General features: G+C 72.1%; 53 protein-coding genes and 1 tRNA gene (2 of these 54 only partly in view). 27 read left to right on the forward strand and 27 right to left on the reverse strand.

The genetic code is table 11. The annotated features are described in order from the left end of the window. On the forward strand, positions 1 to 84 hold the 3' end of the coding sequence (locus AC27IY_RS22295; protein ID WP_364455040.1) for a WecB/TagA/CpsF family glycosyltransferase. Its footprint begins 696 nt before the window's first position; only the last 84 of its 780 coding nucleotides appear in the window; the start codon falls outside the window, past its left edge; the stop codon is at positions 82 to 84. On the opposite strand, the gene AC27IY_RS22300 is transcribed toward AC27IY_RS22295, so the two are convergent. Genes AC27IY_RS22300 through AC27IY_RS22325 form a run of 6 tightly spaced genes read right to left on the reverse strand, consistent with a single transcriptional unit; the run spans position 74 to position 6,782 of the window. Further along, positions 74 to 958 (reverse strand): sulfotransferase, encoded by an 885-nt coding sequence (locus AC27IY_RS22300; RefSeq protein WP_487179066.1) that lies wholly within the window; start codon positions 956 to 958, stop codon positions 74 to 76. The two genes, AC27IY_RS22295 and AC27IY_RS22300, sit on opposite strands and share 11 nt — an antisense overlap. Continuing rightward, entirely contained in the window at positions 955 to 2,247 is a 1,293-nt protein-coding gene (locus AC27IY_RS22305) for a lipopolysaccharide biosynthesis protein (RefSeq protein WP_487179067.1), read from the reverse strand. Before AC27IY_RS22305 ends, AC27IY_RS22300 begins: the two co-directional genes overlap by 4 nt. After that, positions 2,235 to 3,089: a sulfotransferase domain-containing protein gene (locus AC27IY_RS22310; RefSeq protein ID WP_344210944.1), complete on the reverse strand. Its 855-nt coding sequence runs from the start codon at positions 3,087 to 3,089 to the stop codon at positions 2,235 to 2,237. The genes AC27IY_RS22305 and AC27IY_RS22310 overlap by 13 nt, the downstream gene beginning before the upstream one ends. Then, the gene (locus AC27IY_RS22315) at positions 3,086 to 4,024 is read right to left on the reverse strand and encodes a hypothetical protein (protein WP_487179068.1); all 939 of its coding nucleotides are present in this window, start codon (positions 4,022 to 4,024) and stop codon (positions 3,086 to 3,088) included. The genes AC27IY_RS22310 and AC27IY_RS22315 overlap by 4 nt, the downstream gene beginning before the upstream one ends. Continuing rightward, a complete protein-coding gene (locus tag AC27IY_RS22320) occupies positions 4,021 to 5,301 on the reverse strand; it encodes a hypothetical protein (RefSeq protein WP_487179069.1) in 1,281 nt (426 codons plus the stop codon). Before AC27IY_RS22320 ends, AC27IY_RS22315 begins: the two co-directional genes overlap by 4 nt. Continuing rightward, a complete protein-coding gene (locus AC27IY_RS22325) occupies positions 5,298 to 6,782 on the reverse strand; it encodes a hypothetical protein (RefSeq protein WP_487179070.1) in 1,485 nt (494 codons plus the stop codon). The genes AC27IY_RS22320 and AC27IY_RS22325 overlap by 4 nt, the downstream gene beginning before the upstream one ends. Before the next feature lie 297 nt (positions 6,783 to 7,079). Between AC27IY_RS22325 and AC27IY_RS22330 the strand changes: the two genes are divergently transcribed. After that, entirely contained in the window at positions 7,080 to 8,213 is a 1,134-nt protein-coding gene (locus tag AC27IY_RS22330; protein ID WP_487179071.1) for a glycoside hydrolase family 26 protein, read from the forward strand. Here AC27IY_RS22330 and AC27IY_RS22335 read toward each other — a convergent pair. From AC27IY_RS22335 to AC27IY_RS22345, 3 genes are all read right to left on the reverse strand, one after another. After that, positions 8,210 to 9,094 (reverse strand): sulfite exporter TauE/SafE family protein, encoded by an 885-nt coding sequence (locus AC27IY_RS22335; RefSeq protein WP_487179072.1) that lies wholly within the window; start codon positions 9,092 to 9,094, stop codon positions 8,210 to 8,212. The two genes, AC27IY_RS22330 and AC27IY_RS22335, sit on opposite strands and share 4 nt — an antisense overlap. Further along, the gene (gene cysC / locus AC27IY_RS22340; RefSeq protein WP_487179073.1) at positions 9,091 to 10,305 is read right to left on the reverse strand and encodes an adenylyl-sulfate kinase; all 1,215 of its coding nucleotides are present in this window, start codon (positions 10,303 to 10,305) and stop codon (positions 9,091 to 9,093) included. Before cysC ends, AC27IY_RS22335 begins: the two co-directional genes overlap by 4 nt. Positions 10,306 to 10,375: 70 nt before the next feature. Then, positions 10,376 to 11,095, reverse strand: a complete 720-nt coding sequence (locus AC27IY_RS22345; RefSeq protein WP_487179074.1) for a class I SAM-dependent methyltransferase — start codon at positions 11,093 to 11,095, stop codon at positions 10,376 to 10,378. Between the two features lie 62 nt (positions 11,096 to 11,157). On the opposite strand from AC27IY_RS22345, the gene AC27IY_RS22350 reads away from it, so the two are divergent. The 18 genes from AC27IY_RS22350 to AC27IY_RS22435 all read left to right on the forward strand — a co-directional run bounded on the left by AC27IY_RS22350 (position 11,158) and on the right by AC27IY_RS22435 (position 27,928). Next, positions 11,158 to 11,520, forward strand: coding sequence for a cupin domain-containing protein (locus tag AC27IY_RS22350; RefSeq protein ID WP_487179075.1), 363 nt, complete (start codon positions 11,158 to 11,160; stop codon positions 11,518 to 11,520). Positions 11,521 to 11,671: 151 nt separating this feature from the next. Continuing rightward, entirely contained in the window at positions 11,672 to 15,160 is a 3,489-nt protein-coding gene (gene mfd, locus AC27IY_RS22355) for a transcription-repair coupling factor (protein ID WP_344210926.1), read from the forward strand. Positions 15,161 to 15,190: 30 nt separating this feature from the next. Continuing rightward, positions 15,191 to 15,793, forward strand: a complete 603-nt coding sequence (locus AC27IY_RS22360) for a SurA N-terminal domain-containing protein (protein WP_364455003.1) — start codon at positions 15,191 to 15,193, stop codon at positions 15,791 to 15,793. A 3-nt stretch (positions 15,794 to 15,796) separates the two neighbouring features. Then, positions 15,797 to 16,738, forward strand: coding sequence for a nucleoside triphosphate pyrophosphohydrolase (locus AC27IY_RS22365; protein WP_487179076.1), 942 nt, complete (start codon positions 15,797 to 15,799; stop codon positions 16,736 to 16,738). A gap of 137 nt (positions 16,739 to 16,875) precedes the next feature. After that, positions 16,876 to 18,153 carry a phosphopyruvate hydratase gene (gene eno, locus AC27IY_RS22370; protein ID WP_344210920.1) on the forward strand — a complete coding sequence of 426 codons (1,278 nt, stop codon included), beginning with the start codon at positions 16,876 to 16,878 and terminating at the stop codon, positions 18,151 to 18,153. A 60-nt stretch (positions 18,154 to 18,213) separates the two neighbouring features. Then, positions 18,214 to 18,702, forward strand: a complete 489-nt coding sequence (locus AC27IY_RS22375) for an FtsB family cell division protein (protein ID WP_423452445.1) — start codon at positions 18,214 to 18,216, stop codon at positions 18,700 to 18,702. Continuing rightward, positions 18,692 to 19,180 carry a DUF501 domain-containing protein gene (locus AC27IY_RS22380; protein ID WP_344210916.1) on the forward strand — a complete coding sequence of 163 codons (489 nt, stop codon included), beginning with the start codon at positions 18,692 to 18,694 and terminating at the stop codon, positions 19,178 to 19,180. The genes AC27IY_RS22375 and AC27IY_RS22380 overlap by 11 nt, the downstream gene beginning before the upstream one ends. Then, a complete protein-coding gene (locus AC27IY_RS22385; protein WP_344210914.1) occupies positions 19,171 to 20,118 on the forward strand; it encodes a Ppx/GppA phosphatase family protein in 948 nt (315 codons plus the stop codon). Before AC27IY_RS22380 ends, AC27IY_RS22385 begins: the two co-directional genes overlap by 10 nt. A 178-nt stretch (positions 20,119 to 20,296) precedes the next feature. Then, a complete protein-coding gene (locus AC27IY_RS22390) occupies positions 20,297 to 21,463 on the forward strand; it encodes a hypothetical protein (RefSeq protein WP_423477049.1) in 1,167 nt (388 codons plus the stop codon). 100 nt (positions 21,464 to 21,563) lie between these two features. Continuing rightward, positions 21,564 to 21,890, forward strand: coding sequence for a PadR family transcriptional regulator (locus tag AC27IY_RS22395; RefSeq protein WP_344210910.1), 327 nt, complete (start codon positions 21,564 to 21,566; stop codon positions 21,888 to 21,890). Continuing rightward, positions 21,887 to 22,768, forward strand: coding sequence for a hypothetical protein (locus AC27IY_RS22400; protein WP_449951054.1), 882 nt, complete (start codon positions 21,887 to 21,889; stop codon positions 22,766 to 22,768). The genes AC27IY_RS22395 and AC27IY_RS22400 overlap by 4 nt, the downstream gene beginning before the upstream one ends. Before the next feature lie 18 nt (positions 22,769 to 22,786). Next, positions 22,787 to 23,581, forward strand: coding sequence for a uracil-DNA glycosylase (locus AC27IY_RS22405; RefSeq protein ID WP_364454983.1), 795 nt, complete (start codon positions 22,787 to 22,789; stop codon positions 23,579 to 23,581). Between the two features lie 93 nt (positions 23,582 to 23,674). Next, complete coding sequence (locus AC27IY_RS22410; RefSeq protein WP_344210905.1) at positions 23,675 to 24,991, forward strand: NAD(P)/FAD-dependent oxidoreductase; 1,317 nt, start codon at positions 23,675 to 23,677, stop codon at positions 24,989 to 24,991. 79 nt (positions 24,992 to 25,070) lie between these two features. Continuing rightward, entirely contained in the window at positions 25,071 to 25,583 is a 513-nt protein-coding gene (locus AC27IY_RS22415; protein ID WP_344210903.1) for a glycine cleavage system transcriptional repressor, read from the forward strand. A gap of 435 nt (positions 25,584 to 26,018) precedes the next feature. Beyond that, positions 26,019 to 26,091 (forward strand) — tRNA-Leu (locus AC27IY_RS22420). Between the two features lie 170 nt (positions 26,092 to 26,261). Beyond that, positions 26,262 to 27,056: a Bax inhibitor-1/YccA family protein gene (locus tag AC27IY_RS22425; RefSeq protein ID WP_487179077.1), complete on the forward strand. Its 795-nt coding sequence runs from the start codon at positions 26,262 to 26,264 to the stop codon at positions 27,054 to 27,056. Between the two features lie 166 nt (positions 27,057 to 27,222). Continuing rightward, positions 27,223 to 27,456 (forward strand): DUF4287 domain-containing protein, encoded by a 234-nt coding sequence (locus AC27IY_RS22430; RefSeq protein ID WP_487179078.1) that lies wholly within the window; start codon positions 27,223 to 27,225, stop codon positions 27,454 to 27,456. A gap of 64 nt (positions 27,457 to 27,520) precedes the next feature. Then, a complete protein-coding gene (locus AC27IY_RS22435) occupies positions 27,521 to 27,928 on the forward strand; it encodes a PPOX class F420-dependent oxidoreductase (RefSeq protein WP_364454973.1) in 408 nt (135 codons plus the stop codon). A gap of 59 nt (positions 27,929 to 27,987) precedes the next feature. On the opposite strand, the gene AC27IY_RS22440 is transcribed toward AC27IY_RS22435, so the two are convergent. The 3 genes from AC27IY_RS22440 to AC27IY_RS22450 all read right to left on the reverse strand — a co-directional run bounded on the left by AC27IY_RS22440 (position 27,988) and on the right by AC27IY_RS22450 (position 31,757). After that, positions 27,988 to 29,205: an acetyl-CoA C-acetyltransferase gene (locus tag AC27IY_RS22440; protein WP_344210896.1), complete on the reverse strand. Its 1,218-nt coding sequence runs from the start codon at positions 29,203 to 29,205 to the stop codon at positions 27,988 to 27,990. A 78-nt stretch (positions 29,206 to 29,283) separates the two neighbouring features. Continuing rightward, positions 29,284 to 30,630, reverse strand: a complete 1,347-nt coding sequence (locus tag AC27IY_RS22445; RefSeq protein ID WP_487179079.1) for an outer membrane protein assembly factor BamB family protein — start codon at positions 30,628 to 30,630, stop codon at positions 29,284 to 29,286. A gap of 143 nt (positions 30,631 to 30,773) precedes the next feature. Next, entirely contained in the window at positions 30,774 to 31,757 is a 984-nt protein-coding gene (locus AC27IY_RS22450) for an SGNH/GDSL hydrolase family protein (protein WP_344210892.1), read from the reverse strand. 127 nt (positions 31,758 to 31,884) lie between these two features. Between AC27IY_RS22450 and AC27IY_RS22455 the strand changes: the two genes are divergently transcribed. Continuing rightward, positions 31,885 to 33,255 carry a cystathionine beta-synthase gene (locus AC27IY_RS22455; protein WP_344210890.1) on the forward strand — a complete coding sequence of 457 codons (1,371 nt, stop codon included), beginning with the start codon at positions 31,885 to 31,887 and terminating at the stop codon, positions 33,253 to 33,255. Positions 33,256 to 33,306: 51 nt separating this feature from the next. On the opposite strand, the gene AC27IY_RS22460 is transcribed toward AC27IY_RS22455, so the two are convergent. Then, positions 33,307 to 34,449 carry a sensor histidine kinase gene (locus tag AC27IY_RS22460; RefSeq protein WP_487179080.1) on the reverse strand — a complete coding sequence of 381 codons (1,143 nt, stop codon included), beginning with the start codon at positions 34,447 to 34,449 and terminating at the stop codon, positions 33,307 to 33,309. 315 nt (positions 34,450 to 34,764) lie between these two features. Here AC27IY_RS22460 and AC27IY_RS22465 point away from each other — a divergent pair, with 315 nt between their 5' ends. Then, the gene (locus tag AC27IY_RS22465; protein WP_487179081.1) at positions 34,765 to 35,907 is read left to right on the forward strand and encodes a cystathionine gamma-synthase; all 1,143 of its coding nucleotides are present in this window, start codon (positions 34,765 to 34,767) and stop codon (positions 35,905 to 35,907) included. Between the two features lie 13 nt (positions 35,908 to 35,920). Here AC27IY_RS22465 and AC27IY_RS22470 read toward each other — a convergent pair whose 3' ends face one another. Both AC27IY_RS22470 and AC27IY_RS22475 read right to left on the reverse strand, forming a co-directional pair. Then, the gene (locus tag AC27IY_RS22470) at positions 35,921 to 36,352 is read right to left on the reverse strand and encodes a hypothetical protein (RefSeq protein WP_364454958.1); all 432 of its coding nucleotides are present in this window, start codon (positions 36,350 to 36,352) and stop codon (positions 35,921 to 35,923) included. Between the two features lie 10 nt (positions 36,353 to 36,362). After that, on the reverse strand, positions 36,363 to 36,488 hold the full coding sequence (locus AC27IY_RS22475; RefSeq protein ID WP_344210882.1) for a hypothetical protein: 126 nt from the start codon (positions 36,486 to 36,488) through the stop codon (positions 36,363 to 36,365). A gap of 139 nt (positions 36,489 to 36,627) precedes the next feature. Between AC27IY_RS22475 and AC27IY_RS22480 the strand changes: the two genes are divergently transcribed. After that, positions 36,628 to 37,050: a DUF6292 family protein gene (locus AC27IY_RS22480; RefSeq protein WP_344210880.1), complete on the forward strand. Its 423-nt coding sequence runs from the start codon at positions 36,628 to 36,630 to the stop codon at positions 37,048 to 37,050. Between the two features lies 1 nt (position 37,051). Here the strand turns inward: AC27IY_RS22480 and AC27IY_RS22485 are convergent, their stop codons facing one another. Genes AC27IY_RS22485 through AC27IY_RS22495 form a run of 3 tightly spaced genes read right to left on the reverse strand, consistent with a single transcriptional unit; the run spans position 37,052 to position 40,220 of the window. Continuing rightward, positions 37,052 to 38,206 (reverse strand): epoxide hydrolase family protein, encoded by a 1,155-nt coding sequence (locus AC27IY_RS22485; RefSeq protein ID WP_371249874.1) that lies wholly within the window; start codon positions 38,204 to 38,206, stop codon positions 37,052 to 37,054. Between the two features lie 44 nt (positions 38,207 to 38,250). Next, complete coding sequence (locus AC27IY_RS22490) at positions 38,251 to 38,934, reverse strand: response regulator (RefSeq protein WP_487179082.1); 684 nt, start codon at positions 38,932 to 38,934, stop codon at positions 38,251 to 38,253. Next, a complete protein-coding gene (locus AC27IY_RS22495; RefSeq protein WP_487179083.1) occupies positions 38,931 to 40,220 on the reverse strand; it encodes a sensor histidine kinase in 1,290 nt (429 codons plus the stop codon). The genes AC27IY_RS22490 and AC27IY_RS22495 overlap by 4 nt, the downstream gene beginning before the upstream one ends. Before the next feature lie 225 nt (positions 40,221 to 40,445). Between AC27IY_RS22495 and AC27IY_RS22500 the strand changes: the two genes are divergently transcribed. Next, positions 40,446 to 41,132 carry a hypothetical protein gene (locus AC27IY_RS22500; RefSeq protein WP_487179084.1) on the forward strand — a complete coding sequence of 229 codons (687 nt, stop codon included), beginning with the start codon at positions 40,446 to 40,448 and terminating at the stop codon, positions 41,130 to 41,132. Here AC27IY_RS22500 and AC27IY_RS22505 read toward each other — a convergent pair. From AC27IY_RS22505 to AC27IY_RS22520, 4 genes are all read right to left on the reverse strand, one after another. Beyond that, a complete protein-coding gene (locus AC27IY_RS22505; RefSeq protein ID WP_371249878.1) occupies positions 41,107 to 41,562 on the reverse strand; it encodes a GNAT family N-acetyltransferase in 456 nt (151 codons plus the stop codon). The two genes, AC27IY_RS22500 and AC27IY_RS22505, sit on opposite strands and share 26 nt — an antisense overlap. A gap of 34 nt (positions 41,563 to 41,596) precedes the next feature. Next, positions 41,597 to 43,555 (reverse strand): vWA domain-containing protein, encoded by a 1,959-nt coding sequence (locus AC27IY_RS22510; RefSeq protein WP_487179085.1) that lies wholly within the window; start codon positions 43,553 to 43,555, stop codon positions 41,597 to 41,599. A gap of 49 nt (positions 43,556 to 43,604) precedes the next feature. Continuing rightward, positions 43,605 to 44,366 (reverse strand): hypothetical protein, encoded by a 762-nt coding sequence (locus AC27IY_RS22515; protein ID WP_487179086.1) that lies wholly within the window; start codon positions 44,364 to 44,366, stop codon positions 43,605 to 43,607. A gap of 62 nt (positions 44,367 to 44,428) precedes the next feature. Next, positions 44,429 to 45,826 (reverse strand): sigma 54-interacting transcriptional regulator, encoded by a 1,398-nt coding sequence (locus tag AC27IY_RS22520; RefSeq protein WP_344210864.1) that lies wholly within the window; start codon positions 45,824 to 45,826, stop codon positions 44,429 to 44,431. A gap of 172 nt (positions 45,827 to 45,998) precedes the next feature. Between AC27IY_RS22520 and AC27IY_RS22525 the strand changes: the two genes are divergently transcribed. Then, entirely contained in the window at positions 45,999 to 47,171 is a 1,173-nt protein-coding gene (locus AC27IY_RS22525; protein ID WP_344210862.1) for an FIST signal transduction protein, read from the forward strand. 57 nt (positions 47,172 to 47,228) lie between these two features. Here AC27IY_RS22525 and AC27IY_RS22530 read toward each other — a convergent pair whose 3' ends face one another. The 4 genes from AC27IY_RS22530 to hppD all read right to left on the reverse strand — a co-directional run bounded on the left by AC27IY_RS22530 (position 47,229) and on the right by hppD (position 51,365). Then, positions 47,229 to 48,005 carry a hypothetical protein gene (locus AC27IY_RS22530; protein WP_487179087.1) on the reverse strand — a complete coding sequence of 259 codons (777 nt, stop codon included), beginning with the start codon at positions 48,003 to 48,005 and terminating at the stop codon, positions 47,229 to 47,231. Further along, the gene (locus AC27IY_RS22535) at positions 48,002 to 48,547 is read right to left on the reverse strand and encodes an RNA polymerase sigma factor (protein WP_329589850.1); all 546 of its coding nucleotides are present in this window, start codon (positions 48,545 to 48,547) and stop codon (positions 48,002 to 48,004) included. Before AC27IY_RS22535 ends, AC27IY_RS22530 begins: the two co-directional genes overlap by 4 nt. Before the next feature lie 76 nt (positions 48,548 to 48,623). Beyond that, complete coding sequence (locus AC27IY_RS22540) at positions 48,624 to 50,042, reverse strand: M1 family metallopeptidase (protein WP_487179088.1); 1,419 nt, start codon at positions 50,040 to 50,042, stop codon at positions 48,624 to 48,626. Positions 50,043 to 50,255: 213 nt separating this feature from the next. Then, positions 50,256 to 51,365, reverse strand: a complete 1,110-nt coding sequence (hppD, locus tag AC27IY_RS22545) for a 4-hydroxyphenylpyruvate dioxygenase (RefSeq protein WP_364454921.1) — start codon at positions 51,363 to 51,365, stop codon at positions 50,256 to 50,258. Between the two features lie 103 nt (positions 51,366 to 51,468). Here hppD and AC27IY_RS22550 point away from each other — a divergent pair, with 103 nt between their 5' ends. Beyond that, entirely contained in the window at positions 51,469 to 51,957 is a 489-nt protein-coding gene (locus AC27IY_RS22550; RefSeq protein WP_091087113.1) for an Lrp/AsnC family transcriptional regulator, read from the forward strand. 198 nt (positions 51,958 to 52,155) lie between these two features. Then, entirely contained in the window at positions 52,156 to 54,225 is a 2,070-nt protein-coding gene (locus AC27IY_RS22555) for a transglycosylase domain-containing protein (RefSeq protein ID WP_423477062.1), read from the forward strand. Positions 54,226 to 54,332: 107 nt separating this feature from the next. Here AC27IY_RS22555 and AC27IY_RS22560 read toward each other — a convergent pair whose 3' ends face one another. Continuing rightward, positions 54,333 to 56,140 carry the 3' portion of a thioredoxin domain-containing protein gene (locus AC27IY_RS22560; RefSeq protein ID WP_423477063.1) on the reverse strand. 193 nt of this gene lie beyond the right edge of the window, so only the last 1,808 of its 2,001 coding nucleotides appear in the window; its start codon lies off the right edge, out of view; it ends in the stop codon at positions 54,333 to 54,335.

The following is a 56,140-nucleotide window of genomic DNA, read 5'->3' on the forward strand; positions in this document are numbered from 1 at the left end:
GCCCGCCGTTATCTCATCGACGACCTGCCGTTCGCGGTCCGGCTGCTCGGCCGCAGTCTGGCCGCACGCCTGATCAGGCGGTGAGTGCGCGGACTCGGGCGGCGTCCTCCTGGCTGAGGCCACGGGTGGCGGTGGCGAGCGCCTGGCGGGAGTCCATGCGGCGGTAGGCCGTACGCGACAGGCCGGACCAGCGGAACGCGCCGCCCGCCGACGACGGGCCGGTGCAGGCGCGGTGGATGCGGCGGGCGGCGGCCGGTGTCCAGGGCAGGTCGGCGTGGTCGTACAGCTCGCGGAAGCCCGTGAGGGGGTCGGCGGCCAGGGACTCGTAGGGGACGACGAGGATGCCGGGCGTGCCGGCCAGGATTGTCCGGGTGACCCGCCAGAGGGCGGCGATCGCGGCGAGGCGGTCGGTCGCGGGGTCGAGGGCGGCGAGCTCGGGGTGGTCGCGGACGAGCAGCGGCTGGTCCAGCAGGTCGCGGAGGTCGGCGCGCCAGCCGAGCCGCTGCCAGCTCGCCACGAACGACACCGGCTCGCGCACCAGCGCGATCACCCGGCAGCCCAGCCGCCGGGCGAACCAGCCCGCGCTCAGCACCGCGAACGGGTCGTCGAGCAGCGCGCGGCGTCCGGTCAGCCGGCCGCGGGCGAAGGCGGTGCCGTAGCGGAGCAGGCGGGCCAGGTCGTACGGGCGGTGGTTCGCGCGCAGCTCGGCCCCCCAGCGGTAGCGCAGCGCGACCGTGTCGCGGAAGGCGGGCAGCCACACCTGGTCGTTGTCGTCGCAGATGTACTGGAACCGGTGGGTGACCTCGGCGGCCAGCACGCCGGGGCAGCGGCCGGGCGGGTGCTGGGGGTTGAGCGGCTCGTTGACGTAGACCAGCCCGCCGCCGGCCGCCAGCATCTTGCCCGCCCAGCTCGTGCCGCTCCTGGGCAGCCCGGTGACCAGCACGGGCGCGGCGCTCATGCGGCGGCCCAGGTGCGCAGGCGCAGCGCCGCCGGCGTGTGCCGGCCGAACGGGCGCAGCCCGTAACGCCGGTGGAGCTGCCACAGCGGCAGCAGGTTCTTCACCAGCACCCCGCCCGACCATCCGGCCACCGCGCCGAGCGCCCCGTGCGCGGGCACCAGCGCCAGGTCCAGGACCAGCGTGCAGGCGACGGCCGCCAGCAGGTTGAGCAGGCTCATGCCGGTATGCCCGGCGGCGGTGAGCACGACGTCCACCATCCCGCAGGCCGTGGCCACCATCATGGTGCCCGCGAGCACCAGCGCGACCGGCGCAGCCGTGCCGTACGCGGGCCCGAACACCGAGAGCAGCCACGGGGCCAGCGCCGCGTACGCCAGCCACACCGGCCAGGTCAGCAGCACCAGCCAGACGGTCGCCGTCTGGTAGAGCTCCCTGGCCCGTGCCAGCTCGCCCCGCGCCAGCGCGCTCACCAGCCGGGCCTGCACGGCCTGGGTCAGCCCCTGGTTCGCGAGCTGGCCCACGACCTTGAACCGGGTGGCGGCGGTGTAGACGGCGGCCTGCGCGGGCCCGGCGAGCAGCGCGACGACCACGACGTCCAGCCGCTGGAAGACGGCCTGGATCGCGCCCGCGAAGGACCGGGGAGCGGTGTAGCGCCACAGCTCACGCCCGGCCCCGGGCAGGCCGGGGCCGCGCGGCGTCCGCCTCCGCACCGCGAGGGCGGCGAGGACCAGCACCGGCACGTACGGGAGCGCCCACGCGAGCGGCAGCCACTCCGGCCGCCCGGCGAGGGCCACGGCGGCGACCAGCGTGAGCTGCGCGGCGGGCAGCGCCATGCCGTCCAGGAGCACGGTGGGCCGCAGCGAGCCGGAGCCGCGGGTGGCGGCCAGGAGCACGTCGCCGAGCACGACGACCGGCACGATCGCCGCCACCGGCCCCACGCGCGGCCACAGCAGCGCGGCGGCCACGGCGGCCGCCACCGCGCACGGAACGATCGCCGCCCGGATAAATCCGGAAATGTCGTGATGTCCGGCCGCCTTCGCGCGGGCGATGAAGAACACCAGCCCGTTCCCCGCGTCCAGCTTCGCGACGCCGGCCGCCATGAGCACCACGGCGGTGGCCGCGAAGAACGCCCCGGCCTCGGCCGCGCTCACCGCCCGCGTCACCACCACGACCAGCGCGAACTGCGCCGCCGCCGACACCCCGGCCGCCGCCAGCCCCGCCGCCCCTCCGCGCGCCACGCCGCCGCGCCGCCGCAGCCCCGCGACCAGGCGGGCCGGGGTCACCGCCGCCACGACGGCTCCGCGCCCAGCCAGCGCGTCAGCCGGGCGTCGTACGGCTCGAAGTGGTCGCGCAGCGCCCGCCCCAGCCCGCCGGGCAGCGGGTGCGGCCGGGGGCGCCCGTTGTGGCGCTCGAACTCCGGATAACCCAGGTGCGGCGCCCCCAGGAACTCCAGCACCCGGTCGTAGACGTGCTCGGGCTGCTCGAAGAACAGGTGGCTGTCCAGCACGAGGATGCGGTCCTGGCCGAACAGCGGCTCGAGCCGGTCGAGCTGGTCGGCGTACCGGCCGCGGGCGAGGTAGGCGTGGTGGCGGTGGGAGTGGTGCCGGGCGTGCGGCGAGGCGCGCAGCAGCTCCTCGGCCCCGTCGAGCCGGGTCGTCTCCAGCTCGACGGCGCGCTCGAACCGCGGCTCCGTCTCGTACCCCCTGGCCAGCTCGTGCGCGTGGGCCGAGCAGGCGCGCTCGACCGGGTCGCGGACGAGCACGACGAGCTTGACCCCGGGCAGGTCGGCGGCGATCCGCTCCCCGGCCAGCGGGTGGAACAGGTAGTAGGGGGACGACTCGAAGGCCAGCGCCCGGCCGCCGTAGCGGTGGGTGAGCAGCGCCGCCCCCGCCCGCAGCGGGAAGTGCGCCTGGTACCAGGCGGGCCCGCGCCAGTAGGCCACGTCGAAGTAGTGCACGCCCTTGTGCAGCACCGGCTTGAGCAGCAGCGGGTGCTGTGCCAGCGCCCGGTAGAGCGACGTCGTGCCGCACCGCTGGCCGCCCGTGATCATGAACGCGGGCAGCAGCCGCGCCCCGGCGGTCAACCGGCCCGCCGCCCGCGACAACGACAGGACCGACCGCTTCACGGTCCTCATAGGAACGACTCCTCGTGGTCGACGGCCGGGTTGAGCCAGGCGTGCGGCGGGCCGAGCGGTTCGTGGCCGTCGGCGGCGTGCCGGTCGGCCAGGGCGATGAGGTAACGCAGGGCGCTCTGCCGGGCCGTGGCCGCCGGCACGCCGAGCGGGGCGAGCTCGCGCGCCGCCCGCGTCACGCAGGCGCGGGCGGCGTCGGCGGGCGGCAGCCGGCGCAGGGCGCGGTGGAAGAAGTGGTGGAGGGCGTCGAAGCCGTAGGGGACGCCGGTCGCGTAGCGCTCCCAGTCCCAGACGAGCAGCCGGCCGCCGGGGGCGGGGCAGACGTTCCAGGGCACGAAGTCCCCGTGCCAGGCGGCCCCGGTGGCATGACCGGCGTCGTGGCGGGCGTCATGACCGGCGTCGTGTCCGGTGGCGGCGATCTCCGCGATCGCGGCCAGCAGCAGCGGGCGGGGCGCGCGGCGACGGCGGCGTACGGGCAGCGGCGACACCGCCAGCACCGTGAGGCCGCGCCAGTCGCCGAGGTGCAGCACCTCGGGCGCGACGACCGTGCGCAGGCCGAGCCCGGCGACCCGGCGCAGGGCCGCCGCCTCGGCGGCGACCAGCGCCCGGGTGCGCGCGGTGTCGCCCACCTTCACGTACGCCAGCAGCCGCCCGCCCGAACGGACCTCCAGCACCGGCTTGCGGTTGGCCCGCCGGGCCGGCCGGACGTGCAGGACGGTCTCGACCGGCCGCCCGAAGACCTCGCCCAGATGGGCCGCGATCGACCCCTCGCCGGGCACCATGACCGGCGACCCGACGTGCCACCAGCGCCGCGGCGCCAGCCGGCGGGGCACGGCGGCGTGCGGCAGCAGGGTGTAGGCCCGCGGCGACCCCGGCCCTGGATAGAGCAGCCGGACGGTGTCGGCCAGGTAGCCGAGACGGACGGCGGCGTCGTTCATGCGGGACCTCGGCGGGTGTTGCGCCACAGGAGGGCGAAGGAGATGAGGTAGAGGATGAGCGGGGTGACCAGGCCGTCGTAGACGAACATGTAGAGCAGCACGAGGCCCATCACCAGCACCCCGCCCAGCCCGACGGGGCTGCGGTCGGCCCAGTAGTGGCGGATCGCGCCCACGAAGAAGGCCACGTAGAGCACGGCGCCGGTGAGCCCCTGCGTCATCAGCAGCAGCCAGAGCTGGCCGTCGCTGCCGAGCGGCGGATGCCCGCAGCCCGGGCACCACCCGGTGCGGCCGGTGGTGACGGTGCGGCCGTTGCCGGTGGCGTTGCGGGTGTTGCCGTAGCCGATCACCGGCGAGTGGGCGGCGGCGGCGAGCGTGGCGGTGACGGTGAAGGCCCTGATGTCGTTGGAGTGCGGCCGGTCGAGCCGCTGCGCGACGAGCGGGGCCAGCGGGCTGAGCGCGAACGCCAGCGCCGCCGCGGCCACCGCCCCGCACAGCGCGAGCCTGGTGCGCCCGCCGACCCGGACGATCAGGTAGACGACGGCCAGACCGAGCCCGATCCACAGGCCCCGGTTGAGCGAGTAGACGACGGGGACCGCGGCCAAGGCGGCCAGTACGGCGAGCAGGACGCGCTGCCGCCGGCTCCCGTGCGCCCACCAGCCGACCACCGCCCAGACCAGCAGCACCGACACGTTGCTGCCCCAGGCATTGGCCCACTCGAAGGGCGCCTCGGGGCGCGGCATGGCGTAGCCGAGCACCTTCTGGGTCTGCGCGGCGGTCGGGTGGATGAGGTTCTGGACGAAGGCGTTGCCGCTCAGCCAGTCGGGCAGCAGCAGCTCCACGGGCGAGGTGAACGCGAAGCCCGGCACGAGCACGCCGAGCAGCCCGCCGGCCACCGTCGTGGCGAACAGCACCCCCAGCATGCGTACGAGCCGGAGCTGCGGCAGCTCCCGCTCGGTCAGGTTGCCCAGGTAGAGCACCATGATCAGGACGCTGACGTAGAGCGCGAGCCGCATCGTCCAGCCGATGAGGCGGCCGGGGCCGAGCTCGCCGTAGGTGCCGGGAGGCGACTCGGCCAGCATCAGCGCGCTCACGAGGTAGCCGGCCAGCAGCAGCATCCACAGCCAGAACCCGGGCGGCACCTGGATCGGCCTGCGCCGCCAGAGCAGCACCGCCATGGGCCAGGCCAGGACGATCACCGACAGGCCGCCGAACCCGAGCGCCCACCAGAGCGGGTAGCCGACCAGCAGCGCCGCGATCGGCCAGGCGGCGCGGCTCACGGCGGTCCCGGCCTGGACCTGCGCAGCGGCGGCATGTGCGGCAGGGGGGTCGTCTCGGCGGACGTGCTGATGCCCAGCTCGGCGGAGGTCGCCGTGGGGAACTCGCCGGTGGCCACCAGCTTGCCGAGCGGCGTGTGCGGGCGCGGCTCCAGCAGCGGCACGAACGTGGGCACCACGTCGGTGACGGCGACCACGCCGATGATCGGGACGTCGTGCCGGCCGAGCCGGCGGGCGGCGGCGGTGACCTCGGGGGCGGTGACGCGGCCGAGGCCGACGAGCAGCAGGGCGGCGTCGGCCCGGGCCAGGTCGCGTACGTCGGTGCCGTCGAGCACGGTGAGCGGGGCGCTGACGGCGAGCGGTTCGACGGGCGAGGAGGAGCGGAGGTCGGCGGGCAGGGCGCAGACCAGCAGCCGCTTGCCCGGGCAGGCGGCGACGACGGCGCAGGCCAGCTCGTGCAGCACGCCCGGCTCGACGGCGTAGGACCGCTCGTGCAGGAGGCCGGGCTCGGCGGCGTAGGACCGCTCGTGCAGGAGGCCGGGCTCGGCGGCGTAGGACCGCTCGTGCAGGAGGCCGGGCTCGGCGGCGTAGGACCGCTCGTGCAGGAGGCCGGGCTCGGTGACGCAGGACAGGTCGGCCAGCACCGGCAGGCCGGTCAGCCGCTCGATGTCGGCGGCCTGGCGCAGCCGGATGTCGAGCCGGTCGCGGATCAGGGCGGCGGCGGCGCCGGTCAGCAGCCCCGCCATCAGGCCGGTGCCGAGGTAGAGCGGCAGGCTGGGCGAGCTGGGCTCGGACGGCGGCACGGCGGGACTGATGACCGCGCCGGGGGTGACCGCGACCGTGCGGAGAGCGTCGTACTTGAGCGCGAGGCTCGCGGCCTGCCTGTTGAGCACGCTCTGCCGCTGGAGCGCGATGGTGTGGTCGGGCGTGCCTCTGACGAGCAGGGCGAGCCGGCGGATGGTCGCGTCGAGCCCGGCGTTGACCTGCCTGAGCTTGCCCAGCACGGCCTGCTGCTGCTCGGCCAGCGCGGTGAGCGCGCTGTCGCGGCGGTGGGCGAGGTAGGCGTCGGCGTACGCGGTGGACCGGACGGCGGCGGTCTGCGGGTCGGCGGCGGTGACCGCGATGGCGAGGACCGAGGAGTTGGGCGGCACGGTGACCTCCGCGGGCTCCGCCGTGGTGAGGCCGAGCGCCTTGGCGGCCCGACCGGTGACCACGGCCGACGCGGCGACCTGGGCCTCAGTGTCGAGGTTGAGCGACTCGCGCTGGCGGGCGGTGACCTGGTTGCCTGGCTCCTGGGCGCCGATGGGCATGACCTGCACCTGGGTGACGGCGGTGTAGGCGGACGGCGTGAGCCGCATGAGCCCGAGCCCGGCGGTGCCGCCGACCACGACGCAGCCCACGAGGACCAGCCACTGCCGGCGCAGCAGCGCGAGGTGGTCCGCCAACTCGCCGCGGCGGGCATGGACGTCCGGCGGCTGGGTCATGGGAGCGGCCTCCTGGAGGGGTGTGCGCGTCGTCGCCGCCCGGCGACGCAGCGTCACGGGCCGAGGCGTGCGCCCACTATAGGGCGGACGATCAGCACCGGACCTGAATCCGCAGAGATTTTTCCGTTACGGCGGCAAAGAAGGGCCTCCATAAAGCGATATTCCCGGAAAATTCGGGCGGCGCTTTACCCGGGACGACCAGCGGATACTCGCCACTCCGGCTGAAGTTCGTGGAATGACATGGCAAGGTTCAGGTGTGACAGGACGGGGGTCCTTCGACCAGGAGGGTGGACAATTTTGCAACTACGGGGAATTACCTCCAGAACGGTCACGGCGTTCGCCGCGATCGTGACGCTCAGCTCCTGCTCCGGCGCGACCGGCACGGCGGGCGCCGCCGGGTCGGCCGCCGGTTCCACAGCCGGTTCCACGGCGGCCCCGGCGGCGGAGTCCGGCGACGCGGCCGGCCCCGCCAGACAGGTGACCGGAGCGCCGGCCTGTACGGCCACCGCCCGGCTCATCCCGTCCTGCGGCGCCTGGTGGGGGCTGGCGCCGGAGATCTTCACCGGCGCGCCGGTCGAGCAGGCACTGCGCGGGGCCGAGACCCGCATGGGGGCGGCCGCCGACGTGGTGCACGTCTACCACCGGGGCGGCGAGCTGTTCCCGACCCGGGCCGAGATCGGGCTGGCCCGCGACCCGGCCAGGCCGCGGCTGCTCATGGTCAACTGGAAGCCCGCGCTCGACCACACCTGGGCCGAGGTCGCCCGCGGCGAGATAGACCGCCGCATCGACCGGCTGGCCGCCCACCTGCGCAGCGCCTTCCCCGAGCGGTTCTTCCTCACGCTGCACCACGAGCCGGAGAACGACGTGGACGAGTCGCCGGGCTCGGGGATGCGGGCCGCCGACTACGCGGCGATGTACCGGCACGTCGTGCTGCGGCTGCGCGAGAGGGGCGTCAGGAACGCGGTCTTCGTGATGACGTACATGGGGGCGCCCAACTGGGCGGCCCAGCCGTGGTTCGAGCAGCTCTACCCCGGTGACGACGTGGTCGACTGGGTCGCCATGGACCCCTACGCCGACGACCGGGTGAAGGACTTCGACAGGCTGGTCAACAAGACCCGCGAGGAGGAGGAGTTCGCGCAGTGGCCGGGCTTCTACCGGTGGATGCAGCTCCGCTTCCCTGGCAAGCCGGTGATGGTGGCCGAGTGGGGGGTGTTCGGACGGCCGCGCGACCCCTCGTTCAAGCGCCGGTTCTTCGAGTCGGTGGGGCGGGAGATCAAGCGTTATCCGCAGATCAAGGCGCTGCTGTACTTCGACTCGCCGCAGGCGCCGCGCGGTGACACGACCTTCGACTCCGACCCGGCGGCCGGGCGGGCCTTCGCCCGGCTCGCGCGCGACCCCTACTTCCGCTCGACGCCGGTGCCGCGTCCCTAGCGGGCGGCCGGGCTCATGGCCGCGTCCGGCTCGGCCGGTACGGCCGCCCTGCGCCGCCGCAGCCGCCACCCGACGACGGTGACCGCGGTGGCGGCGGCCAGGGCCGCGACGGTGACGACGTTGCTCGCGTCCAGCAGCTTGAGCGCCGAGGCCAGCAGCACGATGGCCAGCAGGGCGCGGATCAGGCCGCCCGGGGCGCGCGAGGAGATCCTGGCGCCGAGGTAGACGCCGGGGAGCGAGCCGATGAGCAGCGAGAGCGTGAGGTGCAGCTGGAAGTCGCCGAACAGCAGGTGGCCGAGCGCGGCGGCGGCGACCAGCGGCACGGCCTGCACCAGGTCGGTGCCGACGAGCTGGTTGGCCTTGAGCGCCGGATAGAGCGCGAGCAGCGCCACGATGATCAGCGATCCCGAGCCGACGGAGGAGATCCCGACGACCAGACCGCCTACCATACCGACCAGTAGGGTAGGGATCGGGCGCACGACGATGTCGTGGGCGCTCGCCGTGCCGCCCCGCCCGCCGAGCAGGGTCTTGACCGCCATGCCCGCCACGGCCAGCAGCAGCGCGACGCCCAGTGCGTACGTCACCGCGTCGCTGACGGCGAACGCGCGGGCCAGGAACACCCCGCAGAACGCCGCCGGCACCGACCCCGCGCACAGCCAGCCCACCAGACGCAGGTTGACCGTGCCCCGGCGCAGGTGCACGAAGCCGCCGACCGGCTTCATCACGGCCGAGGCCACGAGGTCGCTGGAGACCGCGGCGAGCGGCGGCACGTTGAAGAACAACATCATCATCGGCGTCATGAGGGCCCCGCCGCCCATGCCGGTCAGCCCGACCACGATGGCGACGAGAAAGGAACCGCCGACGAGGGCGAGATCGATCAACGTACCCAGCCTCCGGACCGCAGCGTCTCCAGCACACGGGAGACCGCCGCCTCGATCGACAGATGTGTGGTGTCGATGACCAGCTCGGCGTCGTCCGGCTCCTCATAGGGATCGGAGATGCCGGTGAACTCGGGGATGAGCCCGGCGCGGGCCTTGGCGTACAGGCCCTTGCGGTCGCGCCGCTCGCACTCCTCCAGCGGCGTGGCCACGTGCACCAGCAGGAAGTCCGCGCCGACCGCCTCGACCATGGCCCGCACCTCGGCGCGCGTGGCGGCGTAGGGGGCGATGGGCGCGCAGATGGCCAGGCCGCCGTGCCTGGCGACCTCGGCGGCCACGAAGCCGATGCGGCGGATGTTGAGGTCGCGGTCGGCCTTGGAGAAGGTCAGGCCCTTCGACAGCAGGTGGCGCACCACGTCGCCGTCGAGATAGGTGAGCGCGCGGCCGCCCAGCTCCAGCAGCTCGTCGCGGAGGCCGCGGGCGATGGTCGACTTGCCCGAGCCCGACAGGCCGGTGAAGAAGACGACGAGGCCGCGCCGGTGCGGCGGGCCCGGAATGGTGACCGGGTCGGGGCCGGGGAAGTGCTCGACGGCGCCGTACGCCGCCGCGACGCGCTCGCGCAGCTCCAGGTCGATCTCCGGCTCGGCGCGCGGGGCCAGCGGCACGGAGACCACGAGCGTGCCGGGGGGAAGCTGCTCCTTGGCGCGCAGCGCGGCGCGGACGACGGCCGGGCTGCCCTCGCCGTACGCGAGGGGGAGCAGCATGATCAGCGCGTCCAGCTCCTTGGCGGTGGCGACGATCTCGGAGAGGTCGTCGAGCGGCCCGCGCATGGTGACGGCGAGCGCCGGGCGCCCGCCGAGCTCCTCCCTGACCTGGGCAGGGGTGCGGCGCAGGCGGGCGAAGGGGCCGTGCTCCGGCGCCCCGAGGCCCTTGACCGGGCCCGCGACCAGGCCGTCGGCCTCCCGCTCCGTCACGGTCAGGGTCGCGAGCGGCAGGCCCTCGGGGTCCAGCAGGGTCACCTCGTCGCCGGGGGAGACCTCGGCGGGCAGGTGGAGGGTGACCGGCGCGGGCCACGGGGTGCCGTCGGCGAGCGTGCCGCGCTCGTGGACCGCGTGCAGGTCGTCGTGGCCCAGGAACCCCGTCAGCGGCGCGAACGCGCCGGAGAGCAGCAGCTCGAGGTCGGCCAGCTCGTGCGGCTCGGGGGTCCACTCCACGGTTCCTACATCCCAACTAATCCGACTGACTTGGTAGGAAAGGAGTGTACCGACTCATTCAAGCAGGCCGCTAGAGCACCCTGGCGAAGTGATGCTGAGGCTTCCTGATGACCATGGTGATCTCGTCGTGCCCGGCGGGGTAGCGGCCGCTGGTCAGCCGGGAGACCGTGGCGATCGCGGCCCGGCCCAGCCGGCCCGACCTGGCGGGGCCGCTCGTCCGCCGCTCCTCGTCGATGATCATGAGCCCGCGGCTGAGGCAGAACGTGTGCATGCCGTCGGCGGAGGTGAGCGGTTCGTACACGGCGGGCAGCGGCCCCGGCGTGCCCGGCCGCGTCACCGCCCGCCACAGCGCCCGGCGCAGCCACCCCGGCGTGAGGCGGTCCAGCAGCCCGTACGCCGACCCGCGGTCACGCATGCGCAGCAGCACCAGCCCGCCCGGCCGCAGCGCCTGCAGCAGCCGGTCGAGCACCAGCTCGGCGTGCCTGACCCGCTCCAGCAGGAACGAGAGCTGGATCAGGTCGTAGGACCTGGGCGGCAGCGGCACGCCGCGCAGGTCGCCGAGCGACCAGGCCACCAGGTCGGCCCGCTCGTCCAGCACCCTGCGGATCGCCGGATGGTCCTCGTCGACCCCCGTGCACCTGGTCTCGACCCGCTCGGGCGCCAGCGGCTCGTCGTGGACGCACCCTGCGACCAGCACGTCGAGCCGTCTGCCGAGCTGGCCGGTCCAGTGCTCGCGGACCCGCTGATCGAAGAGATCGCCCCGCGGGACGACCGATCGCACCTCAGACATGTGACCTACAGTAGTCATCCGGTCGGTATTGGTAACGCATATCGCTGCTAGCGTCCTGGCCCATGAGCGACCAAATCTACGTCGGCAACGCGGTCGCGGACGGCGCGGCCGACGACGGCTGGCTGCTCGGCCACTTCAGGCCGCCCGGCGACCCGCGGCACAGCGACGAGGTCGAGATCAAGTGGGGCGTTCACCGGCCGGGCGAGGTCCGGGCGCGGTGGGTGCGCGGCGAGACGCGCACCGCGCTGCTCGTGCTCGTCAGCGGGCGCTTCCGGGTGGAGCTGCCCGGCCGCAGCGTGCTGCTGGCCGAGCCGGGCGACTACGTGGTGTGGGGGAGGGGCGTCGACCACTCCTGGCGGGCCGAGGAGCTGTCCACCGTGCTCACCGTGCGCTGGCCCTCGGTGGCCGGTTACCGCGTCAGCTGAGGTCTGGCGGGAGCGGGGAGGTCCGGCGGGAGCGGGGAGGTCCGGCGGCGAGTGGGGAGGTCTGGCGGCGAGTAGTCTGGGAAGCACACCCCCGGGACCTGGCATGGCCGGGGGTGATCGTGATGCCGTCGTGGGGCTGTGGGCGTATCTGATGAGTCTTTCCGGACTGCTTGACCTTGTTCGCGCCGACCCGAGGCTGACCGCCGCCCTTGAGGAGGGCGGCGACGTCGCGCTGATCGCGCCGTCCGCGCTCAGGCCGTTCGGGGTGGCCGCGCTGGCCGCGCACGACCAGCGCACCGTGCTCGCGGTCACGGCGACCGGCCGCGAGGCCGAGGATCTCGCCGCGGCGCTGACCAGCCTCGTCGAGCCCGCCTCCGTGGCGGTCTTCCCCGCCTGGGAGACCCTGCCGCACGAGCGCCTGTCGCCGCGCAGCGACACCGTGGGGCAGCGGCTGGCCGTGCTGCGCAGGCTCGCCCACCCGGTCAAGGGCGACACCGCCGCCGGGCCGCTCAGCGTGATCGTCACCCCGGTCCGCGCGCTGCTGCAGCCCATCGTCAAGGGCCTCGGCGACCTGGAGCCGATCCGGCTGCGCGCCGGCGACGACGCCGACCTCGACGAGGTCGTGGCCCAGCTCGTCGGCAACGGCTACCACCGGGTCGACATGGTGGAGCGGCGCGGCGAGGTGGCCGTGCGCGGCGGCCTGCTCGACGTCTTCCCGCCCACCGAGGAGCACCCGCTGCGGCTGGAGTTCTGGGGCGACACCGTCGAGGAGATCCGCTGGTTCAAGGTGGCCGACCAGCGCTCGCTGGAGGCGGCCGAGGACGGCCTGTTCGCGCCGCCCTGCCGCGAGCTGCTGCTGACCGACGACGTACGCCGCCGCGCCCGCGAGCTGGCCGAGGAGCACCCCGCGCTGGCCGAGGTGCTCGACCAGCTCGCCGAGGGCACCCCGGTGGAGGGCATGGAGGCGTTCGCGCCGGCCCTGGCGGGGGAGATGGACCTGCTGCTCGACCACCTGCCGGTGCGTTCCGCGGTGTTCGTCTGCGACCCCGAGCGGATCAGGGGGCGGGCCGAGGAGCTCGTACGCACCTCGCAGGAGTTCCTGGAGGCGTCCTGGATCAACGCCGCGGCCGGCGGCGAGGCGCCCATCGACCTCGACGCGGCCGCGTTCCGCACGCTGGAGGAGATCCGTCAGCACGCCGACGTGCTCGGGCAGCCGTGGTGGACGATGGCGCCGTTCGGCAACGGCGTCGAGCTCGACGCCCACGACAGCGAGGCCTACCGCGGCGACACCGCCAAGGCGCTGGCCGACATCAAGGGCTGGCTGGCGGAGGAGAAGGCGGTCGTGCTGCTCAGCGAGGGCCACGGCCCGGCCGAGCGCATGGTCGAGCTGCTCAAGGGCGTGGACGTGCCCGCCCGGCTGCGCCCCTACCTCGACAAGGCGCCCGAGCCCAAGGTCGTGCACGTCAGCACCGGCCTGATCGAGCACGGCTTCGTCACGCCGTCGCTGGCCGTGCTCACCCACCTCGACCTGGTGGGCCAGAAGGCGTCCACCAAGGACATGCGCAGGCTGCCCTCGCGCCGCCGCAACATGGTCGACCCGCTGCAGCTCAAGCTGGGCGACCACGTCGTGCACGAGCAGCACGGCGTCGGCCGCTACGTCGAGATGGTGCAGCGCACGGTGCAGGGCGCGACCCGCGAATACCTCGTCATCGAGTACGCCAAGGGCGACCGCCTCTACGTCCCCACCGACCAGCTCGACGAGGTCACCCGCTACGTCGGCGGCGAGGCGCCCACGCTCAACCGCATGGGCGGCGCCGACTGGGCCAAGGCCAAGTCGCGGGCGAAGAAGGCGGTCAAGGAGATCGCCGGCGAGCTGATCAGGCTCTACTCCGCCCGCATGGCCTCGCCCGGCCACGCCTTCGGCACCGACACGCCCTGGCAGCGCGAGATGGAGGACGCCTTCCCCTACGCCGAGACCGGCGACCAGCTCGCCGCCATCGACGAGGTCAAGCGCGACATGGAGCGCGGCGTCCCGATGGACCGGCTGATCTGCGGCGACGTCGGCTACGGCAAGACCGAGATCGCGGTGCGGGCGGCGTTCAAGGCGGTCCAGGACGGCAAGCAGGTCGCGGTGCTGGTGCCGACCACGCTGCTGGTGCAGCAGCACATGTCCACCTTCGCCGAGCGGTTCTCCAGCTTCCCCGTCACGGTCAAGCCGATCTCCCGCTTCCAGACCGACGGCGAGGTCAAGGCCACCCTCGACGGCCTGCGCACGGGCGCGGTCGACGTCGTGATCGGCACCCACCGGCTGCTCAGCCCCGAGGTGCGCTTCAAGGACCTGGGCCTGATCATCATCGACGAGGAGCAGCGCTTCGGCGTCGAGCACAAGGAGGCCATGAAGCACCTGCGCACGCAGGTGGACGTGCTCGCCATGTCGGCTACGCCGATCCCGCGCACGCTGGAGATGGGCCTCACCGGCATCCGCGAGATGTCGACCATCCTCACGCCGCCGGAGGAGCGGCACCCGATCCTCACGTTCGTGGGGCCGTACGAGGAGAAGCAGATCGCCGCGGCCGTGCGGCGCGAGCTGATGCGCGACGGCCAGGTGTTCTTCGTCCACAACCGGGTCGCCTCGATCAACCGGGTCGCGACGCGGCTGCGCGAGCTGGTGCCCGAGGCGCGCATCGCGGTCGCCCACGGCCAGATGAACGAGAACCAGCTCGAAAAGATCATGGTCGGCTTCTGGGAACGCGAGTACGACGTGCTCGTCTCCACCACGATCGTCGAGTCAGGGCTCGACGTGCCCAACGCCAACACCCTCATCGTCGACCGGGCGGACAACTACGGCCTGTCCCAGCTCCACCAGCTCCGCGGCCGGGTCGGGCGGGGCCGCGAGCGCGGCTACGCCTACTTCCTCTATCCGCCGGAGAAGCCGCTCACCGAGACCGCGCACGAGCGCCTGGCCACCATCTCGCAGCACACGGAGATGGGCGCCGGCATGTACGTCGCGATGAAGGACCTGGAGATCCGCGGCGCGGGCAACGTGCTCGGCGCCGAGCAGTCCGGCTTCATCGCCGGCGTCGGCTTCGACCTCTACGTCCGCCTGATGGCCGAGGCCGTGCAGGAGCAGAAGGCCAAGCTCGACGGCGGCGAGGCGCGCGAGGAGACACCGGACGTCAAGGTCGAGCTGCCGATCAACGCCCACATCCCGCACGACTACGTCACCTCGGAGCGGCTGCGGCTGGAGGCGTACAAACGGATCGCCGGCATCGCCGAGGAGAGCCACATCGCCGAGGTGCGCGAGGAGCTGACCGACCGCTACGGCAAGCCGCCGGTGGAGGTCGACAACCTCCTGGAGGTGGCCGCGTTCCGGATCAAGGCGCGCAGGGCGGGGCTCACCGACGTCACGCTCCAGGGCCAGAACATCAAGTTCGGCCCGGCGCGGCTGCGCGAGTCGCAGCAGGTCCGGCTCGACCGGCTCTACAAGAAGGCGGTCTACAAGCAGGCCGCGGAGACGCTGCTGGTGCCGATCCCCAAGACCAAGCCGCTCGGCGGGCAGCCTCTGCGCGACCTCGACCTGCTCAAATGGTGCGGGGACCTGGTCGAGGCGCTGTTCCTCGAGCCCGCACGGGTAAGCTAGCGGCGGTTTTTCGGTCGGAAAGGGACGCATGTGAAGTCGATACGAGTGGCGGTCGCCGCCGCCGCGGCGGGCCTGGCCCTGACCGCCTGCTCTTCCCCCTCCCCTGTCGGGGCCGCGGCCGTGGTCGGCGACGACCGCATCACGGTGAGCGAGGTCAACGAGGACGCGCAGGCGTACAAGGCGGCGCTCCAGCGCAACAACCTCAGCGAGGCGGACCTCGGCGGGGTCCCGGTCAGCCACGTCGTGCTCCAGCGCCTGGTCAACGTGGCCGTCACCGAGCAGCTGCTGACCCGCTACAACGTGCAGGTCAGCGAGACCGAGGTCGACTCGGCGATCAAGGATCCCGGTCAGTTCCAGTCGGCCGAGATCAACCTGCTGTCGCAGGGCGTGGTCCCGTCCGACGCGCGCGACTACGGGCGGGCCATGGTCGGGCTGGCCAAGCTGCAGCAGCAGTTCGGCGGCGAGAGCGGGCAGCAGCGGCTGGCCCAGGAGTTCAACGCGGTCAAGACGGTGGTCAACCCGCGCTACGGCACGCTCAACCCGCAGCGCTCGCAGGCCAACCCCGGGCCGTTCGTGGACGCGGGCCGCTTCGGCAAGCAGGCGGACACCGCCGCGCAGACCCCGCAGGGTTAGCCCGTGCCGCTCGTCGTCGTCACCACCTCGCCCAGGGTCGCCCCCGGGCTGCTGAGCCACCAGGCGTGGGAGGCGCTGCGTTCCGGTCCCGTGCTGACGGGGAACGCGGCGCACCCGCAGCTCCCCTACCTCGCCGAGGCCGGCGTCGAGGTCGAGGTCGTCGAGCCCGACCCGCGGGCGCTGGCCGCACGGGCGGTCGCCGAGACCGTGGTGTGGCTGGCCGGGTCGGGCTCGGAGAGCGGCGACGAGGAGTTCATGCGGGCGGTCGGGCACGCCGCCGTGGCGATGGCCGACCCGCCGCTCATCGAGGTCGTGCCCGGCTCGTACGACCTGCCGGGCGCGCGGGTGCTCGACCTCGTCGCGGTGATGGACCGGCTGCGCACCGAGTGCCCGTGGGACCGCGGGCAGACGCACGAGTCGCTGGTGCCCTACCTGCTCGAAGAGGCGTACGAAGTCCTGGAGACCATCGAGCAGGGCGACCACCGGGCGCTCCGCGAGGAGCTGGGCGACCTGCTGCTGCAGGTCGTCTTCCACGCCAGGGTCGCCGAGGACTTCGACATCGACGACGTGGCGGCCGGCATCGTCGACAAGCTCGTACGCCGCCACCCGCACGTCTTCGGCTCGGTACGGGCCGAGAGCGCCGACCAGGTCAACGACAACTGGGAGGCCATCAAGGCGGCCGAGCGGGCGGAGAAGGGACGCGAGTCTGCGCTCGACGGCGTCCCGATGGGCCAGCCCGCGCTGTCGCTGGCCGCCCAGCTCATCCGCAGGGCCGAGCGGTCCGGCGCGCCCGAGTCGCTGGCGGCGGGGATCGGCCAGGGCGTGGCGCGCGAGCTGTTCGACCTGGTCCGCCGCGCCGAGGAGGCCGGCATCGACGCCGAGGCGGAGCTGCGCGCCGCGGCCCGCGCCTACCGCGACCGCGTCCACGCGTGGGAGCGCCGCTGACCGCCGCGCGCCTGACCGGCTGATCCGCCGCGCGCCTGACCGGCTGACCCGCCGCGCGCCTGACCGGCGACCTGTCTCGGCGGGCCGGACCGATAGGCTCTGAAGGCATATCGTCTTCCGATTTAGGAGCGCATCCCGTGGCTACCATCGAGGTCGTATACGCTCGCGAGATCCTCGACTCCCGGGGCAACCCCACGGTCGAGGTCGAGGTGGTGCTCGACGACGGCAGCACCGGCCGCGCGGCCGTGCCGAGCGGGGCGTCCACCGGCCAGTTCGAGGCGGTCGAGCTGCGTGACGGCGGCAAGCGTTACGGCGGCAAGGGCGTGGAGAAGGCCGTTCTCGCCGTCACCGACGAGATCTTCGAGGAGATCGGCGGCATCGAGGCCGAGGACCAGCGCATCATCGACCAGATCATGATCGACCTGGACGGCACGCCCAACAAGTCCAAGCTTGGCGCCAACGCCATCCTCGGCGTGTCGCTGGCCGTGGCCAAGGCCGCCGCCGACAGCGCCGAGCTGCCGCTCTTCCGCTACCTGGGCGGCCCCAACGCGCACGTGCTGCCGGTGCCGATGATGAACATCCTCAACGGCGGCGCGCACGCCGACACCAACGTGGACATCCAGGAGTTCATGATCGCGCCGATCGGCGCGGAGACCTTCCGCGAGGCCGTGCGGATGGGCACCGAGGTCTACCAGGCGCTCAAGAGCGTGCTCAAGGAGAAGGGCTACGCCACCGGCCTGGGCGACGAGGGCGGCTTCGCCCCCAACCTGCCCTCCAACCGCGACGCGCTCGACCTGATCCTCGTCGCCATCGAGCGGGCCGGCTACACGCCGGGCGAGGACGTCGCGCTCGCCCTCGACGTGGCCGCCACCGAGTTCCACAAGGACGGCGTCTACACGATCGACGGCAAGGGTCTGTCGGCGCAGGAGCTCATCGCCTTCTACGAGGACCTGGTCGCCAACTACCCGCTGGTGTCCATCGAGGACCCGCTCGACGAGGAGGACTGGGAGGGCTGGAAGGCCATCACCGCCTCGCTCGGCGACAAGGTGCAGCTCGTCGGCGACGACCTGTTCGTCACCAACCCCGAGCGGCTGGAGCGCGGCATCGTCGCGGGCGCGGCCAACGCCCTGCTGGTCAAGGTCAACCAGATCGGCACGCTGTCGGAGACGCTCGACGCCGTGGACCTCGCCCACCGCAGCGGCTACCGGTGCATGATGAGCCACCGCTCCGGCGAGACCGAGGACACGACGATCGCCGACCTCGCGGTGGCGGTCAACTGCGGTCAGATCAAGACCGGCGCGCCCGCCCGTTCCGACCGGGTCGCCAAGTACAACCAGCTGCTGCGCATCGAGGAGCTCCTCGACGACGCCGCCCGCTACGCGGGTCGTTCGGCGTTCCCGCGTTTCCGGCGCTAGTTTCGAGTGACGACTCGCGGGTACTCCCGCGAGTCGTTCCGAAAGGGGGGTGTGGCAGCAGTGGCGAAGAGGCCGCAGCTCACCGGGCGGGCCGCCATCCTGGCCGTCGTGGTGTGCGCGATCGCGATGAGCCTCGCCTACCCTGTGCGCGAGTACATCAGCCTGCGCCGCAGCATCTCGGAGCTGCGCGCGGAGAAGGCCAGGGTCGAGGCGGAGAAGCAGGCGCTGCTGGCCAGGGACCAGCAGGCCAACGACCCCAACTGGATCAAGAAGACGGCCAAGGAGCGGCTGCACTACTGCGGGCCAGGCGAGAAGTGCTTCGTCGTGATGGAGCCCGGCGAGGACGAGCGGCGGACGACGGTCAAGCAGCCGGCGACGGCGCCGCCTTGGTACCAGACGCTGTGGGAGTCCGTGGAGGCCGCCGACGCGGGCACCGGCCGCCGGGCCGTCACGGACAGCCGGGCTCCGCAGCCGAGCACCAAGCCCAGCACGAAGGTGACCGCTGAGCCCACTCCTGGGCCGACGAAGAAGGAAAGCGTTGGACAGTAAAGACGTCGAGGTCGTCAGGCAGCAGCTCGGCCGGCCGCCCCGAGGGCTGCGCGGGGTGGCGCACCGCTGCCCGTGCGGCAATCCCGACGTGGTGGAGACCGCGCCGCGGCTGCCCGACGGCTCGCCGTTCCCGACCCTCTACTACCTGACCTGCCCGAAGGCGGCTTCGGCCATCGGCACGCTGGAGGGCTCCGGCCTGATGCGCGAGATGCAGGCGCGGCTCGCCACGGACCCGGAGCTGGCCGCCGCCTACCAGGCCGCGCACGACGCGTACGTGGCCAGGCGGGACGCGGCGGCCGAGGAGGAGGGCCTGGAGCCGCTCCCGCGCGACATGCAGAGCACCGGAGGCATGCCGAAGCGGGTCAAGTGCCTGCACGCGCTCGTCGCGCACGAGCTGGCGGCGCCCGGTGTCAACCCGATCGGCAGGGAGGCGCTGGACGCACTCCCCGAGTGGTGGAGTGACGGACCATGCGTGTAGCCGCCGTCGACTGCGGCACCAACTCCGTACGTCTGCTCATCGCGGACGTCGGCGACGACCAGATCGACGACGTCGAGCGGCGGATGGAGATCGTCCGCCTCGGGCAGGGCGTCGACCGGACCGGCCGGCTGGCGCCCGACGCCCTGGAGCGCACGTTCAAGGCCATGCGCGGCTACCAGGAGCTGATCGAGCGGCACGACGCGGGCGCGACCCGCGTCGTGGCGACCAGCGCGACCAGGGACGCCGGCAACCGCGAGGACTTCGTGGCCGGGGTGCGCGAGATCTTCGGCGTCGAGCCCGAGGTCGTGTCGGGGGCCGAGGAGGCCGAGCTGTCGTTCACCGGGGCGACGAGGGGCCTGGTGCGGCTGTCGCCCGAGACCGAGGTGCCCGAGGGCCCGCTGCCCCCTTACCTGGTGGTGGACATCGGCGGCGGGTCCACCGAGTTCGTGGTGGGCGAGCAGCACGCCGAGGCGGCGCTGTCGGTGGACATCGGCTGCGTGCGGCTGACCGAGCGGCACCTGAAGGACGCCGGCGACCCGCCGTCCGCGCGGGCGCTGGAGGCCGTGGTGGCCGACATCGAGGCGGCGCTGGACCGGGTGGAGGCGGAGGTGCCGGTACGCCGTGCCCACACGCTCGTGGGCCTGGCCGGCTCCGTGACGACGGTCGCGGGCATCGCGCTCGCCCTGCCCGCGTACGAGCCGGAGCGGATTCATCACGCGCGTCTGTCGGCCGAGCAGGTTCACGAGGTGACGCGGCGGCTGCTGGAGATGACGCATGGTGAGCGGGCCGCGCTTCCGGTGATGCATCCGGGCCGGGTCGACGTCATCGGGGCGGGCGCGCTCATTTTGGACCGGATCGTCCGCCGTTTTGCGTTTTCGCAGGTCATTGTCAGTGAACACGACATCCTGGACGGTATTGCCTGGTCGCTCGCCCGATAAATGTCGCCAAATACGGACATTACGGATCTTCATCCGTGTTGAGTGTGCCATCATATTCGTGCTTAGGTGAAGGAGCATTACGGGGGCTTTGCCATATTGCCGTGCACGGAAAGTGTCGGCGTGGCGACCGTTCCCGAGCTGCGTCCTTTTCCCTCATACGGAATGGAGCACTCTCACCATGAAGTTCTCTGGGTTAACCGCTCGCAGGGCGGCTGCGTTCGGCGCCTCGGCCGCGGTGCTCGCCACCCTGACCGCCGGGCTCGTCGCCGGGCCCGCGCAGGCGGCCACGGCCGGCAAGACCGGTGTCAAGGTCTCGGTGACCACGCCCAAGGCCAAGCCGGGCAAGTTCGAGGGCGACTGTCCCGTCAAGGTCAACTTCTCGGCGAAGATCAAGGTTTCGCTCAAGGGCAAGACCGAGCTGGCCTACCGCTGGCTGCACGGTGACGGGTCCAAGGGCAAGGTCAATGTGATCAAGCTCAAGGGCAAGGGCACCAAGTCGGTGACCGTCCGGCAGTCGATCACCTTCAAGGAGGACGTGAAGGGCTGGGAGGCCGTCCAGGTCCTCTCCCCGAAGAAGTTCGTCACCAAGAAGGGCTACTTCTCCGTATCCTGCGCCGAGGCGGAGCAGGAGAGGGAGCCGAAGGTCGACATCCACCTCCCCGGCCACGCTTCGGTGTCGGCGAGCGCCTGGGCGAACCCCGACTCCTACGTCGGCGTCTGCAGCCCCGGCAACAAGATCGGCTTCACCGGCCTGATCAAGGCCGACCGGCCGACCTGGGTCAAGTACCGCTGGGTGCTCAACGGTGACGCCGTCGACTACGGCAAGGTGAAGGTCCGCCACGCCACCAAGGTCGGCTTCGGCTTCTCGCCGCGCGAGAGCCACCGTGGCTGGGCTCAGCTGCAGATCCTCGGCCCGGACCGCGCCTACTCCAACCGGGCCTCGTACTCGGTGTGGTGCAAGGACCCGGCCCCCGCTCCCGTGACCAAGGTCGCGGTGTCCGGTCTGGTGACCGCCACCAACCACGACGGTTGCAAGGTGGGCGCGCACGCCACCGTGAGCACCACCGGCTCGGCCAAGGTCTCCTGGACCTGGCGGGTGAACGGTGTCTCCGTGTCCTCGGGCGAGTCGTTCTTCCGCGGCTCCGACTCGAAGACCGTGACGCTGCCCGAGAGCGCGCTGGTCGGTGAGGCCACCAAGGGCGGCAGGGTCAGCCTGACGGTGAGCGGCCCGAACAACACCGAGTCGAGCTTCCAGTCGTACGCGGCCTGCAAGGTCGTGACGACGCAGGCGCCCGCCACGCAGGCGCCCGCGACGGACGCTCCGGCTCCGTCCCCCGCCGCCTGAGCGACGGGTTCGATCTAGTTCGAAGAACCGGGTGGCCGCCTTGTGCGCCACCCGGTTTCTCGTTTGCCACTACCGCGCATTGCACAGTAGTGTGCATGGCGTGGACAGCAGCCAGCTCCTCAAGGGCGTGCTCGACCTGGCCGTCCTGGCGGTGCTCGCCGAGCGCGACGGCTACGGCTACGACGTCGTGCGCAGGCTCAGGGAGGCGGGCCTCGTGGAGGTCGGCGACGCCTCCGTGTACGGCACCCTGCGCCGCCTGTTCAAGGCGGGCGCCCTGACCTCCTACGTGATGGCCTCCGACGAGGGGCCGCACCGCAAGTACTACGGGCTCAACGAGACCGGCAGAAGCATGTACGCCGCCCAGGCCAGGACCTGGGACTCGTTCGTGGCCACCATGGCATCCCTGCTGAAGGAGGGACGAGGATGACCCCCGCCCAGTACGCCCGGGCCGTACGCGAGGTCGTGGGCGACCACCCCGACCGCGAGGAACTGCTGGAGGACCTGGACGACCATCTGGCCGAGATCGCGGCCGAGTCGCCCGGCCTGCCGCTGGAGGACCGGCTGGGCCCGCCGGCCGTCTATGCCGAGGAGCTCATGGCCGCCTACGGTGGCCGCGCGCAGGGCCGCCGCGCCCGCGGGTTCCGCCCGCGCGCCTGGGCGACCCGGGCGCACGCGGCCCTGCTGCGCCACGGGCCCTACCGGGGTTTCGCGGCCTTCCTGCCCGAGCTGCGGCCCGGCTGGTGGGTGCTGCGCGGCTACCTGCTGGCCATGCTGCTGGTCTCGCTCTACGGCCACGGCCGCGCCGTCCCCGAGAACCCGGCCGACTGGGCCGTGGTGGCGGCCCTGGTGGTGGCGTCGGTGTGGTTCGGCCGGCGGCGCGGTGGCCGCCCGGCCGCCCTGTTCGCCGTGGGGCTCAACGCGCTCGCCGCGCTCGCCCTGCTCGCCGGCCTGACCGCGGTCAAGCCGCTCGGCGCCGATCCCGCGCCCGTCGCCCACGCCGCCGCGCGCGTCAACATGCTCATGGTGGGTGGCTCGTCGGGCTCCATCGGCGTGGCGAACATCCGGCCGTACGCCAAGGACGGAACTCCGCTCACCGACGTCTACCTCTACGACCAGGACGGCAAACCCGTCATCACCGACCCGGAGAGCCGGGGCTACACCGTCGACCGCTCGTGCGGCGAGCCGGTGCTCAACCGCTACCCGCTGCCGCTCAAGAAGCAGAGCTTCGACCCGGAGCCCTCGCCCACGCCGACCGCCTGCCTCACACCAAGTCCGGCCACCACGAGTCCGGACCGCACGAAATGATCGGGCACCATCGGTGTCATGAGCTTCGTACCGCCGGGCACCGGCTGGCCGGGCGATCCCGCCACCGCTGACACCCCCGTCGCCCACGACCCCGCCGACGTGCGCCGCCTCGCCGCGGGCAGCGACGACCTCGCGGAGCTCACCGCGAGGCAGTCGGTCTGCCGGGCCTGCCCGCGCCTCGTGGAGTGGCGGGAGGAGGTGGCCACGGTGAAGCGGCGCGCGTTCGCGGACGAGACGTACTGGGGCCGTCCCGTCCCCGGCTGGGGCGCCGAGCGGCCGCGCATCCTGCTGGTCGGGCTGGCCCCGGCCGCGCACGGCGGCAACCGCACCGGCCGGATCTTCACCGGCGACCGCAGCGGCGACTGGCTGTTCGCCTCGCTGTACCGCGCGGGGCTGGCGGAGCGGGAGACCAGCACGTACGCGGGCGACGGCCAGCGGCTCATCGGCACGCGGGTGGTGGCCCCCGTCCGCTGCGCGCCTCCCGCGAACAAGCCCACGGTCGAGGAGAAGGCCGCCTGCTACCCGTGGATGGCGCGGGAGCTGGAGCTGGTCGCGCCGTACGTGCGGGTGGTGGTGGCGCTCGGCGGCTACGCCTGGCAGGCCATGTGGCCGGCGCTCAAGGAGGCGGGCTACGAGCTGCCGCGCAGCCGCCCGCCGTTCGGGCACGGGGCCGAGGTGGAGGTCCGGCACGGCGACGCGCCGGTCACCCTGCTCGGCTGCTACCACCCGAGCCAGCAGAACACCTTCACGGGCCGCGTCACCGCCCAGATGCTGGACTCGATCTTCGAAAGGGCCAGGTCAATGGCACTGTGACGCATCCCATCATGCCGGGATTGGCTTCTGCTGCTCCTCCTGACATAGCCTTGTGAATGCTTTCACAAGCATGACGAGGGATGGGGCCTCAGGATGAACAAGCACATTCTCATCGTCGGCGGTGGATACGTCGGCCTCTACACGGCGCTCCGGCTGCAGCGCAAGCTCTCTCGCGAGCTGCGCGGCGGCGAGGCGCGCATCACGATCATCGATCCCCAGTCCTACATGACGTACCAGCCGTTCCTCCCGGAGGCGGCGGCCGGCAACCTCTCCCCCCGGCACCTGGTGGCGCCGCTGCGGCGGGTCCTGCCGAAGGTGCGCATCCTGAACGGCACCGTCACCACCGTCAAGCACGGCGACCGCGTGGTGACCTTCCAGCCGGCCGAGGGCGAGCCGCGCCAGATCGCCTACGACGTGCTCGTCATGGCGGCCGGGTCCATCTCCCGCACGCTGCCCATCCCCGGCCTGACCGACATCGGCATCGGCTTCAAGACCGTCGGCGAGGCCATCGCGCTGCGCAACCGCGTGCTGCACCTGCTGGACGTGGCCGAGTCGACCGAGGACCCCGAGGTGCGGCGCAGGGCGCTGACGTTCGTGGTGGTCGGCGCGGGCTTCGCGGGCGTGGAGGCGCTGGCCGAGCTGGAGGACATGGCCAAGGACTCCGTGCGCTACTACCGCAACATCAAGCCCTCGGACATCCGCTGGGTGCTCGTCGAGGCGACCAGCAGGGTGCTGCCCGAGGTGGGCCCCGAGATGGGCAAGTGGACGCTGGAGCAGCTCCGCGAGCGCGGCATCGACGTCAGGCTGGAGACCCGGCTGGAGTCCTGCGAGGGCGGGCACGTGGTGCTCTCCGACGGCGAGGAGTTCGACGCCGAGACCCTGGTGTGGACGGCGGGCGTCAAGCCCAGCCCGGTCGTCAACGACAGCGACCTGCCGCTCGACGAGCGCGGCCGGATCAAGACCACGGCGCTGCTGACCGTGCACGCGAGCCCGGGCGCCTTCGCGGCCGGCGACGCGGCGGGCGTGCCCGACGTCACCAACCCCGGGCAGTACTGCGCGCCCAACGCCCAGCACGCGGTGCGCCAGGCCAAGGTGCTGGCCGACAACATCGTCCGTCACCTGCGCGGCCAGGAATTGCAGGAATACCGCCACAAGTATGTCGGATCGGTCGCCGGTCTCGGCCTGCACCAGGGTGTCGCCAATGTCTATGGCGTCAAGCTTCGCGGATTCCCTGCATGGTTCATGCACCGCACCTACCATCTGTCGCGGGTGCCTACGCTGAACCGCAAGGTCCGCGTCGTCGTCGACTGGACCCTGGCCCTGTTCTTCAAGCGCGAGACGATCTCCCTCGGTGAGATGGAGCACCCGCGCGAGGGCTTCAGGGCGGCCGTCGCGACGATGCGCCGCTAGCCCGGGTACGGCAAGCGCCCCGGCCGTCGCGGCCGGGGCGTTTTCGGCACCCCTGGCGCAAGCGGAAGGGGTGGCACCGGTGGGGCTTTCAGCGGTGACCGTGCTCGGCGTGGACAGGCCCGGCGTGATCGCCGCCGTCACCGGTTCGCTCGCCGACTGCGGGGCGAACATCCAGGACTCGACCATGACGCTGCTCGGCGGGCACGTGGCCATGATGCTCCTGGTCTCCGGCGACCTCGACTGCGACGAGGTGCTCAAGCGGCTGCGGACCTCCGACCTCGTGGTGACCGCCTCCGCCATCGAGGCCCGCAGGCACTTCTGCGAGGAGGGCGACGGCCTCGGCTACGTCCTCACCGTCCACGGCCCCGACCGGACCGGGATCGTCTCGGCCGTCAGCGCCGTGCTCGCCGCCGACGGCGGCAACATCACCGGCATGAGCACGCGGCTCACCGGGCGGCTCTACGTGCTCATCGCCGACGTCGAGCTGCCGAAGGAGGTGGACGTGGCGGCCCTCATGCGCAGGCTCGCGGCCGTCGGGGCCGGCCTCGACGCCGAGATAACCTTCCGCCCCGTGGAACCGGACCTGCCGTGACGGGCCCGGCCCCCGACCGCGACCCCGCCCCCGGCCCCGATCCCGGCTCCCGTGCAACGGCCTGCCTGCCGGCCACGACGGGGCTCGCGGCCCCTCAGATCGGCCTCAGCGGCCGTTCGATCGCCTTAGGCACCGGACGCCACCCCCGGAGCCGTTCGTACGCCGGAGAGTGCGTTCTGGCCGATCCGCGCCTCGGCGGGGGCCTCCCCTTGGGATCATGGGGGCGTACATGCGCAATTGCCAAGCACCGGGAGGCCGTCACCATCGAAGCCGATGCCGCCCGCTGCATTCACCACCAACGGGACCATGTGGACGGTCTACTCTTCTTGGACAGAGTGCCAGGAGCCCTATCACTTCACATCGAACTTCACAGTTGTGACTCTTGATGCGAAGTTGTGCTCCTCGGAAGCATGGTCCGTTTCGTATGATTGCGGCGCCCCCGTAGCCCAATGGCAGAGGCAAACCCCTTAAAAGGGTTGACGTGCGGGTTCGAATCCCGCCGGGGGCACCTGCTTCTACCATTGGAAATACGTTTTTCGACACGGTGGATGACCTTGGGAACTCCGCGACGGCCACGTTCGTTGTCCTCGCTGCCGAAGTCCCCCACGAACCCGATCTGAGCGCGAGTTGACCAAGGTGCCGCCAGGCCCCGTAGGCTCGGCGACACAGGAGGCAGCGATGGAGAGCAAGAACCCCGTTTTCAGCAAGACCCGCCGTCAGGCGGGAGCATGGTCAGGCCCGGCCCCGTCTCCTGACATGCTGCAGAACATGTACGACTCCCCGTCGTACGCACCCCCGAGCCGGCCCGCGTTCCGCACCATGACCCTCGACGACGTGGTGGTGCGCGGCTTCCTGACCCTCGGCACGCTGGTCCTCGCCGCCGCGGCGGCCTGGGTGCTCGACGTGCCGCCCATGTTCGCGATCGTCGGCGCGGTCGTGGCGCTGGTCCTGGGCCTGATCGCCTCGTTCACCCAGAGCACCAACCCGGCGCTCATCCTGGGTTACGCCTTCTTCGAGGGCATCTTCCTGGGCAAGATCAGCCAGCTCTTCGAGGGCGCCATCAGCGGCATCGTGCTGCAGGCGGTGCTCGGCACGGCCTTCGCCTTCGGCGCCGTGCTGGCCGTCTACGCGCTGCGGATCGTGCGGGTGACGCCCAAGCTGGTGAAGTTCACGATCGCGGCGGCCATGGCGGCCCTGGGCCTCGTGCTGGTCAACCTGCTGGTCGGCATCTTCAACGACGGCGTCGGCCTCGGGCTGCGCACCGACAGCCCCATCGGCTGGGTGTTCAGCATCGTCATGATCCTGATCGGCTGCTTCTTCCTGCTGCTCGACTTCGACTCGGTCGAGCAGGGCGTCCGCCAGGGCGCGCCGGAGAAGTTCGCCTGGCAGTGCGCGTTCGGCCTGACGCTGAGCCTCGTCTGGATCTACCTGGAGGTTCTGCGCTTCGTCAGCTATTTCAGCGACGGTGACTGAGCGTAGACATCGTCGTCACCTCCGAGGGCTCCGCGTTCACGCGGGGCCCTCTCTTTGTGCGACCGAAAATCTACGTGCCGTCACGGATTCCAGGCAGCCAGGGGCTTGCCTTTCGGTGGATGGTGTTGCAGTGTCAAGCAAAGGACCTTAATCCGCGGAGGTGCCCATGTCGTTGAACCACTCACCGGAGACGCAGACGAAGCTGATCGCAAGGGTCCCCACTATAACGGGACGCGAACTCCCCGAGTGGTTCCAAGCCATCGACAACGGCCCGTCATTCCTCAGGTGCGCCGAGCGGGCCAACTGGCTCGCCGACGAGCACGGGCTGACCCACGGCTACGCCGCCGCCATCGTTCACGAGCACGAGCGGCACCGCCGTAACCGGATGGGCTTCATCTAAGCCCGTCACCGACCCGCGCCCGTGCCGTAAGCGCGGGCGCGTCGTCATGCGTCACCATGAGGTCATGGACCTCGACAAGGCAGTGGCCTTCCTCCGCGACAACCACAACGCCGTCCTGCTCACCCGACATCGCGACGGGCGCCCGCAGATGTCCCCGGTGACGGTCGGCGTGCAGGGGCCGCACATCGTCGTCAGCACGCGCGAGACGGCGTTCAAGACCCGCAACGTGCGGCGCGACCCCCACGTGTCGCTGTGCGTCTTCACCAGCGCCTTCTACGGCCAATGGATCCAGGTCGACGGCACCGCCGAGGTCCTCTCGCTGCCCGAGGCCATGGAGCCGCTGATCACGTACTACCGCGACATCTCGGGCGAGCACCCCGACTGGGAGGACTACCGCGCCGCGATGGTCCGCGAGCGGCGCGTCCTGCTGCGCATCACGCCGGTCTCCGCGGGCCCCGACCGGTCCGGCTGAAGCGGTCCGGCTGAAGCGGTCCGGCGCCCGGCCGCGGGCCGGGCGCCGGAGCGCGCGGGTCAGCTCAGGCGCTCCAGGAGCATGGCCATGCCCTGGCCGCCGCCCACGCACATCGTCTCCAGGCCGATGGTCTTGTCGTGGTGCTGGAGGCCGTTGATGAGCGTGGAGGTGATCCGGGCGCCGGTCATGCCGAACGGGTGGCCCACCGCGATGGCCCCGCCGTTGACGTTGAGCCGGTCGAGCTCGATGCCCAGCTCCTGGTAGGACGGGATGACCTGGGCCGCGAACGCCTCGTTGATCTCGACCAGGTCGACGTCCTCGATGGCCATCCCGGCGCGCGCCAGCGCCTGCCGCGAAGCGTCCACCGGGCCGAGGCCCATGATCTCCGGCGACAGGCCGGAGACGCCGGTGGAGATGATCCGGGCCAGCGGCGTGATGCCCAGCTCGGCCGCCTTGACGTCACTCATGATCACCACGGCGGCGGCGCCGTCGTTGAGCGGGCAGCAGTTGCCGGCCGTGACCGTGCCGTCCGGGCGGAAGACCGGCTGGAGGCCGGCGACCTTCTCGTACGTGGTGCCGGGCCGCGGCCCGTCGTCGGCGCTCACCACGGTGCCGTCGGGCAGCGTGACGGGCGTGATGTCCTTGGCCCAGAAGCCGTCGGCCAGCGCCTTCTCGGCGAGGTTCTGGGAGCGCACGCCGAACTCGTCCTGCTCCTGGCGGCTGACGCCGCGCAGTTGGGCGACGTTCTCGGCGGTCTGGCCCATCGCGATGTAGACGTCGGGGACGTCGCCGTCCTCGCGCGGGTCGTGCCAGGTCTTGCCGCCCTCGGTGTACGACTTGGTGCGCGCGAGGGCGTCCAGGAAGAGCGGGTTGTGCGTGTCGGGCAGCGAGTCGGAGTTGCCCTTGGTGAAGCGTGAGACGGTCTCCACGCCCGCGGAGACGAACACGTCGCCCTCGCCCGCCTTGATGGCGTGGAAGGCCATCCGGGTGGTCTGGAGCGAGGAGGAGCAGTAGCGGGTCACGGTGGTGCCGGGCACGTCGTCGAGCCCGAGCAGCACCGCCACCACCCGGGCCATGTTGAAGCCCTGCTCGCCGCCGGGCAGGCCGCACCCCAGCATGATGTCGTCGATCGTGTGCGGATCGAGCTGGGGCACCTTGGCCAGGGCCGCCTGGATCATCTGCACGGTCAGGTCGTCGGGCCTGATGTCCTTGAGCGACCCCTTGAAGGCTCGTCCGATGGGCGAACGCGCGGTTGCGACGATGACTGCCTCGGGCATGGCCCCTCCTCTGTCGGCGGCTAATAGTAGAACTATATTCCAGTTCTTCCCGCGTGCCTCGCCGCCCCCCGGAAGGAATTACCCGTACATGCCCGGCGCGCTCTCGGTGTGGTCGTTGACCGCGTGCAGGGCACCCTTCTCGTCGCGCCACAGCCGCCAGCCCGCCATGCTGCCGGTGAACCACGCCGGGGGCGGGCCCGCCGTGGTGGCCCGCTCGCCGGTGGCGAGGTCGTACTCGCAGAGGGCCGCCGTCGAGTAGAAGCCGGGCGGCTGGTCCTTCAGCGGCAGCGGCTTGGGGTCGGTGACGCAGAAGGACCAGCTCCGCTCCTCCTCCACCGGCGCCGGCCGGCCCGAGGCCAGGTCGTAGACCGAGCCCTTGGCGCCATGAGACAGGAAGCCCAGTTTGTCCATGCGCTCGGGGAAGGCCAGCCACCAGCCGGAGCCGGGCACGTCGGCCGCGCCGACCTGCCCCATCACCCGCCCCGACAGCGAGTCGAGCCGGGCGAATCCGCCGTAGGCGCCCTGACGGTCCACCGGCCGCACCACGGGGGCGTAGCCGGGGTTTCCGCTGGGGTAGACGCGTACGACCGACGGCCGGATCCAGTTGATCGTGCCGTCGGCCCTGCGCAGCGAGAACAGGCCGAACGTGGACAGCCGCCTCGTGGTCGGGTCGGTGTAGGGGGCGACGTAGCCGACCAGGTCGTCGCCCGCCGCGCCGAACGCCCATCCGCCCGACAGGTCGACGCCCGGCCCGAGCGCCTGCTCGATCGGCTGCTGCCACTGCAGCTTGCCGGTCTTGAGCTCGTACGACTCCACCATCGGATCGTCCGACAGCCGCAGCAGCAGCACCCGCGCCTGGTCGGACCACTCGACCTCGGAGATGCCCGGCAGCTTCCACACCGGCTTGCCGCTGGCCGGGTCGAGCACCACCGTGCGGGCCTTGGCCAGCGCGGTGTGCTCCGAAAGGCAGACGTAGGGCCCGCAGCGCTGCGGACCGAACGTGGAGTGGACCGGCCGGGTCCACTTCTGCACGCCGGAGTGCGCGTCGCGGGCCACCAGCGTGGCCTTCCACCGGCCCTTGCGCGCCGGGTCGAGCGCCACGACCACGCCCTCGCCGCCGCCGGTCTCGACGATCGCGGGAGCGGAGACGCCCATGCCGGGCAGCCGGCCGGCCATCGTGGCCGGATAGGCCCACAGCCGCCGGCCGTCGCGCAGCCGGACGGCCACCGTCTCCAGTGAGCCGTCGGGCTTCATCGAGGTCGTGGTCACCACCCCGGCCGCCTCGGCCAGCCGGCTGACGACGTTGACCTGCGTGTTGTGCCAGGTGGGGAAGGCGGGGGTGGTGGCCGCGTCGCTGCCGGCGCACCCGGCGACGGCGAGGGTTGCGGCTAGGGCGACGGACGGCTTCCAGAGGGGCCGGAGCACGGGCGATACCTTCCAAGGGGACGACGAGTGACGGCTCGGGCGCGGAAGGTGACCGGTGCGGGGCGCGGTCGAGGGCCCGCCACGCCGGGACGGGGGCGGGCCCCGGCCGCGCCGAGCCGCTCGCCGGGCCTGAACCGGGGACGTCAGGCGTCGTTGAGCTGCTCGCCGAGCCTCCGGCGGAACAACGCGGCCCACTTGCCGTGCAGCCCCGTCGCCCGCCCGTCGACCCGGGTCGCGGTGACCTCGGTGCCGGGCTCCTCCGCGGCCGTGGCCGCCGCGAGGTAGATCGGTTGCAGTTCTTCGCCGCGTTCGGGGCGCGGCTCAGGCCACAACCCCAACGCAGCGCACACTGACGGTAGCACCGCGTAAGCGGCCTGCGCGTAACCTCGGGCAGATGGATGGAAACGATCGGGTCCGAACATCTCTGACGGATTTGTCGCGAACTCCGGGCCGAGCGTGTCGGCGAAGGCCACCGTACGGCCGCCCGCGTCCACCACCGCCACCGTCTGGGCCGCGGCGAGCTGCCGGCTCCACCGCCGGGTCACCCACCGCAGCGGCTGCGCGATGGGACGTACCGTGCCGAGGTCGGGACAGGTGCCGACGATCACCTCGACGCCCGCGTCCCGCAGTCTGCGCACCGACTTGGTCAGGTGGCGCACGGCGATCGCGGGCGGCGTCTGGGTGATGATGTCGTTGGCGCCCACGAAGATCACCGCCACGTCCGGCTCCATGGCCAGCGCCCGGTCCACCTGCTCGCCCAGCTCCGCCGACGACGCGCCCGACCGGCCGGCCACGAGCAGCCGCACCGGGCGCTCGGACACCGCGGCCAGGCCGTTGGCCAGCAGCACGCCGGGCGTCTCGGCCGGGTCGGTCATGCCGAGGCCCACCGACGTGGAGTCGCCCAGCATCGCCAGCTTGATCGCCCTGCCGGGGAACATGCCGTACGTGCCGTCGGAAGGGGGTCCGTCCATGCCGTGCGGGCGGCCGATGGCCTTGCGCGCCAGTAGTCCCTCGGCGACCAGCAGCCCGTACGCGGTGGCTCCCAGTGCCGTCAGCCCGCCTCCTCCGAGCGCCGCCGCGGTGGCGATCCTGCGTGCGGCGCGCGCCATGCCAGCTGCCCAGACCACGTACGTCCCTCCCTGGTCGAACTCGGCGGTAGCGTTTGCTAGGAAACTAGCCGAGGGCCTGCCACCCCGACCGGGTCCCGGCCTTCGGATAGCTGATCAAGCTTTGGCAAAGAAGGTGAACACCTCGGTGCGCGTTTACGATTCCCTGGTCGACCTCATGGGGAACACCCCGCTCGTCCGGCTGCACAAAGTGAGCGCGGGCCTGCCGGCCCAGGTGCTCGCCAAGGTCGAATACTTCAACCCGGGCGGATCCGTGAAGGACCGCATCGCGGTCCGCATGATCGAGGCTGCGGAGAAGTCGGGCGCGCTGCGCCCCGGCGGCGTCATCGTCGAGCCGACCTCCGGCAACACCGGGGTGGGGCTCGCCATCGTGGCCCAGCAGAAGGGCTACCGGTGCCTGTTCGTGGTGCCGGACAAGGTCGCCCAGGACAAGATCGCGGTGCTGCGGGCCTACGGCGCCGAGGTCGTGGTCTGCCCGACCGCCGTCTCGCCCGACCACCCCGACTCCTACTACTCGGTCTCCGACCGGCTGGCCCGCGAGGTGCCCAACGCCTGGAAGCCCGACCAGTACTCCAACCCCGACAACCCGGAGTCCCACTTCCACTCCACGGGGCCCGAGATCTGGGCCGACACCGAGGGCGGCATCACCCACTTCGTCGCCGGCATCGGCACCGGCGGCACGATCAGCGGCACCGGCCGCTACCTCAAGGAGGTCTCCGGCGGCCGGGTGCGCGTCGTCGGGGCCGACCCCGAGGGCTCGGTCTACTCCGGCGGCAGCGGGCGGCCCTACCTGGTCGAGGGCGTCGGCGAGGACATCTGGCCGAGCACGTACGACACCACGATCTGCGACGAGATCATCGCGGTCTCCGACAAGGACTCCTTCACCATGACCCGCCGCCTCGCCCGCGAGGAGGGGCTGCTGGTCGGCGGCTCGTGCGGCATGGCCGTCGTCGCGGCGCTCCAGGTGGCGGCGCGGGCGAACGAGGGCGACACCGTCGTGGTGCTGCTGCCCGACGGCGGCCGCGGCTACCTGTCGAAGATCTTCAACGACGACTGGATGGCCGACTACGGCTTCCTCACGACCAGCTCCGACGAGGGCCTGGTCGCCGACGTGCTGGCGCGCAAGGGGCCGGGCCTGCCGGAGTTCGTGCACGCCCACCCGCACGAGACGGTCGGCACGGCCATCTCGATCATGCGCGAGTACAGCGTGTCCCAGCTCCCGGTGATGAAGGAGGAGCCGCCGGTCATGGCGGCCGAGGTCGTCGGCTCCATCGTGGAGCGCGACCTCCTCGAAGCCCTCTACCACGGCAGGCTCTCCTCCGAAGACCCGATTGCTGATCATATGTCCGCGCCGCTACCCACGATCGGCAGTGGTGAACCTGTGGCGCGTGCGGTGGAAGCGCTGGAGAAGGCGGATGCGGCGGTCGTGCTCGAGGACGGCAAGCCGTCCGGGCTGATCACGCGGCAGGACCTGCTCGCCTTCCTCGCCAACCACTGAGCCCGTCCCCGCCCTGGGCCCGCCACCGGGCGGCCCAGGGAGGGGGACCGGTCAGGTCAGGGGGAACTCGGCGACGACCTCCCAGGCGCCCTCCCTCGACGGGCCGGCGTAGAGCCGGCCGCCCAGGGCCTCCACGCGTTCGGCCATCCCGACTAGGCCGAAGCCGCCGCCCAGGCGGGACACGCGCGGGTCCGACGCCGAGCCGAAGTTGCGCACCCGCAGCACCACGGACCGCTCGTGCCGGCGCAGGTCCGCCTCCACCCAGGCGGCCCGCGCGGCGTGCTTGCGCACGTTGGTCAGCGACTCCAAGAGCACCCGGTGCAGGGTCGTCATGACCTCGGGCTGCAGCGTGCGGTCGTCCAGGCCGGGGCCGATCTCGAAGGCCACCTTCGGGCCGTCCGCCGAGAACCGGTCGGTCAGCATCCGCAGGTCGGCCAGGGTCGTGCCGGGTCTGCGGCCCGCCTCCTCCTCGGCGCGCAGCACCGTCACCATGCGCCGCATCGAGGTCAGCGCGTCCGACCCGGCCGTGGCGATCGCGTCCAGCGCGGGCAGCACCGCCTGCGGGCTGGCCTCGGCGACCGTACGGGCGGCCTGCGCCTGGACCACGATCCCCGTGATGTGGTGGGCGACCAGGTCGTGCAGCTCCCTGGCCAGCTCCAGGCGCTCGGCCCGGCGCACGGAGTGGACGGCCTCCGCCCGCCGTTCCTGCTGGAAACGCAGGTAGCCGCCCGCTCCGGCGGCCATCGACCAACTGGCGAACAGCAGGAACGAGAACGCGAGCCCCGCCCCGTGGTAGTCGCGGCCCACGGCCTCCGCCATGAGCACGATCAGCCCGGCGCAGGCGAGGGTGGCCGCCAGGGGTACCGGCTCGACGTGCCGCAGCACGCCGATGACGAGGATGAGCAGCGCCCCGGTCTCCGTCATGCCGGGCACGCCGGCGAGGTCCGTGCTCCCGATGGCCATGGACGCGGCGAACGACAGGCCCAGCATGACGGCGAAGCCGTCGGCGCGGTGCCGCCGCCGCAGCGCCACGGCCACGATGCCCGCCACCCCGCACGCCGGCACCAGCCACTGCAGCCCCCCGACGGAGGCGGCGATCGCCAGGTCGAACAGGAGCATCAGGCCGAGCCAGCCGAGCATCGCGAACTCGCTCAGCCGCCGCACCCAGTACAGGAGGCGTTTCGTCTCACCCACGCTTCGAGCCTAGGTCTCAGGTCGGACCTCTCGTATCAACCGTTCGGCCGAGCGCGGGGGGCATGGACCGGCCCTTCAGCGGAGGCGGAGGGGCGGGCCCTGAGCGGATGCTGGAGAGGTCGAAAGGAGACGGACATGATTGCCATCGGGTTCGGGTTGCTGGGGGTCGGGCTGGTCGTCGCGCTGCTGCTCGCGCTGGCCGATCCCTTGCTGATCTCCCGCCTTGAGGGGGAGCCCGACGACGCCGCCTGACCTCCGGGGTCGCTGTCTCGCCGGCCATCCTGGAGCTGTCCGAACGTCCGTTACCGTTGGCGTATGAGCAACGGTTTTGAGACCCTGGCCATCCACGCAGGTCAGGAGCCCGACCCGCTGACCGGCGCGGTCGTGCCGCCGATATATGCCACGTCCACCTACAAGCAGGACGGCGTGGGCGGCCTGCGTTCCGGATACGAGTACAGCCGCTCGGCCAACCCCACCCGCACCGCGCTGGAGGAGGCGCTGGCGGCCGTGGAGGGCGGCGCGCGCGGGCTCGCGTTCGCGTCGGGGCTGGCCGCGGAGGACACCCTCCTGCGTACGGTCTGCAGGCCGCAGGACCACGTGATCATCCCCAACGACGCCTACGGCGGCACCTACCGGCTCTTCGCGAAGGTCCACGAGCGCTGGGACCTCCACTACGACCCGGTCCCGCTGCACGACCTCGACGCGGTGGCCGCCGCCATGACGCAGAAGACGCGGGTCGTCTGGGTCGAGACGCCGACCAACCCGCTGCTCGGCGTCGCCGACATCGCCGCGCTCGCGCGGCTCGCCCACGACAACGGGGCGCTGCTGGTGGTGGACAACACGTTCGCCTCGCCCTACCTGCAGCAGCCGCTCGCCCTCGGCGCCGACGTCGTCGTGCACTCCACCACCAAATACGTCGGCGGCCACTCCGACGTGGTCGGCGGCGCGCTGATCGCCGCCAACGCCGGGCTCGGCGAGGAGCTCGCCTACCACCAGAACGCCATGGGCGGGGTGGCCGGGCCGTTCGACGCCTGGCTGACGCTGCGCGGGCTCAAGACCCTCGGCGTACGCATGGACCGCCACTGCGACAACGCCGAGCGCGTGGTCGACCTGCTGCTCGCGCACCCGCGCGTGACCGAGGTCCTCTACCCGGGGCTCCCCGAGCACCCGGGGCACGAGGTCGCGGCCAAGCAGATGCGGCGCTTCGGCGGCATGGTGTCGTTCCGGGTGGCCGGGGGCGAGGCGGCGGCCGTGGCGGTGTGCGACCGGGCCAAGCTGTTCACGCTGGGGGAGTCGCTCGGCGGCGTCGAGTCGCTGATCGAGCACCCGGGGCGGATGACGCACGCGTCGGCGGCCGGCTCGCCGCTGGAGGTGCCCGCCGACCTGGTGCGGCTGTCGGTCGGCATCGAGACGATCGACGACCTGCTCGCCGACCTCACGCAGGCGCTCGCCGGCTGAGCGGCGCGTCCCGTCAGGTGGGGACGATCATCAGGAAGAGGATCACCAGCCAGATCACGGACACGATTCCGCTGATCGCGGCGATCCGTCCGTTCTGCACCTTCGCGTCGTCGGCGGGGTCCTCGCTCGAGAGGGCGTGCACGGCGGCGCGGAGGTCACGGTCGATCAGCACCAGCAGCACCGCCGCCACGATGAACAGCGTCATCGAGGCCGTCATGTACCACTTGCCGAGCACACCTCCGCCCATCACGATGCCGAGCACCAGCCCGAACACGAACACGCCGAGCGTGCCGATGCTGTAGACCCGCGTCAGGCGCTGGATGTTCTGCAGCGCGGGCACGTTCTTGGTGCGGATGAGGCGGGGCGCGGCCATCGTCGCGGCGGTCACCGGGCCGACGGTGAAGATCGCGAACCCGACGTGGAGCCAGAGAAGCAGGGTGGACATGCCGGAGAGACTAGTCGCCGGCGATCTCGGCGGGTGACTCGACACTCTCTTTGCCGGAGACCGGACAACGCGTGATGAGCTCCATGGCCGCTACCGTCACGGCCATCATGACGATGAGAAGAATCATGGCAATCATGGGCTCGCCTCCTTCCCCGTGTACGCCGTAAATATCGTCCGGAATGACTAGACGGCTGTGCAACGGAATAAGTTGGGCACGGGTAGGGTTGGTAACCGTTCCTTTTTCCTTACCGTTTGGGCACAAGGGGGTGCCGTCCGTGGCCATCAGGCATGTCGAGCCGTACAGCGACGAGTGGCTGGAGCAGCCGGTCAGTTACGTGCGCCAGGTCGTCGATCAGCTCGGAGCCGAGGTGGCGGACTGGTGGGAGGGCCCCTGCGATCCGCGTGACGCCACGCTCAGGCTGGCCGACGGCAACGCGCTGGTGTGGGACGAGGAGAGCGGCTGGCGCCTCGGCGCCTTCGTGGCCGGCGGCCGCGGCTCCCACACCGAGCTGGCGGGCGTGCGTTATCTCGGCAACGGCCTGCTGCCGCGCCCCGAGCGGGTGCCCGGGGCGCTGGCCGACGCGCGGGCCGGGGTGGGCGCCAGCACGGCCTGGCGCCCCTGCTACCGCTCCCACCGCAACTGCCGTGACGGCTTCGACCTCGCCCTGGCCTTCTACACGCGCCTCGTGGACGCCTGACCTAGCGCCGGCTGTTCACCAGCGCGAAGAACGTACGGATGTCCTCGACCAGCAGGTCGGGGGCCTGCACCGAGGCGAAGTGGCCGCCGCGCGGCGGCGTCGACCAGTGCACGATCGAGTGCGACAGCTCGGCCAGGCCCCGCAGCGCCTTGTCGCCGGGGAAGTTGGCCACTCCCGTCGGCACCCCTGACGGGGCCGGGCGCTTGCCCCACCCCTCGTCGCCGCCTTCGTAGTAGAGCCGGGCCGCCGAGCCCGTGGTCTGCGTCAGCCAGAAGATCGTCAGGTCCGTGAGCAGGACGTCGCGGTCCACCGGGGCCTGCACCTTGTTCGCCGGGTCCCAGTCCACGTACCACTCCAGGTTCCAGGCGAGCTGCCCGGCGGGGGAGTCGTTGAGCGCGTACGCCAGCGTCTGCGGCCTGGTCGACATCTGGGTGGCGTAGCCGGAGTGGGTGTACCACCACGCCTCCTGCTCCTGGGCGAGCTCCCGCTCGGCCTCCGACAGCCGGTCCAGGTCGTCGGGGTCCGTCGGCGTCGAGGCGTTGGCCAGCGCGTTCACGTGCACGCCGATGACCTTGTCCGGGGCGTGCCGGCCGAGCTCGGGCGAGACCATGCTGCCGAAGTCGCCGCCCTGGGCGCCGTAGCGCTCGTAGCCGAGGCGGCGCATCAGCTCCGCCCACGCCCGCGCGACCCGGTTCACGCCCCAGCCGGTCTCCCTGGTCGGGCCGGAGAACGCGAAACCGGGCACCGACGGGATGACGACGTGGAAGGCGGGAGCCTGGTCCGCATTGTGCGCGCGCGGGTCGGTCAGCGGGCCGATGAGGTCGAGGAACTCGTACACGGTGCTGGGCCAGCCGTGCGTGATGATCAGCGGGATCGCGTCCGGCTCGGGGGAGCGTACGTGCAGGAAGTGGATGTTCTGGTTGTCGATCGTGGTGGTGAACTGGGGGAAGGAGTTGAGGCGGGCCTCGTGGCGGCGCCAGTCGTACTCGGTGCGCCAGTAGCGCACCAGCTCTTCGAGGTGGCCCTGGGCCACGCCGTACGACCAGCCGACGCCGGGCAGCTCGCCGGGCCACCGGGTGCTCGCCAGGCGGGCGGCGAGCTCGTCGAGGTCGGCCTGCGGAATGTCGACCCGGAACGGGTGAATCGCATCGCTCATGCCTCCCAGCCTCACCCCGAACGCGGACGAGACGCTTCCTCGTTTCAGGGCGGCGGCTCACCGGGCCGGACGAGGCCCGTCTCGTAGGCGTGGCGCACCACCTGGGCGCGGTCGCGGAGGCCGAGCTTGGCCAGCAGCCGGTTGAGGTGGGTGCTCACCGTGGCCTCGGCGATGGCGAGGGCGGCGGCGATCTCGGCGTTCGACAGGCCCTGCGCGATCAGCCGCAGCACCTGCTGCTCGCGGGCGGTCAGCGCCGACTCGGGCGGAGGTTGCGGGGGCGGCGACGTACGGCGGTAGGCGTCCACGACGCGGCCGGTCACCGCCGGGTCGAGCAGGATCTCGCCCCTGGCGGCGCTGCGCACGGCGGCGAACAGGTGCTCCGGCGGCGAGCCCTTCAGCAGGAAGCCGCTGACGCCCGCGTGGAGTGAACGGTCGAGGTTGTCGTCCGTGTCGTACATGGTGAGCATGATCACGCGGGGCGCCGGGTTCGCGGCCAGGATGCGGCGGGCGGCCTCCAGGCCGTTCACGTGGGGCATGGCGATGTCGAGGAGCGCGACGTCCGGGCGGTGGACGCGGGCCAGCTCCACCGCCTGGCGGCCGTCGGCGGCCTCGGCCACCACGGCGAGGTCGGGCTGGGTCTCCAGCATCAGCCGGAGCCCGGCGCGGATCATCGCCTGGTCGTCGGCGATCAGGACGCCGATTGGTCGCGGCTCGGCCGGCTCACTCACAGGGGGAGCACCGCCCGCACCTCGAAGCCGCCCGAGGGCAGCGGGGCGGCGGTGAGGGTGCCGTCGAACAGGGCGGCCCGCTCACGCATGCCGATCAGCCCGTGGCCGCCGCCGGGTGTGCCGGACGGCTTGCGGGCAGGAGCCTCGTTGGCGACGGACAGGCGCAGCTCGCCGGGACGGTAGTCGATCGTCACCTCGGCCCTCGTCGGGCCGGCGTGCTTGAGCGCGTTGGTCAGGGCCTCCTGGACGATGCGGTACGCGGACAGATCGAGGCCCGCGGCCAGCGGCACCGGCTCGCCGCGTACGTCCAGGGTCACGTCGAGGCCGGTCGCGCGCACCTGGTCGAGGAGGTCGTCGAGGCGGCCGAGACCCGCGCGCGGGCTCAGGCGGTCGTCGTCGGCGGTGCGGAGCAGGCCGACCATGCGGCGCAGCTCGATGAGGGCGGCGCGGCCGGTCTCCTCCACCGTGGTCAGCGTCTCGCGCTCGCGGTCCTGGCCGGGGGCGAGCATCAGGCGTACCGCGCCGGTCTGCATGGTCATCACGCTGACGCTGTGGGCGACGATGTCGTGCAGCTCGCGGGCCAGGCGGGCGCGTTCCTCGGCGACGGCCTCGCGGGCCAGCAGCTCGCCGCGCTCGGCGGCCTGGACGGCGAGCACCCGGTGACGGCGTACGGCGAGGCCGGCGCCGGCCGCGATGGCGGTCATCGCCAGCGCCACGGCGACGTCGCCGGGGCCGGGCGGGGTGATGCTGTGGAGCAGCATGCCGGCGACGTACGCGCCGGTCGCGACCGCGCCGACGGCGACCTTGGGGCTGCGCAGCGGCACCTCCGACAGGAGGGTGAACAGCAGCACGAGCTGCGTGTAGAACTGCCAGGCCGCGGCGGGGGAGGCCGAGACGGTGAACACGGCGACGTTCGCGGCGGAGTAGCCGACCAGGACGGTGAACGGCGCCCGCCGCCGGTACAGCACCCCGGCCGCCGCCACCACCCCCGCCACCGCCCACCAGGCGGCCTGCTCGCGCTGGGGCGCCATGCCGCGCTCGCTCAGCTCCTCGGCGACCGCGAACAACGCCACCACCACGGCGACGAGCCAGTCAACGGGCGAGGAGGGAAGGAACGCCGGGACCCGCCCTGCGGAGGAGGAGGAGGCGGCGTCGACGGGGGAAGTGCGGCTGCCCATGGCGGAGTCGGCGGTGGAGTTGGCGGCGGTGGAGTCGGCGGTGGAGTCGGCAGAGGTGGTGGGGGAGTCGGGGGCGGCGGCGGGGGGACGGAAGTGCCGGCGGAGCATGAGGCGAGGGTAGCCGCCGCCCCGATTGCACCGTTCCAGCAGGGCCTCCGGCCACCGGCATCACGCCCTCCGGCCACCGGCTCGCGGGCGCGGTGCCACCACCCGTCCCCCGCGGCGCGGCGGGTGCGGGGGACGGGTGGTGGCGGGGAATCCGTCGCGCGGGGGACCCCCGGTCAAAGGCTGCTTTGACGACGGGCCTGGTGGCCGCTCCGTACGGTCCACCCCATGCTTACGAACGCGAACGCCTTCCGCCGCACCGCGGCCGGGGTGAGCCTGCTGCTCGCCCCCCTCTGCCTGCTCCTCGGCATGGTCACCGACCCCAGCGAGCCGGGCGTCACCGACCCCCTCGTCTACGCCAACAACCCCGAGGCCGTCGGCGTCAGCGCCACGCTGCTGCACTACTGCTGGGTGCTGTTCGTGCCGGGCGTGATCGGGCTGGTGCACCTCGTCCGGCGCAAGGGCGTGGTGCTGGCCAACCTCGCGGGCGCGGTGACCGTCCTCGGGCTGATCAACTTCTCGTCCCTGATGATCTCCGACTTCTTCGACATCGTGCTCTTCCAGGCCCTGCCGGTGGAGCAGGCCGAGAAGCTCATGCAGGACGCCGCGCAGCCCGCGATGATCGCCGCCTGGCAGATGCCCGGCATGATCGGCACGTTCCTCGGCCTGGTGCTGGTCGCGGTCGCCTACGCCTGGGGCGGGCGGGCCGGATGGTGGTTCCCCGTCGCGGTGCTCGCGGGCAACGTGATCTGGCTGGTGGGCGCCAGCCAGTGGAACATGGTGCTCGGCCTCGGCGGGCCGGTCATCCTGCTGGCGACCTTCGGGTACGCCGGCGTGCAGCTGATCCGCATGACCGACGCCGAGTGGGCGGGCGAGCAGCCCGCCGCGGTCACCCCGAGCGCAGCACGAGCATGACGTGCTCGTCGTCGCCGTGCCGGACCGTGCCCTCCCGCTGGAAGCCGTGCCGTTCGAGCAGGCGCACCGACGCGGTGTTGCCCATGTGCGGGTCGGCGTGGAGCGGGCGGACCGGCTCCTCGGCGAGGAAGAGGCCGAGCGCGCGGGTGCCGATGCCGCGCCCCCAGAACTCGCGCCCCATCCAGTAGCCGATGAAGCGGCGATCCTCCTCCCACCAGGCCACCAGGTTGCCGGCGAGCCGGCCGTCGGCCTCGATCGCGCGCACCCGGTTGGCCGGGTCACCGAGGACCCGGGTGCGCCAGTGGGTGAGGAAGCGCTCCCGGGGCCGGGCGGGGAACCGGGAGCGCCGGACGGCCTCCGGATCGTGCTCCTGCGCCAGGAACACCTCCAGGTCGTCCTCCACCACGTCTCTGAGCCGTACGTCCGTCATGACCGGGAGTCTGGCAGCCGGCACCGACAGAAAGTCAGCGGGAGCGGCGCAGGCGGAGGAAGTCGCTGACGACGTACTCGCCCAGCCGCTCGGCGCTCGGCGAGAACACCCGGCCGCCGTTGCGCCGCGCCACCTCGTCCACGAACTCCTTCAGCCGGTCGTCGGCGGCCAGCATGAAGACGTTGAGCGTGGCCCGCCGCCGGGTCATCTTGTCGATCTCGGCCAGGGTGAGCTCCAGCGTCTCGTGCGACGGCGGCCATTCGAAGGCCGAGTGGCCGTTGCGCATGAGGTGCGCGGTCGGCTCGCCGTCGGTGACGACCAGCACCACCGGCTCGAAGTCGGGATGGCGGTCGAGATGGCGGCCGGCGATCAGCAGGGCGTGGTGCAGGTTCGTGCCCTGGACCATGTCCCAGTCGAGCCCGGCCAGCTCGTCCGGCTGCAGCACCCGCGCGTAGTTGGAGAAGCCGATGATCTGCACGGCGTCCTGCGGGAACTTCGAGGCCACCAGCGCCTGCAGGGCGAGGGCGGTCTGCTTGGCGGCGGCCCAGGTGCCGCGCAGGGCCATCGAGTACGACAGGTCCACCAGCAGGCACACCGCCGCGGCCGTGCGGCGTTCGGTCTCGGCCACCTCGAAGTCGTCCACGGACAGGCGCACCGCCGCGCCGCCCCCTGATGTCACCCCGCCCCGGCGCACGCCGTTGACCAGGGTGCGGACCACGTCGAGCGGCTGCTCGTCGCCGAACCGCCACGGCCGCGACGAGCCCGTGAGCTCCCCCGCCGAGCCGGCGTCGTGCTGGTCGTGGTCGCCGCGCCGGCCCGCGTCCAGCGAGGAGAACACCCGGCGCAGCGCGGTCTCGCCGAGCCGGCGCACCGCCTTCGGGGTCAGCTCCAGCTTGCCGCGGCGGCGCAGCAGGTAGCCCTGCTCCTCCAGCTCGCGTTCGATGCGCTTGAGCGCCTCCAGGTCGTCCACGGCGGAGCGGCCGAGCGCGCGGCGTACGGCGGCCTCGTCCACGTCGTCGAGGCGCGCGCCCGGGTAGTCCTGGCGCAGCGCCGTTTCGAGCTGGGTCAGGTCGGCCAGCTCCTCCAGCGCGGTCACCGCGTCGCCCATGCCGAGCGGTTCCTCGCCGGTGAGGCGTTCGGGGGCGTTCCAGGCCAGGTCGGGGCGGCGGGAGTAGAGGGCCTCGCCGAGGCGGCGCATCTGGTCCGACAGCCCGGCCTGCTCCAGCGTCTGGTTGATGAGGTTGCTCAGCTCCTCGCGCTGGCGCGGCGTCATCGAGGCCAGCATGCGCTGCGTGGCGGCGGCACGGCGGGCCAGGATGTCGACCAGCTCTTCGAGGTTGCGGGGCTTCTCGGGGAACAGGTCGCCGTACTTGTCCATGAACGCGGCGAAGTCGGCCTGGGTGTGCTGGCCGCGGGTGTCCCTGTCCAGCATGTCGTTGAGGTCCGCCATCATCTGGCGGACGCGCTCCATGGCCTCCGGGTCGGGGTTGGCCAGGGCGTCGCGAAGCCCGCGGAACTGCGCGTCGAGGACCTCGCGGCGCAGCAGGCCGCGCAGCTCCTCGAAGGTCTGGCGGGCGGCGCCGGAGCGCCACTCGTACGTGCTCAGCTCCTGGATGGCGCTCGCGGTGTCGTCAGGGAGCGCGTCGAGCCCCGCCTCCCGCATCCGCGCGTCGTCGGACGGGTCGGGGAACAGCTCGGCCCGCTCCTGCCCGATGGCCTTGTCGAGCAGCGCCCGCGCCTTCTCCAGGGTGCCGTCCAGCCGCCCGCGCTCGCGCAGGTCGCGGCGGCGCCGCCGGACCTCCCTGAGCATGTCGTCGAGACCGCGGCGGTCCTGCGCGCCGGGCAGGCCGCGCTTGAGCAGGTCGCGCAGGGCGTGGACCGGCGTCGAGCCCGACAGGATCGCGTCGCCCATCTCGTCCAGCGCCGCCCGTACGTCGTAGGGGGGAGCGAGAGGGTCGGGGCCGTCGTGGTACTCGCCATAGCGGTAGGCCATCACCCCACCACGCTAACCCGGAATGCCCGATTTCGCTGCGGGGCCGGTCCTACGCGTCCCCGTAGACCTCCCAGACCTCGTCGATCCCGCCGACCTCCGGCGAGAAGCGCAGCTTCGCCAGCACCGGGTGCTCGACCGAGCGCAGGGCCCGGGCGAGGTCGTCGGGGCCGCACGCCCGCTTGCCCAGGCCGTCGCGGCCGGCGTTGACCGGCCGTCCCGCCAGCCAGCCGTCCTTGCAGCGGGCCGTGGTCCGGTAGAAGTACGTCAGGTAGGAGTAGCCCAGTTTGTACGTCTTCCCGCCCGTCGCGAACAGCACCGTACGGTCGTCCACCCGCTCGATCGTCCCCCGGGCGGTGCGCGCGTTCGGCCAGTTGGAGATCAGGATCTCGTTGACCCGCACGGCCCGCCCGTCCTGGTACTCCACGCGCATCGGCGTCGCCCCGCGCCCCAGCGCGGCGGCCAGGTCGCCGGGCTTGCACCGGGTGCGGCCGAGCCCCTTCGCGTCGAGCGCGACCTGCCCCTCGGTCTCCTTCAGGTCGCAGGCCACGGTCACCCGGCCGACGGCGGCCCTCGTGTAGTCGAGCCGGACCTCCTTGGCCCCGGCGAGCGTCTTGAGCCGGTAGCCGAGGAAGCCCTGCTGCTTCACGAGCGTGGCCGACTTCGGCACGATCCGGAGGTGACCCTTGCCGTCGGGCCAGGCGTAGCCGTACGCGACCTGGGGCGAGGTGCTGGGAGTGGTGGCCCGCGCGGGCACGGCGAAGGCGCCCACGGTGAGTACGGCGGCGGTGGCGCAGGCAAGCGAACGGCGCATGGGTGGCTCCCCCGTCAGGAACGATCAGTCACCCCCTTTGACGCGGGAAAACGCGCCCGCGTTCACGTGCGATAGACGGCCGTTCCGTCGAGGTCCTCCTTCGACAGGCGCCGCATGAGGTAGAGCCCCTCCAGCGCGAACTCCAGCGCCGCCGCCGCGTGCCCGGGGGACTCCTCGCCCGCGCCCATGCCCAGCCGCGACATGATCTTGGCGAGGCCGGTCACCGGGCCCATGCGGGTCAGCAGCTCGCCGGCCGGGACCAGCTCGCCGGACTCCACCTGGCCGCCCTCGGCGAACTTGTCGGTCACCGCCGACAGGTCCGCGCCGCCCAGCCGGTTGCGGAACGTCTCCGCCGTCGCCCTGCGCAGCAGGTGGGCCAGGATCTCGGTCTCCCTGCCCTCCTCGCTGACCTCGAACTCCACCTTCCCGCGCAGGCTGTGGACCACGCAGGCCAGGTCGACCACGCGGGTGACGGCCTGCTCCTCGCCCGCGATGGCGGAGCGGCGCACCGCGGAGGCGGCGGCCGTCTCGGCGGCGGCGATCGAGAAGCGCGCAGAGACGCCGGAACGGGCGTCCACGGCGGTGGACTCGCGGACGAGGCGGGTGAAGCGGGCGATCACCTCGACCAGGTGCTCGGGGATGTCGGCCCCGATGTCGGGGACGGACTCCTGGCGGATGAGCGTGAGCTCGTCCTCGACGGTGAGCGGGTAGTGGGTGCGGATCTCGGCGCCGAAGCGGTCCTTCAGCGGGGTGATGATCCGGCCGCGGTTGGTGTAGTCCTCGGGGTTGGCGCTGGCGATGAGCAGGATGTCGAGCGGCAGGCGCAGGTTGTAGCCGCGGACCTGGATGTCGCGCTCCTCCAGCACGTTGAGCAGCGACACCTGGATGCGTTCTGCCAGGTCGGGCAGCTCGTTGACGGAGAAGACGCCCCGGTTGGTACGCGGCACGAGCCCGTAGTGGACGGTCTCGGGGTCGCCGAGCGTGCGGCCTTCGGCGATCTTGATGGGATCGATGTCGCCGATCAGGTCGCCGACGCTGGTGTCGGGCGTGGCCAGCTTCTCGCCGTAGCGCTCGTCGCGGTGCTTCCAGGCGACCGGCAGCTCCTCGCCCAGCTCCCGCGCCAGCGTCCGGCAGCGCGTGCAGACCGGCGCGTACGGATGGTCGTTGATCTCGCACCCTTCGACCACCGGCGTCCACTCGTCGAGCAGCCCGGTGACGGTGCGGATGAGCCGGGTCTTGCCCTGGCCGCGCTCGCCCAGGAGGACCAGGTCGTGCCCGGCGAGAAGGGCCCGCTCCAGATGCGGCAGGACCGTTTCGTCGAAGCCGACGATGCCGGGGAAGCGCGGCTCGCCCGCCCGCAGCTTGGCCAGCAGGTTCGCCCTGACCTCGGCTTTCACGGTGCGGTGGACGTGTCCGCTCTCCCGCAGCTCGCGGAGAGTTCGTGGCTGTGGCTGATGCACGGGTTCGAGACTACGTCCCCTGAGGGGAATGTGGCAGGGCCTTCCACAACCAGGGGAGATTTCGGATCTCGACTATTGAGTGACGGTTCGTGTGCGTGCTTGTCCCTTTAGTGGGGAGAATCCGGACCTAGGGAACTTGGACATGTTGAGGGAGGCGAGACGTGTGGCCTTGATGACGAGTCGCTTCGCCGACGGCCTCGCCGTGGGTTCCGACCTGGTGGTGGCCGCGCAGAACGCCGTCGGCCGGGCCCTGTCGAGGCTCAGCGGCCAAGCCGACCTGGTCTGCTTCTTCATCTGCGGCGACGACCCTGACGACGTCGCCAGGGCCGGACAGGCCGCGATGGAGCTCGCGCCCGGTGCGCACGTGATCGGTTGCAGCGCCACGGGGGTGATCGGCGACGGGCAGGGGGTGGAACTGACGCCCGCCGTGAGCGCCTGGGCGGCGACCTTGGAAGGGGCGAGACTCACCACGTTCGCGCTGGACACGCTGGCGGCCGAGGACAAGTTCGTGGTCGTCGGGGTGCCCGAGCGCGCCACTGACGACCATGTGGCGATCCTGCTGGCCGACCCGTACACCTTTCCGACCGACGCCTTCGTCGAACGCTCGGTGGACGTGCTCGGCGACCTCCCGCTCATCGGCGGGCTGGCCAACGGCCTCCAGGGGCGGGGCTCGGTCAGGTTGTTCGCGGACGGCAAGGTCTATCTGGAAGGCGCGATCGGCGTCCTGCTCGGCGGGCCGCTGCAGGTCAGCACCGTGGTCAGCCAGGGCTGCCGGCCGATCGGCCCCAGCATGGTGGTGACCGCGTCCGAGGAGAACCTGCTACTTGAGCTGGCCGGGCAGCCCGCGCTGGCCCGGCTCGAGGACATCGTCAGCGACCTCGACGAGGACGACCGCGAGCTCGTCGCCGCCGGGCTGCAGATCGGCATCGCCATGGACGAGTACGCCGAGCGCCACGAACGCGGCGACTTCCTCATCCGCGGCGTGATCGGCATCGACCCCGAACGCGAGGCCGTCGCCATCGGCGACATCGTGGAGGTCGGCCGGACCGTACGCTTCCAGGTGCGCGACGCCGCCACCGCCGACGAGGACCTGTACGACGTCCTGGACGCCCACCGCGAACAGCTCGGCCGGGTCGACGGGGCGCTGCTGTTCTCCTGCAACGGGCGCGGCTCGGCCATGTTCGGCACCGCCGACCACGACCCCGTCGCGCTGCGCGACACGCTCGGGCCGATCGGGGTGGCGGGGTTCTTCGCCGCCGGGGAGGTCGGGCCGGTCGCCGGGCACAACCACGTCCACGGGTTCACCGCCTCCGTCCTGGTCTTCTCCAGCACGTCCCCGGCGTGACCGCCGCCCCGGCCCGCGCCGGGGTGCAGGGGCGGGGCCGGAGCGGCGGTGAGGGTGTCAGCCGGTGCCTTGGGCCGGGTCGGAGCCGTCGTTCTCGCGCGTGACCAGGCCGTGGCCGTCCTCCTCGCGCGTCGTCAGGCCAGGGCCGCCGTCCTCGCGCGTGGTGGGGCCGGGGCCGCCGTCCTCGCGTGTCGTGAAGCCGGGGCCGTCGTCCTTCTTTCCTTCCCTCGTCCCCTTCTTTCCTTCCTCCGTGCCGCCGGAGCCGGATGACGGCAGCGGCAAGGAGGTGGCCGCGCAGGGCGCGACCTCACCCTCCACCACCTGGAGCGACGTCGCCGACGGCAGGTCACGGTCGCCGTCCGGCCCCTTGGTCACGGCCAGGACGAGCGTCGACCCGGCCGGCACCTGCCCTTCCGTGATGGAGAAGGAGATCCCGTCCCCGTCCCTCCTGATGGCGCTGCCGAACCGGCCGTGCGGGCCGCCCGGCCGGCCGCGCTCCGGCCGGCACGTCCGCCCCTCGGGCAGGTAGTCCACGACCGCCTTGACGCCGTGGCGGGCCAGCTCGGCCTCCAGCCCGCCGGGGTCGGTGAACGCGCTGATCCGCACGCTGACCGTCCCGTCCGGCGCCTCGGTGACCGCGTACGCGGGCCCTTGGACCATCAGCGCCGCGCCCGCGGCGGCGGCCGCCGCCACGCCCGCGACGGCCACCGCCAGCCGTCGTCCGCGCCGCCCGCCCAGGGCCGGGGAAGTGCTCGTCGTCGTCATGTCGTCCGCCGTTCTCATCGTGATCTCCGACTTGAGTGCACTGAGAAGGCGCTCCTCGAAGCTGCTCATGCCTGTCCTTCCAGGTACACGGATGCCGGCGAAGCGACGTCTCGCAGGGCTCGTCTGGCCCGGTGCAACCTGACCCGGGCGGTCACCTGACGGATCCCGAGGGCCGCGGCGGCCTCCTTGAGGCTGAGCTGGTCGATCGCGACGAGCTCCAGCACCGCGCGCTCGCCCTCGGGCAGCCCGGCCAGGGCCTCCCAGGCGTGGCGCATCCGGCGCCCGGCGTCGATCCGCTCCTCCATCCGGGTGAGGTCGTCGTCGTCCATCAGCCGCCGGCCGGCCAGCCGGCTGCCGGCCCGGGACTCCCGGGCCGCCCGCCGGTGCTGGGCCGACACGACGTTGCGCGCGATGCCGTACAGCCAGGCGGCCTCGCTGCCGCGGCCGGGAACGTAGGTGTGCGCGGAGTCCAGCACCGCCACGAAGATGTCGGCCGTGAGGTCGGCGGCCAGGTGCGGGTCGCTCACCCGTCTGGTCACGAACCTCAGCACCGCGTCCACGTGGCGGCGGTAGAAGGCCTCGAAGGCCGCGGGGTCCTCGTTGAGGCGCATGGCCCGCCACTTCCTTTTCCGTCGTTCGCCTTACACCTTTACTTGGGCCGGGCGACGGAAAGCGTTGCCGCCCTGGTCAGGTGGGGCGGCGGGGCTGGAAGAGCCAGGCGTCGAAGAGCGGGCCGAGGTCCTTGCCCGACAGCTTCTCGGCGAGCGCGATGAACTGCTCGGTCGTGACGTTGCCGTAGCGGTGCTCGGCGGTCCAGGCGCGCAGCAGCTTGAAGAACGTCTCGTCGCCGACGGCCTTGCGCAGGGCGTGCAGGGTCATCGCGCCGCGCGTGTAGACGGACTGGTTGAACAGGTCGTCGGCCTTGGCGTTGCCCGGCGGGTAGGCCCAGATCGGGTCACCGGCCGGGCGGGCGAGATTGCGTTGGAAGATGGCCTCGGCGGTGCCCGTGCCCTTGTGCTCGGCCCACAGCCACTCGGCGTAGGTGGCGAAGCCCTCGTTGAGCCAGATGTCCTTCCAGCGCCGGATGCTGAGGCTGTCGCCGAACCACTGGTGGGCCAGCTCGTGGGCGATGATGGCCTCGTCGGGGGCGAAGCCGCCGTACATCGGCTTGGTCTGGTTCTCCAGGGCGTAGCCGGTGGCGAAGTCGTCGACGACGCCGCCGGTCGAGCCGAACGGATAGGGGCCGAAGACGGTGGACCAGTAGTCGGTGACCTCGCCGGAGACGGTGTAGAGCTTGTCGAGCGAGCTCTTGAACGCCGGATCGACGGCGGCCAGCAGCGGGATGCCTGCGGCGGTGCGGCCCTCGCGCAGGTCGAACGTGCCGAGCGTGGCCGTGGCGAGATAGGTGGCCATCGGCTGCCTCTCGTGCCAGCGCCACGTGGTCCTGCCTCCCACGGTGGTGGGCCGGCCGGTCAGCTCGCCGTTGGCCAGGGCGGTGAGCCCGGCGGGCACGGTGATCGCGAAGTCGAAGGACGCCTTGTCGGAGGGGTGGTCGTTGGCCGGGAACCAGGTCTTGGCGCCGTCGGGCTCGGCGGTGACGAACGCGCCGTCGCGGGTCGGGATGAAGCCGTAGGTGCCGAGGTTGGCGGAGTTGACGACCGGCTGGGGGGTGCCGGCGTAGGACACCTGGACGGTGAAGCGGTCGTCGTCCTCGATCGGGCGCGCCGGCCGGATCTTGAGCTCCTGGCCCTGCCTGCTGAAGGTGGCGGCCTCGTCGTCGACGGTGACGCCGCTGACGTCGTAGCCGGTCAGGTCGAGGTCGAAGCTGGACAGGTCCTGGGTGGCGGCGGCGGTGATGGTGGTGACGCCGCGCAGTTGCCTGTCGGCGGGCGTGTAGTCGATGGCGATGGCGTAGTGGGCGACGTCGTAGCCGCCGTTGCCGTCCAGGGGGAAGGCGGGGTCGCCGATGCCGGGCGCGCCCGCGCGGGCGTCGGTGATCGCGGCGGCCGTGGGATCGGTGGACGGAGGCGGCTGGTCGGCCGGCGTGCAGGCGAGCGCGCCGGCCAGCGCCATCAAGATCGCGACTGAGCGTCTTTCGTAACGCATCCCCGAAATCAGCCCCCTTCGATCCGTGACCAGAATATTACTCTCGGTCAGGCACCGGCTGCGACACGGCCTGGTCTGCGGGTTCTCGTACGGGAGGGTTGGACGGGGTGCACGACGAGGACGCCGGCGCACGGACATGCGGCGGCGTCCTCGGGCCCTAACGGTGGCGACGGTCCCATGAGGCTGTGATCACCCGGGACAAGTCGGGACAAACTAAAGGTTGCCCCTGCGTTCCTGCTCGCGCTCGATGGCCTCGAAGAGGGCCTTGAAGTTGCCCTTGCCGAACCCGAGCGAGCCGTGGCGCTCGATCAGCTCGAAGAACACGGTGGGCCGGTCCTGCACGGGCTGGGTGAAGATCTGCAGCAGGTAGCCGTCCTCGTCGCGGTCCACCAGGATGCGGCGCTTCTTCAGCTCCTCGATCGGCGCCCGCACCTGCCCGATGCGCTCGCGCAGCTCGGGGTCGTCGTAGTACGAGTCCGGCGTGTCGAGGAAGCGCACCCCGGCCGCCCTCATGTGGTCGACCGTGGTGATGATGTCGTTGGTGGCGAGCGCGATGTGCTGCACGCCGGGGCCGCCGTAGAACTCCAGGTACTCGTCGATCTGCGACTTCTTGCGGCTGACGGCCGGCTCGTTGAGCGGGAACTTGACCTTGCGAGTGCCGTCGGCCACGACCTTCGACATGAGCGCGGAGTACTCGGTCGCGATGTCGTCGCCGATGAACTCGGCCATGTTGGTGAAGCCCATCACCTTGCGGTAGAACTCCACCCACTCGTCCATCTTGCCCAGCTCGACGTTGCCGACGCAGTGGTCGACCGCCTGGAAGAGCCGGCCGGTCCGGGTCGCGGGCGGGGCGACCAGCGGCTCGGCGGGCACGTAGCCGGGCAGGTAGGGGCCGCTGTAGTTGGCGCGGTCGACGAGGGTGTGCCGCGTCTCGCCGTACGTCGCGATGGCCGCGAGCACCACCTTGCCGTGCTCGTCCTCCAGCGTGTACGGCTCCTCCAGCCCCTTCGCCCCCTGCTCGACGGCGTGCCGGTAGGCGGCCTCCACGTCGGGCACCTGGATGGCCAGGTCGATCACCCCGTCGCCGTGCTCGGCCACGTGCCGCGCCAGGTCGGTGCCGGGCCGGATCGAGGCGCGGAACTCGAAGGTGGCGCTGCCCGAGGTGAGCACGTACGCGGCCGTCTCGGGGCTGCCGTTCTCCGGCCCCCGATAGGCCACCAGCTTCATCCCGAACGCGGTGGAGTAGTAGTGGGCCGCCTGGCGGGCGTTGCCGACCGCGAACACGACGGCGTCCATGCCGTTGACCGGAAAAACATCGCTCATGCCCCCAACTCTCGATATGTCTGGACGAGTTGCGCAAGAGTTACTTGAAAGAGTGGACAATCTGCCTAGCGTTGAGCGGAGTTGTCCGCTACTTCTGTACAGCATGACGACGATCGACGACCTCGACGCCCGGCTCATCGCGCTGCTGACCGCCGAGCCACGCCTCGGCGTGCTGGAGTGCTCGCGCCGCCTCGGGGTGGCCCGCGGCACCGTACAGGCCCGGCTCGACCGGCTGGCCGCCCGCGGGGTGATCACCGGTTTCGGCCCCGACGTGTCGCCCGCCGCGCTCGGCTACGGCGTCACCGCCTTCGTCACGATGGAGATCCGCCAGGTCTCCGGGCACGATCCGGTCGCCGACCGGCTGGCGCGCATCCCCGAGGTGCTGGAGGTGCACACGATCACCGGGGCCAGCGATCTGCTCTGCCGGGTGGTCGCGCGGACGAATGCGGATCTGCAGCGAGTTATCGATCAAATTGTGGATGTCCAAGGCGTGTTGCGGACTAATTCGATCATTGCCCTGGACACCCCGGTTCCTTACCGAGTGCTGCCCTTGGTCGCCGATGTTCCGCGTCGCGAGAGCCGTTCGACGTAGTATCGCTATGGGACGGGGCACCGATATCGATCGTTTACCCTTGGCATTCGCCCAGCTTGCAGGCTTGCGACAGGGGGGTCGAAGGTGCGGAGCGGTGGAAGGGGCGGAATGCCGAAAAAGCGGATACTTCGGCTTCTGCTGATTTGTTCGGGAGCGGGAATCCTCGTTCTCGTCGGCCTTTTCGCGGCCGCGTGGGCCATGACTCCTATTCCCGACACCACCCAGAAACAGGCCACCGCGCAGGGCTCGGTGATCTATTACCGCGACGGCAAGACCGTCCTCGCCCGGCAGGGCGTCGACCGCAAGGTGGTCGAGCTGGACAAGGTGCCGAAGCACGTGCGCGAGGCCGTCATCGCGGCCGAGAACCGCTCGTTCTACGAGGACGCCGGCGTCTCGGCCAAGGGCACCGCGCGCGCCCTGTGGTCCACCGTGACCGGGCAGCAGCTCCAGGGCGGCTCGACCATCACCCAGCAGCTCGTCCGCAACTACTACAGCGGCCTCAGCCAGGAGCGCTCGGTCACCCGCAAGTTCAAAGAGATCCTGATCGCCATGAAGGTCGACCAGTCCAAGCCGAAGGACTGGGTGCTGGAGCAGTATCTCAACACGATCTACTTCGGCCGCGGCGCCAACGGCGTGCAGTCGGCCGCCCGCGCCTACTTCGGCAAGGACGTCGAGGACCTCGACGTGGCCGAGGGCGCCTACCTGGCCGCCGTGATCCAGCAGCCCAGCCGCTTCGCCGACCCGGAGGGCGCCGACCTGCAGGCGGCGCGTTACCGCTGGAAGTCGGTGATCGACGCCATGCGCGAGACCGGCGCGCTGAGCGCGGCCGAGGCCTCCGCCCAGAAGTTCCCCGAGCTGGTCGCGCCGAAGAAGCCGTTCGAGCTCAAGGGCCAGGCCCGCTACATGCTCCAGCAGGTCACCGACGAGCTCAACCGGCGCGGCTACACCGACGAGGAGATCAACAGCGGCGGGCTGAAGATCGTCTCGACCTTCGACAAGAAGCTCATGACGGCGGCCGAGCGGGCGGTCAAGGCGACGATCCCGGACGGCACCTCGCAGAAGGTGCGCACCGGGCTGGCCGCCGTCGATCCCGCGACCGGCGAGGTGGTCGCCTTCTACGGCGGCGACCCCGAGCGCTACTCCTACGACAACGCCTTCTCGGCCAAGGTCATGGCGGGCTCGACGTTCAAGCCGTACACCCTGGCCGCCGCGCTCGACAACGGCTTCGACCTGTCCACCCAGGTCGACGGCAACTCGCCGCTGCGGGTGGCCTCGGCCGACAAGCCCATCCCCAACGACAGCGGACGCTCCTACGGGCGCATCGACCTGGTCCAGGCCACCCAGAACTCGGTCAACACCGCGTTCGTGGACCTCGGGCAGAAGGTCGGGCTGGACAAGGTGGCCGAGACCGCCGAGAAGGCCGGGATCCCGGCCGCCCAGCTCACCCAGAAGGACGCGGCCTCCTTCCCGCTCGGCGTCTCCTCGGTCAGCGCCGTGCAGAACGCCTCCGGCTTCTCCACGTTCGCCAACAAGGGCGTGCACGTGGAGGCGCACGTGCTCAAGTCGGTCACCGACGGCGAGGGGCACAAGGAGGTCGTCGAGCCGGTCTCGACGAAGGTGATCGGCGAGCAGGCCGCGGCCGACACGACGTACGCGATGCAGCAGGTCGTCAAATACGGCACCGGCACCGCGGCCCGGCTCTACGACCGGCCGGTGGCCGGCAAGACCGGCACCACCGACGACTCCCGGTCGGTCTGGTTCAACGGGTTCACGCCGCAGCTCGCGGTCGCGGTCAACATGTTCCGCGACGACAACAAGACCGTGACGGTCCCCGGCTACGGCACCCAGTTCGGCGGGCAGCTTCCCGCGCAGATCTGGCGGGCGTTCATGACCGAGGCAATGGCGGGCAAGCCGGTCGAGGAGTTCCCCGAGCCTTCCGACTACGGCTGGGACGACTACTCCCCCTTCCGTGACGACCGGGGGGACGAGCCGCAGCAGGACTATTCGCCGCCGTCCGACGACGGCTGGAGCACCCCGTCGACCGAGCCCGACGAGCCGTCCTCCGACGGCTGGCCGACCAGCGAGGGCCCCGGCGACAGCGCCCAGGACGGCGGCCGCAACGACCAGAACGGCCAGAACGACTTCGGCAGGCGCGGCGACCAGTCCGAGCAGTCGGACCCGCCGTCCTCCCAGGAGGCCGACCAGCCCTTCACCCGCACCGACCAGCCCCCCGGCAACGGCGCCGACCGCACCACCCCGAACGACTGACCGCCCCGGGCGGTGGGGCGGTCGAGCGGCCCTGGCGGCTGGGTGGGACGCCGGTCGAGCGGCCCTGGTGGCTGGGCCGCTGCTACCGTCCGCGGCGATGCGCGGGGTCAGTCGGCTGTCAGTTGGGTGCGTAGGGCGTCCACGGTGGTCACCGGGAGGCGGCAGGTGAAGCCGCGGCAGACGTAGGCCGCGGGGGCCTCGTCGATCGGGCCGCGGCCCTCCAGCAGGGCGGGGAACACCTCCTCGGCGGGGGCGAGCGCCTCGCCGGTGCCGCCGCGCGTGGCGGCGTCGCCGTCGCCGAGGGCGACCACCAGCCCCGGTACGTCGGCCAGCAGCGCCGCCCGGTGCAGCGCCGCGCGCCGGGGATCGTCGGGGGCGCCCACGATCGCCACCTCCACCGGCCCGTCCAGGGCCGCCCGCGCCACGGCGAGCCCCCAGCCGGCGAAGCGCGCGTGCCCCGGCGCCAGCACCGACACCGTGCCGAGCGCCGCCTCGGCGGCCTCGCGGTGCCGGGCCGAGCCGGTCAGCGCCGCGTACGACAGCAGGGCGCCGGCCGCCGCGAACTGGCCGGACGGGGTGGCGTTGTCCGTCGGGTCCTGGGGCCGCTGGAACAGCCGCTCGGCGTCGTCCGCCGTGTCGTAGAAGCCGCCCTTGCCGTCGGAGAAGCGGTCGAGCACGATGTCGAGCAGCGTGCCCGCCAGCCGCAGCCACCGGGCCTCGCCGGTGACGCCGTAGAGGGAGATCAGGCCCTCGGCCAGGTTGGCGTGGTCCTCCAGCACGCCGGCGTTCGCCCCGGCCCGGCCGTCCCTGGATGTGCGCAGCAGCCGGCCGTCCACCACGTGGACGCGGGCCAGCAGCTCCGCCGCGCGTTCGGCGGCGGCCACCAGGTCGGGCCGCTCGAACACCACGCCCGTCTCGGCGAGCGCCGCGATGGCCAGGCCGTTCCATGAGGCCACGACCTTGTCGTCGCGGCCGGGGCGCACGCGGCGCTCCCTGGCGGCCAGCAGCCGCTCGCGTACGCGCTCGTGGCGCGCGGGGTCGTCGGGGTCGCTCAGCAGCTGCAGCACCGACGTGCCGTGCTCGAAGGTGCCGGTGACCTCGAACAGTCCGGTCGCCCACCGCCCGTCGTCCGCGCCCAGGACCTCGTCGAGCTGGTCGGGCGTCCAGACGTAGAACTTGCCCTCGACGCCCTCACTGTCGGCGTCGAGCGCCGAGGCGAAGCCGCCCTCGGGGGTGGTCATCTCGCGCAGCAGCCAGTCGGCCGTCTCCAGCGCCACGCGCCGGGCGAGGTCGCCGCCGCCCGCCTTCCACCAGTGGGTGTAGACGCGCAGCAGGAGCGCGTTGTCGTACAGCATCTTCTCGAAGTGGGGGACGACCCAGCCGGCGTCCACGCTGTAGCGGGCGAAACCGCCGCCGAGCTGGTCGTAGATGCCGCCGCGGGCCATGGCCTCCAGCGTCCGCGCGCTCATCTCGCGCTCGCCCGAGCGCAGCAGGAACTCCAGCACCATGGACGGCGGGAACTTCGGCGCGCCGCCGAAACCACCCCGGACCGGGTCGAACGACTCGCGCAGGTTGTCCATCGCCCGCGCGAGCGTCTCCGCGCCGGGCAGCGGGCCGGAGGGCAGGGCGGTGTTGTCGTTGAGCGCCTCGACGACCTTCGCCCCCTGGCTGAGCACCGACTCCCGGTCGCCCGTCCACACCCTGTGGACCTCCTGCAGCAGGCGCTGGAAGTGGGGGCGCGGGAAGTAGGTGCCGCAGTAGAACGGATGGCCGTCCGGCGTCGCGAACACCGTCATCGGCCAGCCGCCCTGGCGGGTCATGGCCTGCGTGGCGCCCATGTAGACGGCGTCGACGTCCGGCCGCTCCTCGCGGTCGACCTTGACGTTGACGAAGTGCTCGTTCATCAGCCGGGCGG

The sequence above is a fragment of the Nonomuraea sp. B208 genome (assembly GCF_057536035.1).

Bases quoted from the DNA above. Each gene is read 5' to 3' on its own strand.
- AC27IY_RS22530 (WP_487179087.1), bottom strand. From the start codon at position 48,005: ATGAGCAGCTTCGAGGAGCGCCTTCTCAGTGCACTCAAGTCGGAGATC.
- AC27IY_RS22435 (WP_364454973.1), top strand. From the start codon at position 27,521: ATGGACCTCGACAAGGCAGTGGCCTTCCTCCGCGACAACCACAACGCC.
- AC27IY_RS22300 (WP_487179066.1), bottom strand. From the start codon at position 958: ATGAGCGCCGCGCCCGTGCTGGTCACCGGGCTGCCCAGGAGCGGCACG.
- AC27IY_RS22350 (WP_487179075.1), top strand. From the start codon at position 11,158: ATGAGCGACCAAATCTACGTCGGCAACGCGGTCGCGGACGGCGCGGCC.
- AC27IY_RS22440 (WP_344210896.1), bottom strand. From the start codon at position 29,205: ATGCCCGAGGCAGTCATCGTCGCAACCGCGCGTTCGCCCATCGGACGA.
- AC27IY_RS22345 (WP_487179074.1), bottom strand. From the start codon at position 11,095: ATGTCTGAGGTGCGATCGGTCGTCCCGCGGGGCGATCTCTTCGATCAG.
- AC27IY_RS22385 (WP_344210914.1), top strand. From the start codon at position 19,171: ATGCGTGTAGCCGCCGTCGACTGCGGCACCAACTCCGTACGTCTGCTC.
- AC27IY_RS22500 (WP_487179084.1), top strand. From the start codon at position 40,446: ATGCTTACGAACGCGAACGCCTTCCGCCGCACCGCGGCCGGGGTGAGC.
- AC27IY_RS22540 (WP_487179088.1), bottom strand. From the start codon at position 50,042: ATGCGTTACGAAAGACGCTCAGTCGCGATCTTGATGGCGCTGGCCGGC.
- AC27IY_RS22465 (WP_487179081.1), top strand. From the start codon at position 34,765: ATGAGCAACGGTTTTGAGACCCTGGCCATCCACGCAGGTCAGGAGCCC.
- AC27IY_RS22410 (WP_344210905.1), top strand. From the start codon at position 23,675: ATGAACAAGCACATTCTCATCGTCGGCGGTGGATACGTCGGCCTCTAC.
- AC27IY_RS22535 (WP_329589850.1), bottom strand. From the start codon at position 48,547: ATGCGCCTCAACGAGGACCCCGCGGCCTTCGAGGCCTTCTACCGCCGC.
- AC27IY_RS22470 (WP_364454958.1), bottom strand. From the start codon at position 36,352: ATGTCCACCCTGCTTCTCTGGCTCCACGTCGGGTTCGCGATCTTCACC.
- AC27IY_RS22555 (WP_423477062.1), top strand. From the start codon at position 52,156: ATGACTCCTATTCCCGACACCACCCAGAAACAGGCCACCGCGCAGGGC.
- AC27IY_RS22475 (WP_344210882.1), bottom strand. From the start codon at position 36,488: ATGATTGCCATGATTCTTCTCATCGTCATGATGGCCGTGACGGTAGCG.
- AC27IY_RS22515 (WP_487179086.1), bottom strand. From the start codon at position 44,366: ATGCGCCGTTCGCTTGCCTGCGCCACCGCCGCCGTACTCACCGTGGGC.
- AC27IY_RS22425 (WP_487179077.1), top strand. From the start codon at position 26,262: ATGGAGAGCAAGAACCCCGTTTTCAGCAAGACCCGCCGTCAGGCGGGA.
- AC27IY_RS22550 (WP_091087113.1), top strand. From the start codon at position 51,469: ATGACGACGATCGACGACCTCGACGCCCGGCTCATCGCGCTGCTGACC.
- AC27IY_RS22525 (WP_344210862.1), top strand. From the start codon at position 45,999: ATGACGAGTCGCTTCGCCGACGGCCTCGCCGTGGGTTCCGACCTGGTG.
- AC27IY_RS22430 (WP_487179078.1), top strand. From the start codon at position 27,223: ATGTCGTTGAACCACTCACCGGAGACGCAGACGAAGCTGATCGCAAGG.
- AC27IY_RS22315 (WP_487179068.1), bottom strand. From the start codon at position 4,024: ATGAACGACGCCGCCGTCCGTCTCGGCTACCTGGCCGACACCGTCCGG.
- AC27IY_RS22400 (WP_449951054.1), top strand. From the start codon at position 21,887: ATGACCCCCGCCCAGTACGCCCGGGCCGTACGCGAGGTCGTGGGCGAC.
- AC27IY_RS22505 (WP_371249878.1), bottom strand. From the start codon at position 41,562: ATGACGGACGTACGGCTCAGAGACGTGGTGGAGGACGACCTGGAGGTG.
- AC27IY_RS22310 (WP_344210944.1), bottom strand. From the start codon at position 3,089: ATGAGGACCGTGAAGCGGTCGGTCCTGTCGTTGTCGCGGGCGGCGGGC.
- hppD (WP_364454921.1), bottom strand. From the start codon at position 51,365: ATGAGCGATGTTTTTCCGGTCAACGGCATGGACGCCGTCGTGTTCGCG.
- AC27IY_RS22325 (WP_487179070.1), bottom strand. From the start codon at position 6,782: ATGACCCAGCCGCCGGACGTCCATGCCCGCCGCGGCGAGTTGGCGGAC.
- AC27IY_RS22405 (WP_364454983.1), top strand. From the start codon at position 22,787: ATGAGCTTCGTACCGCCGGGCACCGGCTGGCCGGGCGATCCCGCCACC.
- AC27IY_RS22485 (WP_371249874.1), bottom strand. From the start codon at position 38,206: ATGAGCGATGCGATTCACCCGTTCCGGGTCGACATTCCGCAGGCCGAC.
- mfd (WP_344210926.1), top strand. From the start codon at position 11,672: ATGAGTCTTTCCGGACTGCTTGACCTTGTTCGCGCCGACCCGAGGCTG.
- AC27IY_RS22495 (WP_487179083.1), bottom strand. From the start codon at position 40,220: ATGCTCCGCCGGCACTTCCGTCCCCCCGCCGCCGCCCCCGACTCCCCC.
- AC27IY_RS22510 (WP_487179085.1), bottom strand. From the start codon at position 43,555: ATGGCCTACCGCTATGGCGAGTACCACGACGGCCCCGACCCTCTCGCT.
- AC27IY_RS22390 (WP_423477049.1), top strand. From the start codon at position 20,297: ATGAAGTTCTCTGGGTTAACCGCTCGCAGGGCGGCTGCGTTCGGCGCC.